This is a genomic window from Streptomyces sp. NPDC005483 (genome assembly GCF_040606035.1).
Lineage (GTDB): Bacteria > Actinomycetota > Actinomycetes > Streptomycetales > Streptomycetaceae > Streptomyces.
Window position 1 is genome coordinate 1 of sequence record NZ_JBEXEA010000051.1, and the last position, 44,903, is coordinate 44,903.

Here is a 44,903-nt window from a genome sequence, read left to right on the forward strand (position 1 = left end):
TACTCCGATCGGAAGAGCGCGAGCCCGCCGCCGGCCAGTGCGGCGAGTGCCGGGGCGACGACGGCCGTGTAGTAGGCGTGGTTGCCGTTGGAGACGCCGAACAGGTGGCCGGTCGCGGTCAGCTCAGCGGGGAGGAGGCCGGCAGGTGCTGGTCGGAGGCCCAGGAGGCGAGGATGCGCAGTCGTTCGTGGGTGGGGGAGCCGGGGGCGGCGGTCCAGACGGTCAGGTTCTGGTCGGGGTCGGTGTTGGCGGTGAGGGTGTCCCAGTCCAGGACGAGTTCGCCGACGACCGGATGGTTCAGGGTCTTCGTGCCCACCGTGCGGGCGGCGACGCGGTGGTCGCCCCACCATTGGGCGAACTGCTTGTCCCGCATGGACAGTTCGCCGACGAGCTCGATCAGGCGAGGGTCCTGGGGATACTTCGCCGCTTCCATCCGCAGCTGGGCCACGGCAATGTGCGCCGAAGTCTTCCAGTCCGCGTACAGGGTGCGCATCACAGGTTCCGTGAAGATGATCCGGGGATAGTTGCGGTGCTTTTCCGGGATCTGGGAGAAGTCGGTGACCAGGGCGGCGGCCAGCGCGTTCCAGGCCAGAATGTCCCCGCGGCGGCCCTGCTGCGCGGGCCGCGTCGGCTGGTGTACCTCAGCAGCAGCTCACACTTCGGCGGGCATCCCTCGCTGAACGGGGTCGACTGGCGAGGCTTGAGCGCGGGCTCGTATTCCGACAGCAAGCTGTTCGTCACGGCCCTCGCGGCCGCCGTGGCCCGCTTGCGCCCCGGCGTGCTGAGCAATGCCGTGGACCCGGGCTGGGTGCCGACGAAGATGGGTGGGCCGAGCGCGCCGGACGATCTGGAACTCGGCCATCGCACGCAGGAGTGGCTCGCGACGAGCGACGATTCCGAAGCGCTGACCACCGGTGGGTACTGGTACCACCGTCAGCGGCAGCAGCCCCACCGCGCCGTTCACGACGAGGGGTTTCAGGACCGCCTCCTGCAGACGCTGGCCGAGGAGACGGGCACCGCGTTGTGAGCGGTGAGGGGGTGCCCGTCGGCCGCCCCGGCCGCCGCATGCGCGAGTGACGGCGCCACGTGCGTGAGGAAGCCTCCCGGCAGGTGCCGGGAGGCTTCCTCACGTTCTCTCTGGGCCCGGGCCGGTGGACGCCGTTTGCGTCCATAGTCTGTGGTCCATGTGCCGGTGATCGACACCGTGGTCGCGGGTGACGTCATCTACAACGAGATCCATTAAATGCTGGGCCTGTCGGGACCCGATGCCTGGCGCGAATGGAGCGCGAACGTGGGCCGCGTCGCGGCACTGAACCCGACCATGATCGCGGAGGGGGCACAAGAAGCCCGACTCCGACGACCGCGCCGTCGCCGAGATGATCGAGGGAACCCGGGGATACATCGCTGAATTCCACCAGGCCGCCCATGAGGCCACGAGTGCCACCGAACTGATCGACGTGATGCTCGCCCAGCATGGATCCCGCGGCAACCCGTGGACCCTGGAGTCCTCGGCACATGCCTGGTTCGCGCGCTGGGAAAACCAGCGTCCTGCGCCGTAAGTGCTCGCGCGGGTGGTCAGTACCGGAAGAGCGGAGTGATCTGGCCGTGCGGATCGAAGCGGCAGCCACACAAGCAGTTGGTGATACGCGCACCGGCCCGGACCCCTTGCCCTCCGGCGTCGGGGGACAAGATGGAACGTCTACCTCGCTGGCTGCCTGCAGCCCGCCTGGCTATCCGCTTGGGTAGGCGACATCGTCGGTGCGGGCCGGGGCGCACGTGCCGCCCTGACGCCCGGTGTGGGGCCGATCGGCGCTACGCCCCCGAGGCCGCGAAGGCTGCCCGGCAACGCCCCTGGCGGGACACCACCCCTGACGCTCTCCCAGTAACGGTTGGACGGAGAGACTCGCCTACGCGGACTCTTTGCATCCGTCAAGGGGGAATTTCCTCCCCCTCACAGAACGGATATCCGGTGCGAGGCTGTACGGCGTCAGCACCCCCCGCGGCCAGTCGCGCCCGCTCCGGAAAGAGAAAGCCACCCACATGTCACCCCTGACCGACGACCGGTCCGCCAAGCTGCCTTTCGTCGTCCTGGTGCTGGCCGCCGGGACGTTTCTGATGGGCACCACCGAGTTCGTCATTGCGGGCCTGCTGCCCGAGATCGCGGATGATCTCGCTGTCAGTGTGTCTCACGCGGGGCTGCTGATCACGGGGTTCGCGGCAGGCATGATCGTCGGCGCACCGGTGATGGCGATCGCGACGCTGCGCCTGCCCCGGCGATCCACGCTGGTTCTCGCACTCACCGTCTTCGCCCTGGGCCATGTGATTGCGGCCCTCAGTCCGTCCTTCGCGGTCGTGCTCGCGGCCCGTGTGGTGACTGCACTGGCCACTGGTGCCTTCTGGTGCGTCGGCGCGGTCGTGGCCACGACCGCGGCAGGACCGGCAGCGACATCGCGGGCTTTGGGCCTGCTGCTCGGAGGCATGACCGTAGCCAACGTCGCCGGCGTACCGCTGGGCGCGTGGCTGGGGCAGATGTCCAACTGGCGGGCACCGTTCTGGGCGTTGGCCGCCCTCTCAGCCGGCGCCGCACTGGGCATCGGCCGTTTCATCCCCGACGAGGAGCAGCGCGAAGTGCGTTCTGTGCGCGCCGAGTTCGCCGCGCTGCGCCAGTCCCGCGTCTGGCTGGCGCTGAGCGCCATCGCGTTGCTCCTGGGAGGTGTCCTGGCGACCTACACCTACATCTCGCCCCTGCTCACCGAGCGGGCCGGGATTCCTACCGCGGCCGTGCCGCTGATCCTGACGAGCTACGGTGTGGGCGCCCTGCTGGGCACCATGGTCGGCGGGCGCCTGGGTGACCGTCGGCCGCTCGCCACGCTCATCACAGCTGCCGCCGCGAGCACGCTGGTTCTGCTCTTGCTGGTGCTCTTCTCCACAAGCGCCGTGGCGACGGTTGTCCTGGTGACGGTGATGGGGGCGACCGGTTTCGCCGCGACCCCGGTGCTCGGCGCTCTGGTCGTGCGCTTCGCCGGTTCCGCGCCCACACTCGCCTCCGCGCTGGCCAGTTCGTCGTCCAACGTGGGGATCGCCGTCGGCTCCTGGGTGGCAGGCATCGCCCTGGCCTCGCCGCTGGGGCAGGCCGGGCCGCCGCTGGTCGGCACGGTGACGGCCGCCCTGACCCTCGTACCGCTGACCGCGCTCGCGCTGATGCACGCCACCCGATCTGACGACCGCGCCGCCGCCGGCGGCCCCTCACGCGTGGTCGAGCCCGGGTGGGGTGACGAAGCCGCACTTACAGCTCCCCGTAGTGAGACTGCCGAAACAATCACCCCATGACCACCGCGACCACAGCCGAAGCCGAAGCCGAGGGCATCAGGTTGGGTGTGCCGGAGGGGCAGCCATCCTGGTCAGCCCGACGGGCACTGTGGGGCTGGGCCCGACCGGTGCTTCTCGGTGTGGCTGGCGCCACCGCCGTGGAGCCCGCGGGCCGTTCACGTCCGGGCGAGCACGACAAACCCCGCGCCGTGTGTGCACACCGGCGACGGTGCCCTGGTCGGCGCCACCGGAGTCTCCGCGGCGGCTTCGCCGGCCCCGCCGGCCGAGAAAGTCAGGGCCATCGTCAACGCTTGCAGCACAGCCGCTGATCAGTTCCTGCGAGGGGAGCTGGCTGCGCCGCCGGGTCGCGCCTGCTGGAGGGGCCACGTGTGCGGGCATCTCTGCCGCTGAACATGCGGCGGTCCAGGCCCGCCGTCCTGTTACGTGGGACGATCGGCTTCGTGAGCGGTGTGGCTTCGGCACGCGAGGAGACCGGATGGCAGGTTCTCTTCGGCGGTGATCGTTTCATCCCTGCCAGGTACTGCGTCGATGCCCTGGCGCAGGTGTGCGATCCGCTGCTCCTGGCCGGTCCGCAGCCTCGACCGGCCGGGAAAAAGGCGGAACAGCACGCGGCGTGGCCGTACCGGAGTCCGGCCGTAACGCCACGATCGTCGCCGAACTCGCCGCGACTGGCCGGTGCGACCACGGTGGTCAACTCTCGGAACCTGGAGTGGGTGTGAGCGGTGGCGAGTGAACTGGTGCTCGGTGTCGACGCGGGACACACCGTGACCAAGGCCGTTCTGTTCGACGCCACCGGGCGGCCGGTGGCGCAGGGCAGCTGCACGCTGCCGCTGTCCACCCCGCGCCCGTGCTGGGTCGAGCGGGACATGGACGACGTGTGGCGGACGACGCACCAGGCCATCGCCGCCTGTCTCGCCGAGGCCGGTCCGGACGCGGGGCGGGCTGTCGCCGCGGTGGGGGTGGCCGGGCACGGCGACGGACTGTATGCCGTCGACGAGCTCGGCCGGCCGGTGCGCGCCGCGATCGTGGCGATGGACACGCGCGCCGAACCCGTGCTGGAGGAGTGGCGGGGCACTCCGGTCTGGTCCCGTGCCCTGGACTTGTCGGGCACGGTGCCCTTCGCGGGCTCCCCGGCCGCCCTGCTGGCCTGGCTCGCCCGCCACGAACCAGGGGTGCTTCAGCGGGCGCGTTGGCTGTTGTCCTGCAAGGACTGGCTGCGCCTGCGGCTGACGGGCATGGCGGCCACCGATCCCACGGACGCCAGTGCCTCGTTCACCGACATGCGGCGGGGCGGCTACACGCCGGAACTGCTCGACCTGTACGGCCTCGGCGGCCTCGCCGGTCTGCTGCCACCCGTCCTGGCCTGCGACGCAGTAAGCGGAACCGTCACCCGCGAGGCCGCCGCGCTCACCGGGCTCACTGCGGGCACCCCGGTCGTGACGGGCGCCCATGACGTCGACGCCGCCGCGCTCGGGATCGGCGGCACGACACCGGGCGAACTGTGCCTGATCGCCGGGTCGTTCAGTATCAACCAAGTGGTCAGCGAGCGCCCGGTCGTCGATCCGCGCTGGCAGGTCCGTCACTTCGTCCGCCCGGGCCAGTGGATGACCATGTCCACCTCACCCGCCTCGGTGGCGAACCTCGAGTGGTTCCTGCGGGTGACAGGTGCGCCGGCCGACCAGCGGGACGGCGTCCACGAGGTGATCGGCCGCGAGGTCGAGGCACACCTGGACGGTCCGTCCGAGGTGCTGTTCCACCCGTTCGTCTACGGCTCCCCGCACCCGCATCCCACGTCCGGCACGTTCCTCGGACTGCGCGGCTGGCACGGTCGCGGACACCTGCTGCGGGCCCTGATGGAAGGCGTCGTGCTCAATCACCGCTGGCACGTCGACGCGTTGTGCTCGAAGCTGCCGATCAGCGATGCGGCGGTCCGGCTGACCGGCGGCGCCGCGCGCAACGAGGTGTGGAGCCAGATGTTCGCCGACGCTCTGCGGCGCCCGGTCGTAGTGACCGACGTGCCGGAGAGCGCCGCCCGGGGAGCGGCCCTCCTCGCGGCCACCGCCGTCGGACTGCTCGACGACGTGACGGACCCGCGTGCCACCCCCGCCGCACTCAGGCGCCACGAACCCCGCCCCGACCGGGTTGCCGTACTCGACGTGGCGTACCAGGTGTACCGGGAGGCGTTGGAGGCTCTCGGACCGGTCTGGGCCCGCCTGGACGCGCTCAAGACCGCGCAGTGAGAACGAGGACCTACGTCGGGTTCGGCAAGCCGTCGCGACGGTACGGCGGCTGCGCGCCGGCGCGGGTGCAGATGTCGGCCGCGATCTCCACGGCGTACGACAGCAACTGGGCGAGCTCGCCGGCCGCTAGTCCAGGCATTTTCCTCCGGCGGAGCCGGGAAGAAGCCCCCGCTCCAGGCCATCACATCGGTCAGGTTGAGCGCGGCCGCTGGTCGATGTCTGCCGTCCGCGCACCGCGGAACGGGCTGCCGTGCGGGTCGTCGTGACAAGCACGGCAGCAGGCGCCGCCCTCCACCGCCTGACCGACGCCTCCGGTGAGATCAGCTACCTCGCTGGAGGAGATCGGCAGGGGCGGCACCGCCCTGGGAGGCCATCCACGAGGCCAGCAGGCGCAGGGCTCCTTCGGAGGGTGAGCCGGGTTCGGCGCTGTAGATGAGGAGGGTGAGGCCGGGTTCGTCGTCCACGGCCGAGCCGTGCCAGGCCAGCGTGAGCTCGCCGACGACCGGGTGGTGGAAGCGTTTGACGCCGGTGCCGTGACGGCGCACGTTGTGGGAGCCCCAGCGGGTACGGAAGGCGTCACTGCGCGTGGACAGCTCGCCCACCAGATCGTGGAGGTCCTTGTCGTGCGGGTTGCGGCCGGCCTCGGTGCGCAGCACGTCCACGGTCATGTCGGCGATGAGGTCCCAGTCCGGGTAGAAGCGGCGGGCCGCCGGGTCCAGGAACTGGAAGCGGGCCATGTTCGGCGGCGTCGTGCCACTGTCGTAGAGGTCGGCGAAGAAGACGCGGGCAAGCCGGTTGGCGGCGAGCAGGTCCAGGCGGCCGTTGGTCACAAACGCGGGTCCGGCGGTGACGGCGTCCAGGGTCCACTGCAGGCTCTTGGGCAGGGCGGCCCGCTGCCGGCTGGAACGTGACCGAGGGCGGGCCAGTGTGTCGGAGCCTTCCTGGGCCTGGGCCAGGTGAAGCAGGTGCGCCCGTTCGACCTCGTCCAACTGGAGCGCGCGGGCGACCGATTCGAGCACCGCGGGGGAGACACCGGCCAGGTTGCCGCGCTCCAGCTTGCCGTAGTAGTCGACGCTGACGTCGGCCAGCGTGGCGACCTCGCTGCGGCGCAGTCCGGGCACGCGGCGCCGGGTGCCGGCCGGCAGCCCCGCCCGCTCCGGGGTGATCTTGGCTCTGCGCGAGGTGAGGAACTCGCGGACTTCGTCACGGTTGTCCACACCTCTGACCGTACGCCGTCCGTCCGGCCGTAAGGGTGTACTGCCAGTACATGGTTCAACAGCCACTGGTTGCCCGCGCGAAACGAGGGTTCCCTGGATGACGTGGCACTCAGCCAGCCAGCCAGCCAGCCAGCCCGGCCGTCCGGCGTGGCCGGTCCCTCCGTACGCAAGGAGCAACCCCCATGCGCGGTGTCGTGATGCACGCCCCCGGTGACTTCCGGGTGGAGGAGCGCAAAGACCCGACGATCTTGAAGCCCACGGACGCGGTCATCCGCGTGGTGGCGGCCTGTGTATGCGGCTCGGACCTCTGGCCCTACCGCGGGGCCGAGCCCTTCGAGGCACGCTCCCCGATCGGACACGAGTACGTGGGCATCGTGGAGGAGGTCGGCAGCGCCGTCACCACCGTAAAGCCCGGTCAGTTCGTCGTCGGCGGCTTCTCCACCTCGGACAACACCTGCGCCAACTGCCGTGCCGGCTACCAGACCGCCTGCGTCCAGCGCGAGTGGATGAACGAGATGGGCGCCCAGGCGGAGCGGCTGCGCGTCCCGCTCGCCGACGGCACCCTCGTCGCCACCCCGGGCACCCCGGACGAGGACTTGATCCCGAGTCTGCTGACCGCTTCCGATGTGCTGGGCACCGGCTGGTTCGCAGCTGTCGCAGCCCAGGCCGGTCCCGGCAGGACGGTCGCCGTGGTCGGTGACGGCGCGGTCGGCCTGCTCGGCGTGCTCGCCGCTCGGCAGCTCGGTGCGGAGCGGGTCATCGCCGTGAGCCGCCACGCCTCCCGGCAGAAGCTGGCCCTGGACTTCGGCGCGACCGACATCGTCACCAAGCGCGGTGACGCGGGCGTCGAGAGGATCAAGGAGCTGACCGACGGCCGGGGCGCGCACTCGGTCATCGAGGCGGTCGGCACCCAGGAGTCCATGCTCCAGGCGATCCGCTCCACCCGCCCGGGCGGCCACATCGGTTACGTCGGAGTGTCCCACGACGTGACGTTGGACGGCCAGGAACTGTTCTTCTCGCACGCCCACCTGCACGGCGGCCCGGCCCCGGTCCGCCAGTTCCTGCCGCTGCTGATCGACCTGATCTGGACCCGGCAGATCGACCCGGGCAAGGTCTTCGACCTCACCCTCCCTCTGGAGCAGGCCGCCGACGCCTACCAGGCGATGGACGAACGCCGCGCCATCAAGGTCCTGCTCAAGCCCTGACCAGCCACCACAACCCAGAGCATCCGCGGCTCCGGCAACAACCTGCGACGACCTCAGCCCCTCCGGGTGCCGAGTCCCTTGCTCGTCCGAACCGCGGCCCGGGGGCATGCCTTGCGAATGGATGGTAGGCGCATGAGTGACGAGATGAGATACGGGCACTTGGGCCGCTCCGGTCTGCTGGTCAGCCGGATCGGCCTCGGGACGATGGACTTCGGTTTTACCGTGGACGAATCGACCAGTTTCGCGGTCATGGACACCGCCGTCGATGCGGGTGTCAATCTCTTCGATACCGCCGACGTCTACGGCGGCCCGCAATCAGCGGACATGGTCAAGGGATACGGCGTCTCGGAAGAGACCATCGGCCGGTGGCTGAAGCGCAGCGGGCGCCGCGACGAGATCGTCCTGGCCACGAAGGTGTACCAGCCGATGGGCGGGGGCCCGAACGACCGCCGGCTGTCCGCCTACCACATCCGGCGTGCATGCGAGGCGAGCCTGCGGCGCCTCCAGACCGACCACATCGACCTCTACCAGATGCACCACATCGACCGGGCCACGCCGTGGGAGGAGATCTGGCAGGCGATGGAGCAGCTGGTACGTGAGGGCAAGGTCAGCTACGTCGGCAGCAGCAACTTCGCCGGCTGGGACGTGGCCCTCGCCCAATCGGCCGCCACGGCACGGCACTTCCTGGGCCTGACCTCCGAACAGAGCCTGTACAACCTCGCCGTACGGGCCGTGGAACGCGAACTCGTCCCCGCACTGCGCCACCTCGGCATCGGCCTGATCCCCTACAGCCCGCTGCACGCCGGCCTGCTCACGGGCGCACTCGAGTCCGGCGCCGAGGGTCGCATCCGGGACGAGTCGATGCTTCGGCGCATCGACGCGCACCGCGACCAACTCGAAGCGTACGAAGAGCTGTGCCGGGAGTTGGGCGCCAAGCCGGCGCACGTGGCGCTGGCCTGGGTGCTGCACAACCCTGCCGTCTCCACCACGGTCACCGGAGCGACGACGAGCGAGCTACTACGGTCCAACCTGAGCGCACTGTCCGTACAACTCGACGCCGAGACCGTGGAAAGCCTCGACCGCATCTGGCCGGGTCCGGGGGAAGCCCCGCAGGCGTATGCCTGGTGAAGCCGGCCCCGGGCCGTCCGGCATCCCAGGCCGCCGTACTGCCGCCTTGCCGAGCTCTTCCGGGGGGCGACCCGCCGATGGCGTGGATCGCTGGGACCTCAGCCCTGACCACCACTCCGACCACCGCGCCGACATCCGGGACTTCCTCGTCGGCCGACGCGCCAGGATCACCCCGGAGCAGGTCGGACTGCCCGTCAGCGGCCCACGACGGGTGCCCGGGCTGCGGCGCGAGGAGGTCGCGCAGCTCGCGTCCATCAGCACCGACTACTACACCCGGGTCGAGCAGGGGCGCATGCGGGCGTCCGTCCCCGTGCTGGAAGCGGTCGCCCGGGCCCTGCAACTGGACGAGGACGAGCGCAGGTACCTGCTCGACCTGGCCCAAGCCGCCGGTCCCGCCCGGCGTGCAGCTCGCCGCCGCGGGGATGCCGAGGTGCCGCCCTCCGTCCAGTGGATGCTCGATTCCATGACGAAGTCGTCGTCCTTCGTACGGAACGCCGCATGGATGTCATCGCCCATAACGCGCTGTTCCGTGCTCTGCACGCGCCGATGTTCGACAGCGACACCAGCAATCGACGCGGCCGGCCGAACATCGCCCGCTACCTCTTCCTCGATCCAGGCTCAGCCGATTTATTCGTCGACGGGGAGGCCGCAGCCGTGACCACCGTCGCGTTGATGCGCGCCGAAGCCGGGCGTGAACCCCGCGATCAGGCCCTGCGCGAACTCATCGGCGAACTGGCCACGCTCAGCATCCAGTTCCGCACCCAGTGGGCCGCCCACCACGTCCGCATCCGTCACTACGGCATCAAGCGGCTGCACCACCCCGACGTCGGCCGCCTGGAGCTGGCGTACCGATCCATGGACCTGCCCCTGTCTGACCGTGCCGTGTACGACCTGACTGTCTATACCGCCGAGCCCGGCACCGCTTCCGAAGACCGGCTCAAGCTCCTCGCCAGTTGGACAGCTAAACAACCGTCGGCCACAGAGCCCACCCGACACGAGAGTCACTGAGACTGGTCGGCGAAGACTCCCACCGGCCGCCGCGGACATGTTCCCGATGATCGCCAAGTGCGCGGGGGCCGGCGCCGGCGGTGATGAAGGGGCGGGCGCTCGGTATCCCGGACGGCCGCCCACGTCAGCAACCGAAGGTTACGGCGTGACCTTCTCGATCAGGACGGTGCCGACGCCCGCGGCCGTGCCCCGCGCGTTCACCAGCCGCACCTGTCCGACCAGGTCGCGGCCGTCGGGTCCGGTACCCGCAGGGGCGACGTTGAGGCAGGAGCCGCCCGGACGCGGTTGGAATGCCGCGGCACCCTCCGGCCGTGCGGGCGGGGGTGAGGTCCACCAGCGCGTCGCCGGCGACGACGGCAGGCTGGTCTGCGGGTTCAGGTCTGGCGCTCATATGGGTTCCTCGGGGACGGCGGCTGCGAGGTCGAGGGCTGGGGGCTGGGCTGTTCGGGGAGTCTCGTAGCCCTCAGGGACCGCTTGACGATAAGTCTGAAGAGAATTTCTCGCAAGATGTGTTAACAACGGCGCAGTCTCCTGCTAATAATTCGGCCATCGAAACGCGCCCGACTCCCCAAGGACGCATCCACACCCCTGCTTGACCCGCCGTGCCTCAGTCGAGGTCCCGGCGAACCTGCACGAGAGGCCCCCGCCACATGGCATCGACCAGATACGCCCTCATAGCCGGCGTCGCCGCCACCGCCCTGCTCGCCACCGCCTGCTCCGGAGCCGGAGCAGGCGGGTCCTCGAGCGGAGGGAAGAGCATCAACGTCCTGATGGTCGGCAACCCGCAGATGGAGGACATCGCGAAGCTGACCAAGGACAACTTCACCAAGGACACCGGGATCAAGGTCAACTTCACGATCCTTCCCGAGAACGAGCTGCGCGACAAAGTCACCCAGGACATCGCCACTCAGGCCGGCCAGTACGACGTCGCCACCATCGGCGCCTACGAGGTACCCATCTGGGAGAAGAACGGCTGGCTGCACGACCTGGGCTCCTACACCGACCAGGACAAGGGCTTCGACAAGGCCGACCTGCTCAAGCCGATGGTCCAGTCGCTCACGGGCTCGGATGGCAAGCTCTACGCCCTGCCCTTCTACGGCGAGTCCTCGATGCTCATGTACAACAAGGACGTCATGAAGGCGAAGGGCGTCACGGTGCCCGAGCACCCGACCTGGCAGCAGATCGCCGACATCGCGGCCAAGGTCGACGGCGCCGAGCCGGGGATGAAGGGCATCTGCCTGCGCGGTCTGGCCGGCTGGGGGGAGCTGGGTGCGCCGCTGACGTCCATGGTCAACACCTTCGGCGGCACCTGGTTCACCAAGGACTGGAAGGCCCAGGTCAACAGTGGCGGCTTCAAGGAGGCCACCAAGTTCTACGTCGACCTGGTCCGCGAGCACGGTGAGGCCGGCGCCCCGCAGGCCGGGTTCACCGAGTGCCTGAACGCACTGAGCCAGAAGAAGGTCGCGATGTGGTACGACGCGACCAGCGCGGCTGGCTCGCTGGAGGACCCGAGCGCCAGCAAGATCGCCGGCCATGTCGGCTACGCCTACGCACCGACCGTCAAGACGGACAGCAGCGGCTGGCTGTGGGCCTGGTCGTGGGCCATGCCCAAGACGACCAAGAAGGCCGACGCGGCCTCGCAGTTCATGCTGTGGGCCTCCAGCAAGAAGTACGAGAACCTCGTCGGCGAGAAGCTCGGCTGGGCGCGCGTCCCCGCCGGCAAGCGGGCCAGCACGTACGAGATCCCTCAGTACAAGGAGGCCGCAGCCTCGTTCGGTGACATCACCCTGAAGTCCATCGAGGGAGCCGACCCGGCCAGCCCGGGCGTCCAGCCCCGGCCGACCGTGGGCATCCAGTACGTGGCCATCCCCGAGTTCCAGGACCTGGGCACCAAGGTGACCCAGGAGATCTCGGCCGCCATCGCCGGCAAGACCAGCGTGGACAAGGCGCTCGACGACGGCCAGAAGCTTGCCGAGGACGTCGCCAAGACCTACCAGAAGTGACCTTCAGCGCCCGGTCGGCCCGTGAGTCGGCCGGGCGCCGCTTCCCCAACCCCGGCCTTCACCGGCAGAGGAACCATTCATGACCACGCTCACCGCACCCCCCAAGACACCATCCCCACCCGTCCGTACCCGGAGGTCTTCGGGCGCGGCGGCCAGGTGGAAGCGCCGCATCCCGCTGCTGCCGGCGCTGATCTTCACCATCGTCGTCACGCAGCTGCCCTTTGTGGCCACGTTGATCATCTCCACGTTCCAGTGGAACATCCTCAAGCCGGGCGAGAGGCACTTCGTCGGTCTGTCCAACTTCTCGTTCGTCTTCACCGACCAGCGGCTGCGCACGGCTGTGCTCAACACCGTCGTGCTCACCGCCTCGGTGGTGGTCATCAGCGTGATCCTCGGACTCGGCCTGGCCATGCTCCTCGACCGCCGGTTCGCCGGCCGCGGGCTGGCGCGCACCCTGCTCATCGCCCCGTTCCTGGTCATGCCGGTCGCGGCGGCGCTTTTGTGGAAGCACGCCATCTACAACCCCGACTACGGCCTGCTCAACGGCACCCTCAACGCCGTATACAGGTTCTTCGGAGCGGACAACGGCCCCACGGTCGACTGGATCTCCTCCTACCCGATGCCCGCCGTCGTGATCTCGCTGGTTTGGCAGTGGACCCCGTTCATGATGCTGATCCTCCTGGCCGGCCTCCAGGCGCAGCCCGGAGACGTCCTGGAGGCAGCCCGAATGGACGGCGCCTCCGCACTGCAGACCTTCCGCCACATCACCCTTCCGCACCTGCGCCAGTACATCGAGCTGGGCGTCCTGCTCGGCACGATCTACGTCGTGCAGACCTTCGACGCGGTCTTCACCATCACCCAGGGCGGCCCCGGCTCCCAGACCACCAACCTGCCCTACGAGATCTACCTGACCATGTTCCGCAAGTACGAGTACGGCGAGGCAGCCGCCGCCGGTGTCGTCGTCGTCCTCGGCGCGTTCGTCATCGCGACCTTCGCGCTGCGCACCATCGCGTCGCTGTTCCGCGAGGAGACATCCCGATGACCCACGCCGCAGCCACCGCCCCCGGGGCGAGGTTCAAAAAGCTCCTCCGTGGCAAGGACGACCCCAACTCCCCACGCCTGTCGCCGCTGTGGACGTTCGTCGCCTGGCTGGCCACCCTGGCGTTCTTCGCGCCGGTGGCGTGGATGGTGCTCACCTCCTTCCACCAGGAGGCGGACGCGGCGACCAACCCGCCCACCCCGTTTGCGCCGCTCACCTTCGACCAGTACAAGCTGCTGTTCAGCCGGGACATCACCCCGTTCCTCCTCAACTCGGCCATGGCCAGCATCCTTTCGACGCTGCTGGTCCTCGCCCTGGCGGTACCGGCGGCCTACGCCCTGTCCATCAAGCCGGTCGAGAAGTGGACCGACGTGATGTTCTTCTTCCTGTCCACCAAGTTCCTCCCCGCCATTGCCGCCCTCCTGCCGGTGTACCTGATCGTCAAGGACGCCGGGATGCTGGACAACGTGTGGACGCTGGTCATCCTCTACACCGCCATGAACCTCCCGATCGCGGTGTGGATGATGCGCTCCTTCCTCGCCGAGGTCCCCAAGGAGATCCTGGAGGCGGCCGAGGTCGACGGCGCGGGCCTGCTGACCGTGCTGTGGCGGGTCGTCGCGCCGGTCGCCATGCCGGGACTCGCCGCCACCTCGCTGATCTGCTTCATCTTCAGCTGGAACGAGTTCATGTTCGCCGTCAACCTCACCGCCACGCAGGCGTCCACCGCGCCGGTGTTCCTGGTCGGCTTCATCACCAACGAGGGGCTGTTCCTGGCCCGGCTGTGCGCGGCGGCCACCCTGGTCTCCCTGCCCGTCCTCATCGCCGGTTTCGCCGCCCAGGACAAGCTCGTCCGCGGCCTCTCCCTGGGAGCGGTGAAGTGAGAGCGGCCGTCATCACCCAGCCCGGCAGTATCGAGATCGCCACCGTCGACGACCCCACCCCCGGCCCGCGCGAGGTCGTCGTCGAGGTCGCGGCCACCGGGCTGTGCGGCACAGATCTGCACATCCTCCAGGGGGAGTTCGCCCCGAAACTGCCCATCATCCCCGGCCATGAGTTCGCCGGGGAGGTCGTGGGCCGCGGCAGCGAGGTCACCGAACTCGCGCTCGGCGACCAGGTCGCCGTAGACCCGTCGCTGTACTGCTTCGAGTGCCACTACTGCCGCCTCGGCCACAACAACCTCTGCGAACGCTGGGCCGCCATCGGCGTCACCCACCCGGGTGCCGCCGCCGAGTTCGCCGTGGCGCCCGCCGCCAACTGCGTACGACTGCCCGATCACGTGGACGTCCAGGACGCGGCCCTGATCGAGCCGCTGTCCTGTGCGGTGCGCGGCTACGACGTCCTGCGCAGCCGCCTCGCCTCCCGCGTGCTCGTCTACGGCGCCGGAACCATGGGCCTGATGATGCTCCAGCTCGCCAAGGCCACAGGCGCCGCGAGCGTCGACGTCGTCGACCTCAACGCCGAACGCCTGGCAACGGCTTGGCAGTTGGGCTGCTCCGCCGGTGCCGCGTCCGCCGACGAGCTCGACCCGCCGCCCTATGGCTGGGATCTGGTCGTCGACGCCACCGGCAACGCGAAAGCCATCCAGGACGCCCTCGGCCGGGTGGGCAAAGGCGGCACGTACCTGCAGTTCGGGGTCGCCGACTACGCCGCCCGGGCCACCATCGAGCCGTACAGGATCTACAACCAGGAGATCACGATCACCGGGTCCATGGCCGGGCTGCACAGCTTCGAACGCGCTGCGGACCTCTTCGCCACCGGTGTCATCGACCCGCGCGTCTTCATCAGTGACCGCCTCCCGCTGACGGCGTTCCCGGACGCAGTCGCCCGCTTCCAGGCAGGCATCGGCCGCAAGATCCAGGTCCAGCCCGGCCTCGCCACCGCGTGAACGCCCGAACCGAACGGAATCCCCACATGCCCGAGCAGATCCGCCGTGTTCTCGTCCACTCCCTCGAAGACATCACGATCGAGGAGGTGCCCGCCCCCGTCCCCAGGGACGACGAACTCCTCATACGCACCACGGTCGTCGGCGTATGCGGCTCCGACACCCATGCCGCGGCCGGCCACCACCCCTTCGTCGACCTGCCCTACCGTCCCGGACACGAGGCGGTGGGCGTCGTCGCCGTGGCAGGAAGGGGAGCCGAGGACTTCGCGCCCGGAGACCGGGTGATCATCGAGCCCAACCTGTACTGCGGCCGCTGCCCCCAGTGCCGCTCCGGCCGTTACAACATCTGTCAGGAGCTGAAGGTCTTCGGCTGCCAGACGCCCGGTGCCATGGCCGATCTGTTCACCATCCCGGCCGACCGCGTCCACCGCATCCCCGACGGCATGACCGACATCGAGGCCGCCCTCGTCGAACCCCTGGCCACCCCGGTGCACGCCGTGGCGAAGGCCGGTGACCTCACCGGACGCACGGTCGTCGTGCTCGGCGCCGGGCCCATCGGTCTGCTCGTCCTCGCCGCCGCCCGGCACGCGGGCGCCGCGAAGATCGCCATCACCGACCTGTTGCCGGGCAAGCGGGACCGCGCCCTGCGTCTGGGAGCCGACACGGCCCTGCCCGCCGACGCCACCGATCTCGCCGACCAGGCCCATGCGGCGCTCGGCGGACCGGCCGACGTGGTCTTCGACTGCGTGGCGCGCGAACAGTCCATCACCCAGGCCACCGACCTGGTCACCAAGGGCGGCACGATCATCGTCGTCGGCGTCGGAGCAGCGGGGCCCACCCCTGTCCGCCTCGACCTGGTGCAGGACCGGGAGATCCGCATCGAGGGCACCCTGATGTACACCGGAGACGACTACCGCACCGCCATGTCCCTGATCGCGTCCGGCGCCATCGACACCGCCGAGATCGTCACCGCCACCTACCCGCTTCAGGACGCCGCCAAGGCTTTCGCCGCATCCGTCGACCCCGAGCAGGTCAAGGTGCTGGTCACGGTGGACGGAGCGTAGCCCCGGCCACGCAGGCAGGGATGCAGACATGGACGCAGATGCGCAGCCCGTCGTACGCAGCAGCCGTCGCACGAACGGCCCGAGGCCCGCGAGCCGGACGGACCCCGACCCGTACCGGCCCGTGTGGGAAACTGCGATACCGGAGCGAGCGGGAAGGAGGGGCGCCGTGACCGCCCGTACGCGACTGTCACAGGCGGCCGTCGAGGCGCGGCGACAGGCCGTGCTGCGGTATGTCGCCGACCACGGTGAGACCCGCATCGACGACCTCGCCCGGCACTTCGACGTCAGTCTGATGACGATGCACCGGGACCTGGACGACCTCGCCGGGCGGCATCTGCTGCGCAAGGAGCGCGGGCGGGCCGTTGCGTTCCCCGCGCTCACCATGGAGACGGCCACCCGTTTTCGGGAAAACAGCGCCCTCGCGGCCAAGAACGCGCTGTGTTCGGCCGTCGCCGGCCGGATCAGACCGGGCAGCACGGTGCTCATGGAGGACTCGACCACCCTGTTCCCCCTGGTCCCGGCGCTGGCCGTGGTGGATCAGCTGCACGTCGTCACCAACTCGGTCGGCCTCGCGCAGCGCCTCGGGTCCGCCGCACCCGGGGTGAACGTCACCCTGCTGGGCGGCCACTACCGTGGCGACTTCAACTCCTGCACCGGCCCCAGCGTCACCCGCGCCCTGTCCCACCTCAGGGCCGATCTCGCCCTGATGTCCGCCACCGCCGTCTTGGAAGGACGCCTCTTCCACCCCCTGAACGACTACGTCGAGGTGAAGCTGGCCATGCTCGCCTCCGCCGAACAGGCGCTGCTTCTGGTGGACCACTCGAAGTTCGGCAAGACCGCTACGTACGCATACGGCACCATGGCCGATTACCACACCGTCATCACCGACACCGGCACCCCCGACACGGAACTCGCGGCCATACGCGACCTCGAAGTCCCCGTCGAGACGGTCGAACCCGAAGAGCCTTCCCCGTGATCCACACCCTTTTCGAAACACCGAGCGCCTACTGCCCCAGCGACGCCGAGATGGCCGCGCCGGTGCCCCTGGTTCAGGCCGTCCTGTTCGACTTCAGCAACACCCTCTTCCAGATGATCGACCTGGAGACGTGGCTGCGCCGGGTCGGCCTCGCCTCCGGTCGACTCGCCGCGCTGGACGAGCCCGGCGCCGTGGCCAAAATCTCCGACGAGTTGCGCGCCGCCTTCCGGCTGCCCTCCGTCGTCGCCCTCCAGGAAGGCCGCGATCTATCTTCCGAACAGCACCGCCGCGCGATGTGGGGATGGTGGGGGCAGGTGGACTTTCTGCGCGGCGCGGAGAAGGCGGCCTACCGGGAGCTCACGGCTCCGGACGCCTGGGTTCCCTATCCCGACACCGAACCGATCCTGCGCGCCCTGCACATGCGCGGACTCCACATTGCCATCGTCAGTGACTTCGCCTGGGACCTGCGCATCCACCTCGCCCACCACGGGCTGGACGCCTTGATCGACACTTGCGTCATCTCCTACGAGCAGGGCCGCGAAAAGCCCGACCCGCAGCTGTTTCTCAAAGCCTGCGCCGACCTCGGCGCCGACCCCCGTGCCACCCTCATGGTCGGCGACAACCCGGTCCGCGACGGCGGCGCGGCCGCCTGCGGTCTGCGCACCTATATTCTGCCGGCGGAACACCGCACCGGTGAGCGCGGCCTGACGGATGTGCAGCGACTCGTGGGCTGAGTTGGCGGCCCTGGCCCCGGTGGGCGTACCGTCGTCGAGCGTGGAAAAGCTGACACAGTCTCACCTACCGGTCGGCCATCCGCGTATTTATCCGTCTGCGAGTTCGATCCGCTGCGAGAAGCCAGGCCGTCGACGCTAGTGTCGAGGACCGGCTTCGTGAAGTCGGCACGGGGCCCAGCGCTGTACTGGAGGATCTAGACGGTCCCCAGGGCTGTGGCGGCCGTGTGCAAGGCCGTGGTCAGGGACTCGATGTCAAGGACATCGGCGGCGAAGCCGCGGACCTCGATGCCGTCGCAGGCCACTCGGCCGTGAGGTCGGCCAGGCGCTTTGTGCTGCGGGAGATGAGAACGACGGAGCGGCCGACAACGCCGAAGCGGCGGGCGGTGGCGAGCCCGCGGTCGGGGCCAGCACCGATGAGGGCGAAGGTCGTCACGGTGTGCCCTTGGCGGGGAGGGGGCCGTGCCGGGGCCGGCTTCGGAAGCCCGCCCCCGATAGTGGGACGTTTTACGGGTCAAGGCTTCAGAAGCGCCTTGATGGCGCGACGTTCGTCCATCGCTCGGTAGCCCTCGGCGACCTGGTTCAGCGGCAGAGTGAGGTCGAAGACCTTGCCCGGGTTGATCCGGCCCGACAGGACTCGGTCGATCAGGTCGGGCAGGTACCGGCGTACGGGGGCGGGGCCGCCGCGCAGGCCGACCTGGGAGAAGAACAGCTCCTGGCCCTCGACCGCGACCTCGTGCGGGACGCCGACGAAGCCGACGTTGCCGCCGGGCCGGGCGGAGTACAGGGCCTGCCGCATGGACTCGGCGGTGCCGACGCACTCCAGCACGGAGTCGGCGCCGATGCCACCGGTGAGGTCCTTGACACGGGCGATGCCTTCGTCGCCGCGCTCGCTGATGATGTCGGTGGCGCCGAACTCGCGGGCGAGTTGCTGCCGGGATGCGTGGCGGCTCATGGCGATGATCCGCTCGGCGCCCAGTTCCCTGGCGGCGATGACTCCGCACAGGCCGACAGCACCGTCTCCGACGACAACGGCGGTGGAGCCGTGCTGCACTTTGGCGGCGAGGGCGGCATACCAGCCGGTGCCCATCACATCGGACACGGCGAGCAGGCTCGGCACCATCTCGCCGGAGGGGTGCTCGTCGGTGGCCACCAGGGTGCCGTGGGCGTTGGGGATGCGGACGTAGTCGGCCTGGCAGGTGCTCATGAACTCGCGGTGCAGGCAGCTGGACTGCCAGCCGTTACGGCAGTTGGCGCAGGTGTTGTCCGAGGTAGCGAACGACCCGACCACGAACTGGCCCGGCCTGACACCGGTAACCTCGCTGCCCACCTCCTCGACGATACCGACGTACTCGTGCCCCATAGGATGGGGCTCGTCCACCGGCTCCGCGCCGCGGTAGGGCCACAAGTCCGAACCGCACACACAGGTGGCGACTGTGCGGATGATCGCATCGGTCGGCCGGATGATCTTCGGGTCGTCCAGGGTCTCGAAGCGCACCTCGCCGGGGGCGTGAATGACTGCTCCGCGCATGAGTGGATCTTCCTTCGGTGCAAGGGTGAATGTCGCAGCCGGCGTTATGATCGACTGCTCGAGATCAAGGCTCACACGCAATAAGCCGCATGAAAAACGGAGAAATGCATCCGGGGAGTGGGACATCCAGGGATGAAATTCTCCCCCCTTCCCTACGTGAATTCGATGTCATGATGGAAAGTATGACCAGCGACGTTCCCCTTAATGGGCTGGGAGAATTCCTCAAGAAGCGCCGCTCAAAGCTGAGCCCCCGCACCGTGGGCCTGCCCGAATACGGCAGGCCCCGCCGGGTGGCCGGGCTGCGCCGCGAAGAGGTCGCCCAACTCGCCAGTATCAGTACCGACTACTACACCCGGCTCGAGCAAGGCCGCATGCAGGCGTCCGTTCCCGTACTGGATATCCTCGCCCGCGTCCTCCACCTGGACGACGACGAGCGGGGCTATCTGTTCCAGCTCGCGGGCAAGACTGGAACCCGCACCCGGCGTCGTGGTCGACAGCAGGTTCAGCCGCAGCTGCAACGCGTCCTGGACGACCTCACCTTCACCCCGGCCATTGTGCAGGGCCGACGCGGGGACATCCTCGCCTGGAACGCCCTGGCCGCCGCCCTAATCACCGACTTCTCCCGCCCCCCGGAAAGGCACCGCAACTACCCGCGGATCATCTTCACCGATCCGGCGATGCGCGGGCTCTATGCTGACTGGAGGACCTCCGCGCGGCTGGCCGTGGCTCAGCTACGGATGGAGGCGGCGCAGTATCCCGAGGATCCCCGTCTGATCGAGCTCGTCGGTGAACTGTCCACGCGGGACCAGCAGTTCGCCCGCTGGTGGGGCGATCAACGGGTCGCGGCCCGAACTGCGGGCACCACGACTCTCAACCACCCGGTTGTCGGCGAACTCATCCTCGACTGGGACACTTTGACCGCCAACACCGAATCTGATCAGCACCTCACCGTGTGGACCGCCGAACCCGGCTCCCCCTCCCACGAGCGGCTGCGTATCCTCTCCTCCTGGGCCGCCGACGAGAATCTGTCCCCGTCACAGCCACTTACCTGAGCTTGAAGCCGGGGTGTACCCCATGCATGGCGGCGTCTGCGGAGTCTCCGCAGACCGATCTCACAGGCCGAACGACGGCATTGGCGATGGGGCCGGGTGCGGTCATGAACGCTTTCATCGCTGCGTGGGCCTCCTCGCTGTCGGCCAGTTCGGCGGATCGCCGGGCTAGGTGTTCACCGTCGCCTTCGATTCGCTTCAGCAGGTCGCGGTTGTGGAGTCGTTTGTCCTCCGAGAGGCTCTGAACGGTTCCTCTTGCGGTCGAGCTGAGGGTGTCTTCCATGGCGGAGACGAGTTCCGCGTTGGCACTATCCGTGTGATCAGGCCCATGTCGGCCGCTCCGTCCCCTCGAACGTCCTGGCCGAGACGAAGACCTCGGCGGCGAGGGCGTTCGAGCAAGCTGAGGGAGATGACGGCGGGAGCGAGGCCGCGGTGTACCTCGGTGAGGGCGAAGGTCACGGATTCGGCCGCCAGGACGACGATGTCGTCGGCTCCGACGATGCCGAGTCCTCCCGCTCTGACGGGCCGCCCAGTCCGACCACCACAGGCTTGGCCATCCCGGCAATCTGGGTATGCGAGGCGACGAGTGCAGTGGCCGATCCGCCCCGATGCCGGACGCAGCCTCCGTGAGGTCGGCAGCGGCCCAGAAGGCGGGGGCGCGGAGCGCAGCAGGACGGCTTCTTGGCGATGATGTACCCAATACTGAAGGTGCTGCCAAATGTGCCCACAGTAGCCATTGCCGTCACCTTGAGGCTCGCTCCGATGAGGGCGAGCACCAACCCAGACTCTAGTGTCACGCATGTCGACGTGAGAAGGATGACCCCGGAGGCAAGCCTGTCAATTTCGGAGGCTTCCGATTCTCCTTGAGGGGTTTCACTTGCTGGAGGTGTCTGGTTTGTTTCAGGTTCCGGTGGCATCTGATTGTCCACTCACTATTTCTCTCTGGCTGTTCCGCCAGGGCCGCCGCGCTTCTCCGAGCCCCTCTCCGTCAGTTCGAAGCGGGTGCGAGAGGTCACTCGCGTGTCGGTGACCATTCGGCCGTAGATATCGATGAACACGTGAGTCTCCTCCCTCATCGAACATCGGCGTTTGCCGACCATTGATTATCCAGGCCCCTCAGCTGCGATCGAGGCTTTCCGTACCCGGTTTAAGACTCAGCCTGTCTGAGAGGTGTAACGATCACGGCTGATCGAAGGAGCAGGGGGAATTCCTCTCTGGATAGTTTTTCCGGTGAATGAACTAACCTCTCGCGGACGCGCGCGTAACGCTCGGTCAGGGCTATTGCACGTGAGGATCTGTCGTGTCGGCGAACTGCCGTGAGAAACTCTTAGCTACGGGGCGAAGCCGGGGTGCGGAATCTGCGCCGAACGACCAGGACCGAGCCGGCGAGCAGGGCCAGGGAAGCGAGGGTCAACTGGCCGGCGATGGACGGGCAGTCCGACGGTGTGTCGTAACCACCGTCCTCCAGGCCAGCCTGGCGTTCGAAGTGGTTGAACGCGCCCGGGAAGAACGTTTCGTCGAGGGCGTACAGCGTAGGGAAGGCGGCGGGCCCGGCGGCGATGGAGAAGGCCGCCCACTGGTCGGAGTGCCGGGCCTCGTGCTCCGAGAGGCGGTCCGTGCGCGGCGTCTCCGTTTCCATGCGCTGGTCGGTCAGGAAGACGGTGCCGAACATGGTGCCGGCACGGACGACCCCGCCGTCCAGGGCCACGGCGGTGGTCCCGTTGTCGTTCTGGTACACGTCTCCGCCGTTGCCGACGCCGTACAGCAGGGCCGCCTCGGAAACCGGTGCGTTGACCACGGCGCGGGTGGTCTCCCACGCGCCACCGCCGCCGCTGGGCCCGGTCACTACGAAGAACCCGGCCAACACCAGTTGCACCGCCGCGCCCGCTCCGACCGTTGCCAGGCGGCACCGTGACGGCATCCGTCCGCGCAGGGTGCCGACCATGGCAAGGACCAGACCCACCAGGCCGCCACAGATCAGGCATGCGGTCCACCACAACACCCTGCGGCCTCTCCGGTTCCCAGGGTGCGAAACGGGCAATTGTCGCTCGGGAACGACCGGTTGACGGTCCGGCAGGACCGTTGCAGCGGGCCGGTCCAGCACCGACGATGTCACGGGCGCCTCGCCAAACCTCGATCGGCGCCGTTGATGAAGCTTGCCTTGCTCATGTTCTTTGGGTCCTGTCAGCAGTTCAACGACCACGCACAGGAATTCCCAGGGCGTGATCCACGGGCGAGAAATGCTCGATGCCGACCTTTACACGAGGGCGCGGGCACCAAAAGGGGAGAAAATCATCCAGGGAGCGAACTCCCCCCCTTTACCGCACGCAATGCGGCGGGAACGTGGTTGCGGTACTCGACTCAGTAGGCCCCTCGTCCTGAACCCCTTGGTCGAGAGCGTGCAGCTGGTCGGCGCTCAGGGCATCAATGGTGTCCCGGTGGGGGGTGGAGCGGATCTGGTAGCCGTCACGGATGACCGCGGACTCACCGTAGATGTCCATGCCCGCGGCATCCATCCGGGTCGCCACTGGAGCCGACGTCTCACACCTGGGTTGCTCTCTCGCGTGAGCCGGGGCACGGCGCAGTATCAGGGCCAGGACTCGCTCTTGCTGGCGGGGTGCTCGCAGAGGGAATCGACGACGGATGCGAGTTCGGGCTCGGTGGCCGTGCGGGAGCCTCCGGGGCACGTTGGGTGTGCACCCTTGCGTGACCGCACTCCGATGGAGGAGATCACCGCGGGTGAGTGCGGTACAGGCCGCCCGGACCGATGCAGGGGCTGCCGACTCACGCTCGTGCGGCTCTTCGAGACGTGGTGGCCGCGCGGGAGGTTGCGCCAGGGCCGCTGCTCGGACTGGAGGCGGGCCGGGTGCGAGGGGGGAGGGATTCCTCCCCGGAAGGATTTCTCCCATTTTTGGTCTGCCGCGCGCGTGACAGGCTCGTCAGCGTGATAGGCCGCAGGGCCTGGGGCGCCGGGGCCCGGCCGTTTCACCGACCTCGCGCACGGATCCACCGGGGCTGCCCCAGATGAGGTCGGGTCGCCGCAGACCCAGGGCTGGCAGCAATCTTCCCCGTCGCGGATCCGTACCCCGTTCAGTTCTCACATGATCAGCCGACAAGGAAGTTCTATGCGTACGCAGTCCATCGCACGTCCCGCTGACGCGTCCGGCACTTTCGACCTGGGCGGCGACCTGAGGGTCAACCGTCTTGGCTACGGTGCCATGCAGCTGACGGGCCCCGGTGTTTGGGGCGACCCACGTGACCCTGACGAGGCCGTCCGTGTGCTGCGGCGCGCCGTCGAGCTCGGCGTCAACTTCATCGACACCGCCGACGCCTACGGACCGTTCGTCAACGAGCAGCTGATCCACAAGGCCCTGCACCCGTACGCGGATGACCTGGTCATCGCCACGAAGGGCGGCCAGACCCGTCAGGGGCCGGGGCCGAGCAATTGGACCCCGGTCGGGCGTCCCGAGTACCTGCGCCAGCAGGTGGAGCTGAGCTTGCGTCACCTCGGGCTCGAACGTATCGACCTCTACCAGCTGCACCGCATTGACCCCAAGGTGCCGCTGGCCGAGCAGATCGGTGAACTTGCCCAGCTCCAGCAGGAGGGCAAGATCCGCCACATCGGTCTGTCCGAAGTGTCGGTCGCACAGCTCGAGGAGGCGCGCGCTTACGCCGCGATCGCCTCCGTGCAGAACCTCTACAACCTCGCCAACCGGTCGGCTGAGGACGTCCTGGAGTACGCCGAGGCCGAGAACATCGCGTTCATCCCGTGGTTCCCGATCGCCACCGGCGAACTCGCCCGCCCGGGAGGCCCGTTGGACGCCGCGGCCCGGCAGCATGGCGCGACTCCCGCACAACTCGCCCTGGCCTGGCTGCTGCAGCGCTCTCCGGTGATGGTGCCGATCCCTGGCACGTCAAGCGTCGCGCATCTGGAGGAGAACACCTACGCCGCGCTCGCCGAGCTCACCGACGGGGAGTTCAAGACCCTCGCGGAAGCCGTCTGACCGGGAGGCCGCCGCCCACCCGCTCCTCCATCTCGTGTTTAGGCCCACGGCCGGGTCCGAGGATCGGGCGCGTCCACCCCTGTCCGGTGCTCATCGCGCCCGGTCCGGTGACACCCGGGTGACGCCCCCTCTTCGGCGGCTGACTGCGCTCCACACCCCGCCCCCAACGCTCACGAGACAGAGGCATGGAAGATCAGGATCATCCCTCGCCGCGTCACCTGCGCCGCGCTTCGGCCCGGACTCGCAGGGCCTTCATCTTCGGTGCTGGCGCCGTCGCACTCGGCGGAGTCGGCATCGCGGCGGCCCGCGGGACCGACAAGATCTCCCGCACCCTGCCCAGCACCCTGCGAGGCCCTCTGCTGGCTCGCAAGGAGGGGGAGGTGGACCAGACAGGTGCCGAGTGGATCGCGGCCTCGGATGCGAACTACCGGATTGCCGAACGGCCGGACGACTACATGATCGACCGGGTGGTCATCCACGTCACCCAGAGCACGTACCCCGTCGCCCTAAAGGTGTTCGAGGACCCTGGCCATCGCGCCGCGGCCCACTACGTGGTGCGCGCCCGAGACGGCCATGTCACACAGATGGTCCGTGAGCTGGACGTGGCATACCACGCTGGCAACCGCGAGTGGAACGAGCGCAGCATCGGCATCGAGCACGAGGGGTTCGTCGACGCAGCGGACCGCTGGTTCACCCACGCTTCCTATCGCGCCTCCGCCCAACTGTGCGCTTCCATCTGCGCGCGCTACGGCATCCCGGTGGATCGCGAGCACATCGTCGGGCACCACGAAGTTCCTGGCACCGACCACACCGACCCCGGCCCACACTGGGACTGGGATCGCTATCTTCGCCTGGCGCGAGCCGCAATCTGAGGCGCCTGCGGCGGGCGGTACACGCCCGGTCGGGTAGAGCCGTCCCAAGACGAAACCGTCTACCGGCCCGCCCAAGTGGTCGAGGCCGTCCGGCAGTTGCGTGAGGCGGGAGCCGTGACGACGGAACCTCATGCGATCAACGCCAAGACGCGAGTGAGCCTGGCGACGACACGTGTTCTTCGACCGCCACGACTGCACCGCCTGCCCAGTGCGGTCGAGATGCACCCGTTCGAAGACCGAGCCACGCAAACTCACGCTGGCCCTGTGCGAGGAGCACCAAGCGATTCGCGCTCGGTGCCAGCTCCAGGAAACCGGCCATTGGCGGCGGCACTACGCCACCCGCGCCTGCGTCGAAGGCTCCGTCCCCCACGGGCTGCGCCGCCGCGGCCCGCGCTGAAACCCCTCTATCGGCCTGAACGAGACCCGCGTTCAACACGTCGTCACCGCCGCTCTCAACCTCCGAACCCACGCCTGGCTGACGGGGACGCCACTCGCCAGCTCTCGCACCTCCCGTTTCAATCGCCTGCGCCCCAGATAGGCACCGCCGAATTTCGCCCGCGGTTTGCTTCCGGACGCGATCCAGGGTCGCGCCGGAAGGACAGACAGCGTCCTGACTGCCGTCACCTGCGGTTTCAGGCTGGGGTGTCGAGTGCCCCGAGTGTCGATCCTGGCGCTCGACCAAACCCATAGGGCCCCCTGGGCCCGGCAGGCGAGGTCGTAACGGACAGCATGCTCCGCCGGTCGGGCGTCGTGTGGCGGCTGCCCCTCGCAGTCACCTGACCGGGGAGGAGGCCTGCAGGTCCTGGTCGGCGGCCCAGGAGGCCAGGATGCGCAGCCGTTCGTGCGTGGGGGAGCCGGGGGCGGAGGTCCAGACGGTCAGGTGCTGGTCGGGGTCGGTGTTGGCGGTGAGGGTGTCCCAGTCCAGGACGAGTTCGCCGACGACCGGATGGTTGAGGGTCTTGGTGCCGACGGTGCGGGCGGCGACGTGGTGATCGCCCCACCAGCGGGCGAACTGCTTGTCGATCATGGACAGTTCACCGACCAGCTCGATCAGGCGCGGGTCTTCGGGATACTTCGCGGCCTCCATGCGCAGCTGGGCGACGGCGATGTGCGCGGAGCCCTTCCAGTCGGCGTACAGGGTGCGCATGGCGGGGTCGGTGAAGATGATGCGCGGATAGTTGCGGTGCTTTTCCGCGAGGCGGGAGAAGTCGGTGACCAGGGCGGCGGCCAGCGCGTTCCAGGCGAGAATGTCCCCGCGCCTGCCCTGCACGATGGCCGGAGTGGCGGTGAGGTCGTCCAGGACCCGCTGCAACTGTGGCTGGACCTTCTGCCGGCCGCGGCGCCGGGTGCGGGTGGTGGTCTTTCCGGCGAGCTGGAAGAGGTAGCCGCGCTCGTCGTCGTCCAGATGGAGTACTCGGGCGAGGACATCCAGCACGGGCGCCGATGCCTGCATACGGCCCTGTTCCAGGCGGGTGTAGTAGTCGGTGCTGATATTGGCCAGCTGAGCGACTTCCTCGCGGCGCAGCCCCTCCACCCGGCGGGGCCTGTCGGTCTCGGGCAGTCCGACCGTGCGGGGGCTCAGCTCCGAGCGGCGCTTCTTGAGGAATTCTCCCAGCTCGTTGAGGGGTACGTTGGCGGTCATGCTGCCCAGGATGACATCGATCGCACCTGCGTAAGGGGGGAGAATTTCCTCCCCGGATGTTTCCGTCCTGGGATATTTCTCTCCGCTTTTCGCGCCTGCCCCCGCGTGTGAGGCTCGATCGTGAGCAGTCGTTCCTCACGACGGCTGCGGCTCACCGATCCCCGCATCGAAGGAAGCATCCCCATGCGCGCAGCAGTCATCCACGCTCCCGGCGACGTGCGCCTCGAGAACCTCGACGACCCGAAGATCCAACGGCCGACCGACGCGGTGATCCGTACAGTCGCTACCTGTGTGTGCGGCTCGGACCTGTGGCCGTATCGCGGTCTCGAGCCGGTTGGCGACCCGCACCCGATGGGGCACGAGTACGTCGGCGTCGTCGAGGAGGTCGGCAGCGAGGTCACCAACGTCGCGCCGGGCCAGTTCGTGATCGGCTCCTTCGCCACCTCGGACAACACCTGCGTGAACTGCCGTAACGGCTGGCAGTCCTCTTGTCTGAACCGCGAGTTCATGAGCACCTGCCAGGCCGAGTCCGTGCGCATCCCTAACGCCCACGGCACCCTGGTCGCCACGGACGAGCACCCGGACGCCGAGATGGTGCCGAGTCTGCTCGCTGTGTCCGACGTGATGGGGACCGGCTGGTACGCCGCCCTCGCCGCCGAGGTGAAGCCCGGCTCGACGGCCGTAGTGGTCGGCGACGGAGCGGTCGGGCTGTGCGGTGTCATCGCCGCGAAGGAGCTGGGTGCGGAGCGGATCATCGCCATGTCCCGGCACGAGTCCCGCCAGAAGCTCGCCCTGGGGTTCGGCGCCACCGACATCGTGGCTGAACGGGGCGAGGAAGGCGTCGCCCGCGTCAAGGACCTCACCGGCGGCATCGGCGCCGACAGTGTGCTGGAGTGCGTCGGCACCGCAGATTCGATGCGACAGGCCCTGCACTCGACCCGGCCCGGCGGCAACGTCGGCTTCGTCGGCGTCCCGCACGAGGTGGCCATCGGCGGCGAGGAGCTGTTCTTCTCCCACGTCGGCCTGCGCGGCGGTCCCGCCCCCGTGCGCCGCTACCTGCCCGACCTGATCGACCGCGTGCTGACCGGCCGCATCGACCCGGGCAAGGTCTTCGACCTCACCCTGTCCCTGGACCAGGTCGCCGAGGGTTACCGGGCGATGGACGAACGCCGCGCCGTCAAGGCCCTGCTCAAGCCCTGAGCGCAGGCGCGCCCGCACCCGGGTCCGCACCGACGCGGTGCGGTCACACGACCAGCAACCACCTCGGCTCACACAAGGACTGACCATGACGACCTTCGCCCTTATCGGCGCCGGCCCCGGTCTCGGGCTGTCCACCGCCCGCCGCTTCGGAGCCGCCGGCCATTCCGTCGCCCTCATCGCCCGCGACGCGGAGAAGCTGGACGGCCTGACGGCCGACCTCGCCCGTGACGGCATCCGGGCGCGCGGCTACACGGCCGACGTCCTCGACATCGAGTCCCTGACCGCGGCCCTGTACGCAGCTGCGGCCGATCTGGGGCCCGTCGAGATCCTCCAGTACAGCCCCGTGCCCCAGGCCCACTTCATGAAGCCGGTCCTCGACACCAGCGCCGACGACCTCGACGCCCCGCTCGCCTTCTCCGTCAAGGGCCCCGTCACGGCGGTGAACGCCGTGCTGCCCGGCATGCGCGAACTCGGCCGCGGCACCCTGCTGTTCGTGAACGGCTCCAGCGCCGTACGTCCCAACCCGAAGGTCGCCGGCACCTCGATCGCCTTCGCTGCCGAGAGCGCCTACGCCCGCATGCTCCACGACGCGCTGGCCGTGGAGAACATCCACGCCGCCCAGCTGATCATCCCCGGAGCCATCCGGCCCGACGCCGAGCACAGCAGCCCCGATGTCCTGGCCCAGCGTCTGTACGACATCCACACCAAGCGGGACGGCTTTCGCCACTACTCCGAGCCTCTGCCCGACTAGCCACAGGACGATCCCGTGAATCCCGCCCCCTTCCGCGCTCTCACCCGCGTGTTCCCGGCCGCCGCCCTGCTCCTGGTCATGACCGCCTGCACCGACGATTCCCCGTCCTCCTCCGCCTCCGAGTCCGCGTCGCCGCGGGCTTCGACGGGCCTGGCAGCCACCACACCGACCGGCAGGACCACCGCGATGAACATCCGGCTCATCCTCGACGGCCACCACATCGCCGCCACCCTGAACGACAGCCCCACCGCCCGCGACTTCGCCGCACAGCTCCCCCTGACCCTCTCCCTGCGCGACTTCCACCAGGCCGAGAAGATCGCCGATCTGCCCCGGAAGCTGTCCACCTCCGGCGCCCCGGAAGGCGCCGACCCCGAGGTCGGCGACCTGGCGTACTACGCCCCCTGGAACCAGCTCGCCACCTACTACCGCGACGCCCCCTACGCGACCGGTCTGGTCATCCTCGGACACATGGCCGACGGCGGCGCCGAGCGGCTCGCCACCGCTGACGAGATCACCATCGAAGCCGCGCCCTGACCCGCCCCGCCGCTCGCCCGTGCACGAAGGGGGGAGGAGATCCTCCCCTTTTCGTCCGGCTCGCTGCATGGAACCGTCGAAGGCGTGGCCGCGCCGTCCACTGTCCGCCGCGACGGCTTCAGCCGCCACCCTGATCCCCCCGATTTCCACGCAAGGAAAGACCACGTATGCCTTCCGCGTCCGGGACGACCCCCGGCAAACTTCCCTTCGTCGTCTGGGTGCTCGCCGCAGGCACCTTCCTGATGGGGACCACCGAGTTCGTCGTCGCCGGCCTGCTGCCGGAGCTGGCCGGTGACCTCGGCGTCAGCGTCTCCCATGCCGGCCTGCTGATCACCGCCTTCGCCATCGGCATGATCGTCGGTGCGCCGACCATGGCCATGGCGACCCTGCGCCTTCCTCAGCGCCTGACGCTGATCCTGGCCCTGTCCGTGTTCTGCCTCGGACATCTCGTCGCCGCCCTCAGTACGTCCTTCACGGTCGTCCTCGCCGCCCGCGTTGTCACGGCCCTGGCCACAGGAGCGTTCTGGTCCGTCGGCTTCGTCGTCGCCACCACCGCCGCAGGCCCGCACAACGCCACCCGCGCCACGGGCGTCATGATCGGCGGCCTGACCCTGGCCAACGTCATCGGCGTGCCGCTCGGCTCCTTCGCCGGCCAGTTCACCGGCTGGCGCGGCCCCTTCTGGGCCCTGGCCGTCCTCTCCGGCCTCGCCGCAGCCTTCATCGGCCGCTTCATCCCGGCCCAGGAGCAGCGAGCCGAGGTGTCCCTCCGCGCCGAGGTCAGGGCTCTGCGGCAGGGTCGGCTGTGGCTGGCGCTCGGCGCCGCGATGCTGATCATGGGCGGCGTCCTGGCGACGTACACCTACGTCACGCCGCTGCTGACCGACCGCGCCGGCATCCCGGCAGGCGCCGTACCACTCGTCCTGATCGCGTTCGGCGTCGGCGCCCTGGGCGGCACGACCACCGGAGGCCGCCTGGGTGACCGACGCCCGATGGCCACGACCATCACGGCCGCCGCGGCCACCGCTCTGGTGCTGCTCCTGATGATCCCGCTGTCCGGCAACCCCGTCACAGCCACGACTCTGGTTTTCCTCATGGGCCTGACCGGCTTCACCGTTAACCCCGTCGTGACCGCTCTCGCCATGCGCTTCGCCGGCGACGCCCCCACCCTCACCTCGGCGCTGACGACCTCCGCCTTCAACACCGGCATCGCCGCCGGATCGGCGATCGCCGGTACGGCCTTGGACTCCTCCCTCGGCCTGACCGGACCGGCCCTGGTCGGCACCGCCATCGCGGCCCTCACCCTCCTCCCGCTGATCGCCCTCGCCGTCCACGGCACCGCCAACAAGGGCCGGATCGTGGCCCGGAGCAGCGCTCACACTCACACGCGACGCGACGAACCCGCGCAGGTGCCGTCACAGCACTGACGCAAGCCCGGATCCGCGTACTGCCGATACGAACCCCACGACGTACCAGCAAGCGAGAGGACTTGGCCAATGACCGTTGGCACCGCAGCCTTCACCGGCAAGGTGGCCTTCGTGACTGGAGCCGGCTCCGGCATCGGCCGCGCCACCGCCGTCGCCTTCGCCCGCGCAGGCGCCCGGGTCGCCCTGGCGGACCTGTCTCTGGAAGGGCTGCGGGAGACAGCACGGCTTATCGAGGAGGCGGGCGGGCAAGCTCTGGCTCTCACCTGCGACGTCACCAGCGAAGACGACGTGAAGTCCGCGCTCGACGACACCGTGCAGGCGTTCGGATGCCTGGACGCCGCCTTCAACAACGCCGGCGTCGAGCAGCCGGTCAAGCCGGCCGCGGACATCCCCAAAGACGAGTGGGACCGCGTCATCGGCGTCAGCCTCACCGGCATGTTTCTGTGCATGAGGCACCAGATCCCCCTGATGCTCCGGCAGGGGGGCGGCGCGATCGTCAACGCCTCGTCCGGCGCCGGCGTCAAGGGCTTCAAGGGACAGGCCGCCTACGCCGCCGCCAAGCACGGCGTCATCGGCCTGACCCGCTCGACCGCCCTGGACTACGCGGCGTCCAACGTCCGCGTCAACGCCGTCTGCCCCGGCATCATCGACACCGCGATGATCCAGCGCTTCGCCGAAAGCACCCCCGGAGGACGCGACGTCCTGATCGCGGACGAGCCGATCGGACGCCTCGGCACCCCGGAAGAGATCGCGGCCGCCGTGCTCTGGCTCTGCTCGGACGCCGCTTCCTTCGCCACCGGCCACGCCCTGGTCGTCGACGGCGGCCAGACCGTCTGACGGCGGCTCACCAGCCGTGCCGCCGCAGCTCATCAAAACAGCCCCAGTGCCACTCGCACTGCCACACCCTCAGCGCTCGAAAGGAAAGTCCGGCATGAATCCCAGCTACGACTTCACCGGCCAGGTCGCTTTCGTCACCGGTGCTGGCGCCGGCATGGGGCTGGCGACCGCCCGCGCGTTCGCCGCCTCGGGTGCCGCCGTCGCCCTCACCGACGTCGACGAAGCGGCGCTGAACGCAGCCGAGAAGGAGCTCTCCGACGCCGGCCGCCAGGTCCTCGCCCTCACCTGCGACGTCAGCGACGAGGACCAGGTCGCCGCTGCCGTTGACCGCACCGTGGAGAGCTTCGGCCGCCTCGACATGGCCTACAACAACGCAGGCATCCAGATCCCGCCCAGCGACGCCGCCGAGGAATCCGCCGAACGGTTCGACCGCGTCAACGCCATCAACCTCCGCGGCGTGTGGGCCTGCATGAAGCACGAACTGCGGCACATGCGCGCGCAGGGCAGCGGAGCCATCGTCAACTGCTCCTCCCTGGGCGGCCTCGTCGGTCTCCCCGGCCGCGCCTCCTACCACGCCTCCAAGCACGGCGTGATCGGCCTGACGAGCAGCGCGGCACTCGAATACGCACCCCGCGGCATCCGCATCAACGCGATCTGCCCCGGCACCATCGACACCCCCATGGTCAGCGACATGATCGCCAAGGGGGAACTCGACCGCGCCGAGGCCGAGGCCAACCAGCCCATCAACCGGCTCGGCACCGCCGAGGAGATCGCCCAGGCGGTCCTGTGGCTGTGCAGCCCCGGAGCCGGCTTCGTCGTCGGCGTCGCCCTCCCCGTCGACGGCGGCTACGTCGCCCGCTAGACCCCACCCACGAAAGAGGGCTGAGAGAGATCATGGAATTCATCAAGCAGCAGCCCAGCAGCAAGGCCCCGGCGGACTGGTTCACCGGCGACGTGTGGTGGGACGTCATCGTGGCGGGCCAAGAGCCGTCCCGGATGCGCGCCAACCTGGTCCGCTTCTCACCGGGCGCCCACACCAACTGGCACTCCCACGCCGTGGGCCAGACCCTGCACGTCGTTTCCGGCATCGCCCTGATCGGCACCCGCGACGGCACGATCCTCGAGGCCCACCCCGGCGAGACCGTCACCTGTCCGCCGAACGAGGAACACTGGCACGGCGCCGCCCCCGACCGGTTCATGGAGCACATCGCCATGTGGGAGGGCACAGACGACGGCACCCCCGAGACCACCTGGGCCGAGCCGGTCACCGACCAGCAGTACACCGGCCCCCGCACCCGCAACCAGTAGCCCCCCATCACGCAACCCGGGCTCACTCAAGACGTCAAGGGCCCCGGAGGAGGGCCGTTGTGGGTGCGCCGGCCAGGCAGGGAGCGCGGCGCTGTCCTGCCCCTCCCCGCGCGAAAGTGCCCCCGATGAGGTTGGCCATGCGCTCCTGACGGAGCGTAAAGGGGGAGGAAAGTCTCCCTGCCACGAGCGGTGCCGGTGGTGCAAGACTCCCCATGCGACCAGCCGCCGCCAAGACGCGCGGTGGCCCGGTTCCCCGCGGTGACGACGCTCCGTTCTCCCGTCCCGCTGGTGTGTACAGCCGATCCGTCCGCGATACGAAGGCGTACGTATGTCCACTGAACTCCCCGAGTCCGCCGTTCCACCCCCCACCGGAGCCGGCGAGTCCGCCCCGGCGCCCACTCGGCGCACCTTCATCGCCACCAGTACGGCGGTCGGTGGTGCGGTCGTCGCGAGCGGGGTGATCGGAGGATCACTCCTCGCGGCTCCGGAGGAGGTGGCCGCCGCCGAGGCGCCGCCCTCCAGCCACGTGTCCCTGACGGTCAACGGCACCCGCCGGACCGTGACGGTCGACAACCGCACGTCGCTGCTGGACCTGTTGCGCGAGCATCTCGGCCTCACCGGCTCCAAGAAGGGCTGCAACGCCGGGGCCTGCGGCGCCTGCACCGTGCTGGTCGACGGCCGGCGGGTCAATGCCTGTCTGACGCTGGCCGTTCGCCTGGAGGGGGCCGAGGTCACCACGATCGAGGGCCTGGCCGAGGGCGACCGACTCCACCCGTTGCAGCAGGCGTTCATCGACGAGGACGCCTTCCAGTGCGGCTACTGCACACCCGGCCAGATCGTCTCCGGTGTCGGCTGCATCCAGGAAGGCCACACCGGCTCTCCGGAGGAGATCCGGGAGTGGATGAGCGGCAACATCTGCCGCTGCGGCTGTTACGTGAAAATCGTGCGCGCGGTCGAGCAGACCGCCGCCCGGAAGTAAGGAGCGGCCGTCATGCATCCCTTCACCTACACGCCCGTGTCCGACACGACGGAAGCCCTCAACGCCGGTCGTCGCGGCGGTCGTTACATCGCCGGCGGCACCACGCTGGTCGACCTGATGCGGGAGACCGTCGAGCGCCCCGAGGTGTTGGTCGACATCAGCGGTCTGCCACTGGACGAGATCACCGTCACCGAGCGCGGCGGGCTGCGCATCGGTGCCCTGGTGACCATGTCCGAGGCCGCCGCCCACCGCAAGGTGCGCACCCTGTTCCCGGTCGTCTCCGAGTCGTTGGAGCTGAGCGCGTCGGCCCAGCTGCGGAACATGGCGACCATCGGCGGCAACATCATGCAGCGCACCCGCTGCACCTACTTCCGGGACGTGACCGCCGACTGCAACAAGCGCGAGCCCGGTTCCGGCTGCGCGGCGCTGGAGGGCGTCAACCGCACCCACGCCATCCTGGGCACCTCCGACGCCTGCGTGGCGACCCACCCCTCCGACGTCGCCGTGGCGTTCACGGCGCTTGAGGCGCAGGTGCGCCTGCTGGGCCCGGACGGGGAGCGCCAGGTCGCCTTCGCTGACTTCCTGCTGCGACCGGGCAGCACTCCGAATCGTGAACAGGCCCTCAGAAAAGGCGAGTTGATCACCGCAGTGGAGATCCCCGCGGTGCCGCGTCCGCTGAAGTCGGGATACCTGAAGGTGCGTGACCGGCAGTCCTACGAGTTCGCCCTGACCTCGGCGGCCGTCGCCCTGCATGTGCGCGGCGGAGTGATCCGCGAGGCGCGAGTGGCCGCCGGAGGGGTGGGCACCGTGCCGTGGAAGCTGCCCGCCGTCGAGCAGCACCTCGTCGGCGAGCGCCCCTCGGCCTCGTTGTGGACGGCCGCTGCCGCCAAGGCGGCAGAAGGCGCCCGTCCCCTGCAACACAACCGCTTCAAGGTCGAGTTGCTCAAGCGGACCGTCGAACGCCAGCTGCGCATCGTAGGAGGTACCAAGTGAGCCCCCAGCCGCAGGCAGCCGTGGGTGCGCCGCTGTCCCGGGTGGACGGCCGACTGAAGGTCACGGGCAAGGCGCAGTACGCCGCCGAGTTCGATGTCGACGGGGCGGTGCACGCCGTCATCGTGGACGCGAGCATCGGCCGCGGGCGTATCACCGGCATCGACACCGGCGCCGCCGAAGCCCACCCGGGCGTGCTCCAGGTGATCCACCACGGCAACGCACCGAAGCTGCCGTACCGCGACAACGCCGGGTCGAACAACCCGCCGGGCCGACGGCAACGGGTCTTCCAGGACGACCGGGTGCTCTTCCACGGCCAGCCGGTCGCCGTCGTGGTCGCCACCACCCTCGAGGCCGCCCAGCACGGCGCGAGCCTGGTGAAGGTCGAGTACGACGCCGAACAGCCCTCGACCGACCTGCACGATGCGGAGCGGGACAAGCCGACGAACTACGCGCGCGGCGATGCGGAAGCGGGCCTGCGCGACGCTCCCGTACGGCTGGATCTGACGTACCAGCTGGCGCGCAATCACCACAATCCGATGGAGCCGCACGCCACCATCGCCCGCTGGGACGGCGACAAGCTGACCGTGTGGGACAAGACGCAGTGGGTGATGGGCACGCATGACGAGCTCGCGGCCGTGTTCGGCCTGCCCGCGGAGTCGGTGCGCGTCATCAACCCGTTCGTCGGCGGTGGCTTCGGCAGCGGACTGCGCTGCTGGCCGCACAGCGTCGTCGCCGCCCTGGCCGCGCGGGAGACGAAGCGTCCGGTCAAGCTGGTGCTGAGCCGCAAACAGATGTACTTCGGCACCGGCTTCCGGCCGTCGTACGAGTACCGGCTGCGCCTCGGCAGCGACCGGCGCGGCCGGCTGACCGCCGCGATCCACGACATCGACGCCGAGACCTCCTCGTACGAGACGTTCACCGAGGCCGTCATGGGCGCGGGGCAGATGCTCTACAGCATGCCGAACGTCAGCCAGGCGTACCGGACGGCCCCCCTGGACGTGAACACCCCGATCTGGATGCGTGGCCCCGGTTTCGCCTCGGCGTCGTTCGTGATCGAGTCGGCCATGGACGAACTCGCTCACAAGCTGGGCGTCGACCCGATCGAGCTGCGCCGACGCAACGAACCGAACGAGGACGAGTCGAGCAACCTGCCGTTCTCGACCCGTCGGCTGCGCGAGTGCTACACGGTCGGCGCCCGTGAGTTCGGCTGGCAGCGCCGCTCCGCCCGGCCACGTTCGAGGCGCGAGGGCGACTGGCTGATCGGCCTGGGGATGGCCGCCGGTGTCTACGATCCCGGGCGTTACCCCGGGCAGGCCCGGGCCCGTCTCGATGCCGACGGCACCGCTGTGGTCGAGGCGGCCACCAGTGACATGGGGCCTGGCACCTACACCTCCCAGACCCAGGTGGCCGCCGACGCGCTCGGGCTGACCATGCGTACGGTCACCTTCCGGCTCGGCGACTCCCGCTACCCTCCGACCTCGCCGCACGGCGGCTCGTCGACCATGGCCAGCGTCGGCACCGCCGTCCACGACGCCTGCACCCAGGTGCGGCAGCAGGCGATCAAGCTGGCCGTCGACGACCGCGAGTCACCGCTGTACGGGGTGAAGGCGGACGACGTGGTCGTACGCGGCGGCCGACTGCACGTACAGGGCAACCCGACCCGCGGCGAGACGTACCGGACGCTACTGGCCCGCAACAACCGCACCCACCTCGAAGCGGGCGGCTCCTACACCGGGCCGCCCAGCCCGGAGCGGCACTCCTACCACGCCTACAACGCCACCTTCGCCGAGGTCGCCGTCGACGCGGCCCTGGGCCTCGTACGGGTCAGGCGCATGCTCGGCGTGTACGACGCGGGCCGCATCATCAGCCCCAAGCTCGCCGACAGCCAGGCGATCGGCGGCATCGTGGGCGGCATCGGCACGGCCCTGCTGGAGCACACCGCCACCGACCACCGCGACGGCCGCATCGTCAACGCCAACCTCGCCGACTACCTCGTCCCCGTCAACGCCGACGTCCCCGACGTCAGGGCGATCTACCTGGACGGCGAGGACAACGACGGCAACGCGCTCGGCGTCAAGGGGCTCGGCGAGGTCGTCCAGGTGGGTGTGGCGGCCGCGATCGGCAATGCGGTCTTCAACGCCACCGGCCGCCGCATCCGCGAACTGCCCATCACCGCCGAGGCGTTGCTCTGACCTGTGCGCTTCGGGCCGGCGAAGTGCACACCACTCGTCCGGCAGCCTGCTCCCCGTTCGGCTGCCGGACTTCCGAGGGCCGCCGCCGCGTGACGTTTTCCCCGGCGTCGTGGCGGCGGCCCGCTCACCTTCCGATCTGGTCCTGCCGTGGAGAACTGCCATGCTCAACATCGCGGACACACTGCACCGCTGGTGCCGCGAGGCACGCCCCTTCGCCCTGGCCACCGTCGTCGACGTCACCGGCAGCGCACCCCTGCCGGCCGGTACTTCGGTCGCAGTCGACGAGGACGGCACCGCGATCGGCAGCATCTCCGGCGGCTGCGTCGAGGGCGCGGTCTACGAACTGTGCCAACAGGTGCTCCGCGACCGGGGCGCACCGCAGCGGACCTGGTTCGGCTACTCCGACGACGACGCCTTCGCGGTCGGCCTGACCTGCGGCGGCGAACTCGACGTCCTCGTCCAGCGCGTCGATCCCGCAGCCCAGCCGCACCTGTCCACGGCCCTCTCCGAGATCACTCACGGGCGACCGGTCGCCGTCGCACAGGTCGTGGACGGCCCGGAGCACCTCCTCGGCTCCACGCTGAGCGTGCACGGCGGTGACCACGCCGCCCACGGGCGCGTGGACGGCGGCCCGGCAGACCGGGTGGTGGCCGACCAGGCCAGGGCCCAGCTGCGGGCCGGCCGCACCGCCCGCGTCGACATCGGCGGGACAGGGGACGAATGCCCCGAACGGCTGTCCGTCCTCGTCCACGTGCACGCGTCCCGGCCGCGCCTACTGGTCTTCGGCGCGGTCGACTTCGCCGCCGCCCTCAGTCAGGCCGGCCGCTTCCTCGGCTACCGGGTCACCGTCTGCGACGCCCGCCCCGTCTTCGCCACGCCCGCACGCTTCCCCCACGCCGACGAGGTAGTGGTCGACTGGCCCCACCGCTACCTGGAACGCACCGAGGTGGACGAGCGCACCGCCGTATGCGTCCTCACCCACGACGCCAAGTTCGACATCCCCCTGCTGCGGCTTGCCCTCGGCATGCCCGTCGCCTACGTAGGGGCGATGGGCTCCCGCCGCACCCACGACGAGCGCCTGCGCCTCCTGCGCGAGGAGGGCGTCACAGCCGACGAGTTGGCGCGGCTGCGTTCCCCGGTCGGCCTCGACCTCGGAGCCCGCACGCCCGAGGAGACGGCCGTCTCGATCATCGCGGAGATCATCGCTCAGGCCAACCAGGGCACGGGCCGGCCCCTGACCCGGATCACCGGCCCGATCCACCGGCCGCCGCGGTTGATGAACTACCGGTAGGCCCCAAGGACAATCGCGCGCAAAAGGAGACATCGCGATGACGCACTGGACCAGCGACCAGCTCAACGCGATCGAGTAGACCGGCGCACTGCACATCCAGCCCCAGCGGGCCGACGGCGGCTGCGCACGCCCACCACCATCTGGGTGGTGCGCGAGGAGACGACCTCTACGTGCGTTCTTCAACAGCCCCGACGGGGCCTGGTTCCGCACGCGGCCGCGCGCCTCTGGTCGGAACGGACCCGGCATTGATCCGATGTATCTACGCCGCAGTCATTGACCTCTCACCGCACTGCCCCTACCTTTCCTGCATGTTTTTGACAAGGGAACAGATGCCAGCCGCGAGACCCGCCAGACCACTCTTCTTATTCATCGGGTCTTATCGAGTCCTCGCGGCCTTCTTCTGCGCACTCCTGCCCTTCGGGGCGCTCGCTTCACCCGCGCACGCCGCGACCGCGGTCAGCTACTTCGTCTCGCCCAGCGGCAATGACAGCAACCCGGGCACCAGCGCCGACGCCCCCTTCCGCACGCTCACCAAGGCGCAGACCGCAGTCCGTTCGATCGACAAGTCGACGTCCGGTCCGATCACCGTGACCTTGGCCGGAGGTGTCTACAGGCTCGCCAAGACGCTCACTTTCAGCTCCGCGGACTCGGGTGGCGGCACGGCCGGCACCGTCTGGTGGAAGGCGGCATCCGGACAGACCCCGGTCATCAGCGGCGGCGTCCAGGTCACCGGCTGGACGCGGACCAGCACCGACAGCAGCATCTGGTCCGCCCCGGCCCCCAGCAGCCTGGACACCCGCCAGCTGTACGTGAACGGCCTACGCGCCCAGCGTGCCACGGGTTCGCTGCCGGTGTCGGTGACGCAGACGGCGACCGGATACACCACGGTGTCCGGCGACCCGATGGCCGGCTGGCGCAACCGGTCGGCCATCGAGTTCGTCTACCGCGGCGGGCTCGGACTGTGGACCGAGCCGCGTTGTCCGGTCGCCTCGGTCACCAGCACCGCCATCACCATGGCCCAGCCCTGCTGGAACAACTCCACCCAGCGCGTCATGCGGACGGACGACTCGGGCCGCACCTACAACCTGGTCGGCCGCAAGTCGATCACCGAGGCACCGACGGCGGTGGAGAACGCCTACGAACTCCTCGACAAGCCGGGTGAGTTCTATCTCGACAAGACCGAGCACAGGTTCTACTACATCCCGCGCTCCGGGGAGAACCTGACCACCGCGGACGTCGAGGCGCCCTCGCTGGACACTCTGGTGGCGAGCTCCGGAAAGGCCTCGGACGAACCCAGCCACATCGGCTTCCAGGGCATCCAGTTCAGCTACGCGAACTACACGACCTCCAACACCGGCACGGGCTTCTCCGAGATCCAGGCGACATACCAGGTCACCGGTACCACGGGCTATGCCACCCAGGGACTGTGCACGTTCGTGTCAGGCGGCACCTGCCCGTACGGCAACTGGACGAAGATGCCCGGCGCGGTGCGGTTCACCTACGACAAGAGCATCCACTTCGACCACGACTACTTCGTCCATCTCGGCGCGGCCGGACTGGATCTCGGCAACGGCTCGCAGAACGCCACCGTCACCGCCTGCGTGTTCACCGACATCTCCGGCAACGGTCTCGACCTGGGCGGCGTGGACATCCCCCAGCCCGGCAGTTCGGCACAGCACACCAGCGGGATCACCGTCAAAGACAGCCACTTCTACGACACCGCCGCCGAATACCACGGCGGGGTCGCCATCGACGCCGGATACATCGAGACATCGACCATCACCCACAACCAGATCGATCACGTGCCCTACACGGCCATCTCCATCGGCTGGGGCGGCTGGCCCGACAAGGTGAGCCTGCCCGCACAGCCCAACTACTCGAACGGCAACACGATCTCGTACAACCTGATCTACGACCACATGTCGCTGCTCGGTGACGGGGGTGCCGTCTATACGAACGGGATCACCGGCACCTCGATGACGAACGGTGAGAAGGTCGTCGGCAACGTCGTCCATGACCAGCTCAACACCTCGGGCGGCCACGTCCTGTACACGGACAACGGCGCCACGTACGTCTCGATCCTCGGTAACGCGGTGTGGAACATCAACGTCTCGCCGTGGGGCAGCAAGCACGTGAACTACACGGCGGGCGACGGAACGTACGACCCCACGGACATTGAGGGCAACTACTGGCCGAACGGTCCGTCCGACTACGACAACAAGAAGGTTCTGATCAAGGACAATCACGCCATCACCGGGGCGGCCCAGGTTCCGTCGAGCATCATTGCGGCGGGCGGCATCGAGTCGTCGTACCGGGCGATCCTCTCCTGGCAGCCGGCCTGACACGGAGGAGAACAGTTCAGGGTCCCGCCCTGGAAAGCGCAGGGCGGGACAGGCGGCCCAAGTCGAACAAGGCCGGACTCACGTCGCCGCGGCCGGCCTGGCTGAGCTGAGCGAGTATCGTCCGCACATGGACACCACGGCTGAACCCCGCGTCCTCGTCATCGGGCTCGATCCCTACCGGGTGCCGGGGCCGTGGGATCCCGAACCCGTCGCCAAGGCGATCGAGGCGGGACTGGCCAAGTTCGCCGAACACGGTGTGGGTGTGGAGACCTGCCTGATCGGCCTGGACGGAAGTGACGACGTGCAAGCGGTCGTCGAGAGCGCGCTGCGGGCCCGTCCTTGGGAGTGCGTCACCATCGGTGGTGGGCTCTGGCACTCGGACGATCAGGCCGAACTCCTGGAGCAGGTGGTCAACCTGGTGCGGCGGCACGCACCCGACGCGGCCATCGCCTTCAACAGCACTCCAGCCACCACCTACGAGGCCGCTGCCCGTTGGCTCTAGGGCGTTGAGGAGTGGATCTTGATGTTTCAAGATCCACTTCATGGAGGGGCACGATCTGACGAATGCGCAGTGGGCGAAGCTGGAACCCCTGCTGCCCGCAGGGAAGAAGTCCGGACGGCCGCCGGTCCACACCAAGCGGCATTGCTGGACGGCATACGCCGGCGCACCCGCGCCGGTGCACCGTGGCGGGACGTGCCCGAGCGAGAGTCTCTCCAGGTCGTCGAACGAGGCGACCAGGAGAATTGCGCCGACCTGTCACGTACCCGCCAGACGATCATGCTCAGGATGTCGGCGAACTCGGGGCTGACGAGCAGCACGCGCTCCTCGCCAGTCTTCGGCGGCGCGATCTGTAGCAGCGGGACGGTCTCTCCGGTTCTAGGGGGCCTGTATTGCGTGATGCTGTGATGGCTGGTCTCGAGCAATTCCTCGATGCGGACGCCGGTGTGGCGGAGGAACTCCACCGCGGCTCAGGCCCAAAAGGCTCCGGTGCTCGTCTTGTGTGAGGGTGCGGCGCCTTCGTCAAGGTAACCGAGGGCTGCGAGGGCGGTCGTGTACCTGTACGCAGTACCCCGGCGAAGAGGCCCTGGTGGTGATGGGGGAGCATCTGCTCAGCCGTCGCCTGCCTGTGAAGGATCGTCATGCCTCCTGTCCGCCGTGCTGTACCGCCCGTCCTGCTCGTGTGCCTGCTGATGACGGGTTGTTCGTCCGTTCAACTCGGCACACCGACACCGTCCGGGACCCAGAACCCCGCGCCTGGTGCGTCTGCTGGTTCAGGGCGGGCGATCGTGGTGGGGGCGGGCCCGCAGAAGCATTACACCGTGCAGCAGCAGCCTGCCGCCGGCTCGTGCCACTACCGCTCCGAACATGGCGAGCCCCTTGAGGACCCCACCTGCACACCGGGTGCCATCTCTCCGGCGGTGACTCAGGCGAACCTGAAGTCGACGATATGCCGCAAGGGCGGTTACACCTCCGGCATACGCCCCTCCGCGTATGTGACCGGCAAAGAGAAGAGGCTCAACGCCGCCTCCTACGGATACACCGGCCGCATGGGCGATGTGGAGTACGACCACCTGATCAGCCTGCAGCTCGGCGGCGACCCGAACGATCCGCGCAACCTGTGGGTGGAGCCGGCCGACCCCGGCCACAAGAAGGGTGCCGGGGTGAACAACCGGAAGGACCCGGTGGAGACGAAACTGCACACCGCGGTCTGCAAGGGCCAGGTCACGCTCGCGGCCGCGCAGCAGGCCATCGTCACCGACTGGACCACGGCCCTGACCGTCCTACACCTCGGCTGAAAAGGCCACTGGAAGGCAGCGCGCGGCTTACTGACTCCCACAAGGACGGTGCGATCACGGTCTGCACGTGGGGGGCGGGCCGTGTGCAGGAGTGCTGAACTTTTGCCGGGTTCGCGGTGGGTGTTGCCCAGGAGTTGAGTGAAGCGGTCGGTGTCGCCGCCCAGGACGCGCGCCCCAGGCGTCGGGGTGATCCTGGAGGGGTGAGGGGTGTCCCAGCTGGGTTGTTTCCGGTGGCCTACGTCGCTTCCGGCCGCCGGGCCGTGCGCGTTGCCCTGGCCGCTGTGATCGGCTTCTACCTCTTCCGCTACGGGTTCGACAGTCCCGTCGCGGCCACGTATGCGCTGTTCGGCGGGGTGGCTCTGGGCGGACTCTCGCGGATCCCGGGAACCGGGCGCCAGCGCGCGGCGATCATGGTGCGGGTGCTTCCGGTGTGCTGGGTCCTGGTGGTCGTCGGCACCTATCTTTCGGTGCGGACCTGGAGCGCCGTCGCCGGGATGCTGGCGGTCGGCTTCGCGCTGGCCTTCTCCGCCGTGAGCGGACCGCGCCCGGCGGGCGCGGCACCGGGGCTCCAGCTGCTGTACATCCTGCCGTCGTTCCCGCCCTACGATCCCGGCTCGCTCGACGAGCGGCTGCTCGGCACGACGACCGGGCTGGTGCTGCTGATCGCCACCGAGGCGCTGATCTTCGCCGAGCCCTCCCCGACGCCGTACCGGGAGCGGGCGGCTCGTGCCGCACGGACGGCGGCACACTGTGCCCGAGCCCTGGCCGTGCCGCCGTACGAACTAAAGGACTCGGACCGCAGCGTGGCGGAAGGGGTCGGCCGGGGGCTGCGGTCGCTGATGGTGCCCGAGGCGGAGCGTCCGGCCGGTCCCGGTGTGCGGGTGCGGGCCCTTGCCCACACCGGCCTTGCCGTCCGTACGCTCCTGAATCGCCTGGCATGGCTGACCGCCCTGTCTCGGGTGCCGGAGCGCGAGGTGGTAGCCGTACTGCGTGCGGCTGCGGACCTCGCGACGGCGACGGCGCAGTGTCTGCGCGCAGGGACCACGGTGCTGGGGCCGTACGGTGAGCTGTCCTCGGCACGCGCCGCGCTGTCCGCCCTGTCCGCGGGGGCGTCCGGCCCGGGGGCCGCGCCCCCGTCCGGATTCACGCCCGCGGTGCTGCGCAGGCACGCGGCCGTGCTGGAGATCGCGGATGCCGCGCTGGCCATGGGGGCGGCGGCCGACCGCGCCGTACGCGGACGGCATGCCGAGGCGGAGGTGGCGCCGGAGCGCTTCTGGTACTCCACGGTCCCGGCCCCGGTGCTGTGGTGGCACAGGCTGCGCGGGCATGCGGGGCGCCGGTCGGTGTTCTTCCAGAACGCGGTGCGGATCGCGCTGGCCCTCACAGCGGCGCGGCTCGTCGCGGGAATCGACACCCTGCCGCACGGCTTCTGGGCCATGCTCGCCACGCTCAGTCTCACCAGGACCACCCTGGAGGCAACCCGTCACACCGTCCGGCTCGCGCTCACCGGCACGCTGGCCGGGGCGCTGCTGACCGCCGGGACACTGACCCTGGTGGGCACCCACACCAACGTCTACGCCGTGCTGCTGCCCCTGTGGATGCTGCTCGCCTTCACCGTCGGGCCGGTGCGAGGTGTCGGGTGGTCCCAGGGAATGTTCACCGTGCTGGTGGCCCTGGTGTTCGCGCAGCTGGCGCCGTCCACCTGGCAGCTGGCGGAGGTGCGCATGCTCGACGTGCTGATCGGCAGCACGATCGGCGCCGTGTTCGGGCTGCTCGCGTGGCCGCGGGGCGCCCATGACGAGATGCGCCGCGCGGCCGCCGAACTCCTGCGCACAGCCGCGGAGGTCGTGGTGGCCACGACGTCGTCGGTGGCGGGCGGCGCCGCCACGGTCGTGCCGGCGGCCGCGCCCGGGCAGCGATCCCTGCACCACGCGGTCGTCCTCGCCGAATCGGCCTACGCTCAGTTCCAGAGCGAGCCCCCACCCTTCACGGGCGCCGGGCGGACTTCCTCGGCGTTGGTCGACTGGCAGGCGACGCTCATCGCCGGGCACCACACCCTGTGGGGATCCGAACGGCTCCTGGCTCCGCCCGTCACCGAGCTGCCCGCCGCGACAGCCCGGGCGGTGGCCGCGCTCGGCGAACGCATGGCCGGCCGGATGCTGCTGGTCTCCGCGGCCCTGGATCCCGGCGGGGACACCCCGCCCACGCCCGTACCGCGGATCGATCCGGTGTACCCCGAGTTCCACGCCGATCCGGTGGGCGCGCCCCGCCGGTACTACGCCGTGGTCGAGTGGCTGCAGTCCCTGGCTGCCGATCTGACACGGATCTCCCGCG

38 protein-coding genes and 3 pseudogenes are annotated in these 44,903 nt (G+C 69.3%); 33 read left to right on the plus strand and 8 right to left on the minus strand.

Going from position 1 to position 44,903, the window contains the following annotated elements; translation table 11 throughout:
- Positions 1-118: 118 nt before the first annotated feature.
- Positions 119-613: pseudogene (locus ABZT06_RS45510) on the minus strand (transcriptional regulator); the annotation flags it as partial.
- On the opposite strand from ABZT06_RS45510, the gene ABZT06_RS45515 reads away from it, so the two are divergent.
- The 4 genes from ABZT06_RS45515 to ABZT06_RS45530 all read left to right on the plus strand — a co-directional run bounded on the left by ABZT06_RS45515 (position 530) and on the right by ABZT06_RS45530 (position 5,570).
- On the plus strand, positions 530-1,027 hold the full coding sequence (locus tag ABZT06_RS45515) for a hypothetical protein (protein ID WP_355754662.1): 498 nt from the start codon (positions 530-532) through the stop codon (positions 1,025-1,027). The pseudogene ABZT06_RS45510 and the gene ABZT06_RS45515 overlap by 84 nt on opposite strands.
- A gap of 349 nt (positions 1,028-1,376) precedes the next feature.
- Positions 1,377-1,559 carry a hypothetical protein gene (locus ABZT06_RS45520; RefSeq protein ID WP_355754664.1) on the plus strand — a complete coding sequence of 61 codons (183 nt, stop codon included), beginning with the start codon at positions 1,377-1,379 and terminating at the stop codon, positions 1,557-1,559.
- A 481-nt stretch (positions 1,560-2,040) separates the two neighbouring features.
- Positions 2,041-3,330 (plus strand): MFS transporter, encoded by a 1,290-nt coding sequence (locus ABZT06_RS45525; protein WP_355754667.1) that lies wholly within the window; start codon positions 2,041-2,043, stop codon positions 3,328-3,330.
- A 722-nt stretch (positions 3,331-4,052) separates the two neighbouring features.
- On the plus strand, positions 4,053-5,570 hold the full coding sequence (locus tag ABZT06_RS45530; RefSeq protein WP_355754669.1) for an FGGY-family carbohydrate kinase: 1,518 nt from the start codon (positions 4,053-4,055) through the stop codon (positions 5,568-5,570).
- A 10-nt stretch (positions 5,571-5,580) separates the two neighbouring features.
- Here the strand turns inward: ABZT06_RS45530 and ABZT06_RS45535 are convergent, their stop codons facing one another.
- On the minus strand, positions 5,581-5,709 hold the full coding sequence (locus tag ABZT06_RS45535) for a hypothetical protein (protein WP_355754671.1): 129 nt from the start codon (positions 5,707-5,709) through the stop codon (positions 5,581-5,583).
- A gap of 181 nt (positions 5,710-5,890) precedes the next feature.
- Positions 5,891-6,787, minus strand: coding sequence for a helix-turn-helix transcriptional regulator (locus ABZT06_RS45540; protein WP_355754673.1), 897 nt, complete (start codon positions 6,785-6,787; stop codon positions 5,891-5,893).
- Positions 6,788-6,969: 182 nt separating this feature from the next.
- On the opposite strand from ABZT06_RS45540, the gene ABZT06_RS45545 reads away from it, so the two are divergent.
- The 10 genes and pseudogenes from ABZT06_RS45545 to ABZT06_RS45590 all read left to right on the plus strand — a co-directional run bounded on the left by ABZT06_RS45545 (position 6,970) and on the right by ABZT06_RS45590 (position 17,826).
- Complete coding sequence (locus tag ABZT06_RS45545) at positions 6,970-7,992, plus strand: zinc-dependent alcohol dehydrogenase family protein (RefSeq protein WP_355754675.1); 1,023 nt, start codon at positions 6,970-6,972, stop codon at positions 7,990-7,992.
- A gap of 132 nt (positions 7,993-8,124) precedes the next feature.
- Complete coding sequence (locus ABZT06_RS45550; protein WP_355754677.1) at positions 8,125-9,120, plus strand: aldo/keto reductase; 996 nt, start codon at positions 8,125-8,127, stop codon at positions 9,118-9,120.
- An 82-nt stretch (positions 9,121-9,202) separates the two neighbouring features.
- A pseudogene (locus ABZT06_RS45555) lies at positions 9,203-10,128 on the plus strand (helix-turn-helix transcriptional regulator).
- Positions 10,129-10,778: 650 nt separating this feature from the next.
- Entirely contained in the window at positions 10,779-12,131 is a 1,353-nt protein-coding gene (locus ABZT06_RS45560) for a sugar ABC transporter substrate-binding protein (RefSeq protein ID WP_355754679.1), read from the plus strand.
- A 79-nt stretch (positions 12,132-12,210) separates the two neighbouring features.
- Positions 12,211-13,173 (plus strand): sugar ABC transporter permease, encoded by a 963-nt coding sequence (locus ABZT06_RS45565; RefSeq protein WP_355754681.1) that lies wholly within the window; start codon positions 12,211-12,213, stop codon positions 13,171-13,173.
- Positions 13,170-14,051 (plus strand): carbohydrate ABC transporter permease, encoded by an 882-nt coding sequence (locus ABZT06_RS45570; RefSeq protein WP_355754682.1) that lies wholly within the window; start codon positions 13,170-13,172, stop codon positions 14,049-14,051. The genes ABZT06_RS45565 and ABZT06_RS45570 overlap by 4 nt, the downstream gene beginning before the upstream one ends.
- Positions 14,048-15,055 carry a zinc-dependent alcohol dehydrogenase family protein gene (locus tag ABZT06_RS45575; RefSeq protein WP_355754684.1) on the plus strand — a complete coding sequence of 336 codons (1,008 nt, stop codon included), beginning with the start codon at positions 14,048-14,050 and terminating at the stop codon, positions 15,053-15,055. Before ABZT06_RS45570 ends, ABZT06_RS45575 begins: the two co-directional genes overlap by 4 nt.
- Before the next feature lie 26 nt (positions 15,056-15,081).
- Positions 15,082-16,116, plus strand: coding sequence for an alcohol dehydrogenase catalytic domain-containing protein (locus ABZT06_RS45580; RefSeq protein ID WP_355754686.1), 1,035 nt, complete (start codon positions 15,082-15,084; stop codon positions 16,114-16,116).
- 166 nt (positions 16,117-16,282) lie between these two features.
- Complete coding sequence (locus ABZT06_RS45585; protein ID WP_355754687.1) at positions 16,283-17,092, plus strand: DeoR/GlpR family DNA-binding transcription regulator; 810 nt, start codon at positions 16,283-16,285, stop codon at positions 17,090-17,092.
- Positions 17,089-17,826, plus strand: coding sequence for an HAD-IA family hydrolase (locus ABZT06_RS45590; protein WP_355754690.1), 738 nt, complete (start codon positions 17,089-17,091; stop codon positions 17,824-17,826). Before ABZT06_RS45585 ends, ABZT06_RS45590 begins: the two co-directional genes overlap by 4 nt.
- A gap of 134 nt (positions 17,827-17,960) precedes the next feature.
- Here the strand turns inward: ABZT06_RS45590 and ABZT06_RS45595 are convergent.
- Together ABZT06_RS45595 and ABZT06_RS45600 are read right to left on the minus strand one after the other, a co-directional pair.
- Positions 17,961-18,259: pseudogene (locus ABZT06_RS45595) on the minus strand (SDR family NAD(P)-dependent oxidoreductase); the annotation flags it as partial.
- 78 nt (positions 18,260-18,337) lie between these two features.
- A complete protein-coding gene (locus tag ABZT06_RS45600) occupies positions 18,338-19,354 on the minus strand; it encodes a zinc-dependent alcohol dehydrogenase family protein (RefSeq protein WP_355754692.1) in 1,017 nt (338 codons plus the stop codon).
- A 170-nt stretch (positions 19,355-19,524) separates the two neighbouring features.
- Between ABZT06_RS45600 and ABZT06_RS45605 the strand changes: the two genes are divergently transcribed.
- Positions 19,525-20,406, plus strand: a complete 882-nt coding sequence (locus tag ABZT06_RS45605) for a helix-turn-helix transcriptional regulator (protein WP_355754737.1) — start codon at positions 19,525-19,527, stop codon at positions 20,404-20,406.
- Here ABZT06_RS45605 and ABZT06_RS45610 read toward each other — a convergent pair.
- Together ABZT06_RS45610 and ABZT06_RS45615 are read right to left on the minus strand one after the other, a co-directional pair.
- Positions 20,399-20,686, minus strand: coding sequence for a hypothetical protein (locus ABZT06_RS45610; protein ID WP_355754694.1), 288 nt, complete (start codon positions 20,684-20,686; stop codon positions 20,399-20,401). The two genes, ABZT06_RS45605 and ABZT06_RS45610, sit on opposite strands and share 8 nt — an antisense overlap.
- A 1,044-nt stretch (positions 20,687-21,730) precedes the next feature.
- Positions 21,731-22,366: a hypothetical protein gene (locus ABZT06_RS45615; protein ID WP_355754696.1), complete on the minus strand. Its 636-nt coding sequence runs from the start codon at positions 22,364-22,366 to the stop codon at positions 21,731-21,733.
- A 1,162-nt stretch (positions 22,367-23,528) separates the two neighbouring features.
- Between ABZT06_RS45615 and ABZT06_RS45620 the strand changes: the two genes are divergently transcribed.
- The 3 genes from ABZT06_RS45620 to ABZT06_RS45630 all read left to right on the plus strand — a co-directional run bounded on the left by ABZT06_RS45620 (position 23,529) and on the right by ABZT06_RS45630 (position 25,676).
- A complete protein-coding gene (locus tag ABZT06_RS45620; RefSeq protein ID WP_355754699.1) occupies positions 23,529-24,407 on the plus strand; it encodes an aldo/keto reductase in 879 nt (292 codons plus the stop codon).
- 185 nt (positions 24,408-24,592) lie between these two features.
- Entirely contained in the window at positions 24,593-25,279 is a 687-nt protein-coding gene (locus ABZT06_RS45625; RefSeq protein WP_355754702.1) for an N-acetylmuramoyl-L-alanine amidase, read from the plus strand.
- 208 nt (positions 25,280-25,487) lie between these two features.
- On the plus strand, positions 25,488-25,676 hold the full coding sequence (locus tag ABZT06_RS45630; protein ID WP_355754739.1) for a hypothetical protein: 189 nt from the start codon (positions 25,488-25,490) through the stop codon (positions 25,674-25,676).
- Positions 25,677-26,051: 375 nt separating this feature from the next.
- On the opposite strand, the gene ABZT06_RS45635 is transcribed toward ABZT06_RS45630, so the two are convergent.
- Positions 26,052-26,921: a helix-turn-helix domain-containing protein gene (locus ABZT06_RS45635; protein WP_355754704.1), complete on the minus strand. Its 870-nt coding sequence runs from the start codon at positions 26,919-26,921 to the stop codon at positions 26,052-26,054.
- A 183-nt stretch (positions 26,922-27,104) separates the two neighbouring features.
- On the opposite strand from ABZT06_RS45635, the gene ABZT06_RS45640 reads away from it, so the two are divergent.
- From ABZT06_RS45640 to ABZT06_RS45710, 15 genes are all read left to right on the plus strand, one after another.
- Entirely contained in the window at positions 27,105-28,121 is a 1,017-nt protein-coding gene (locus ABZT06_RS45640) for a zinc-dependent alcohol dehydrogenase family protein (RefSeq protein ID WP_355754706.1), read from the plus strand.
- Between the two features lie 85 nt (positions 28,122-28,206).
- Positions 28,207-28,872 (plus strand): SDR family NAD(P)-dependent oxidoreductase, encoded by a 666-nt coding sequence (locus tag ABZT06_RS45645; RefSeq protein WP_355754708.1) that lies wholly within the window; start codon positions 28,207-28,209, stop codon positions 28,870-28,872.
- A 15-nt stretch (positions 28,873-28,887) separates the two neighbouring features.
- On the plus strand, positions 28,888-29,406 hold the full coding sequence (locus tag ABZT06_RS45650) for a cyclophilin-like fold protein (RefSeq protein ID WP_355754710.1): 519 nt from the start codon (positions 28,888-28,890) through the stop codon (positions 29,404-29,406).
- Positions 29,407-29,573: 167 nt separating this feature from the next.
- Positions 29,574-30,830 (plus strand): MFS transporter, encoded by a 1,257-nt coding sequence (locus ABZT06_RS45655; RefSeq protein WP_355754712.1) that lies wholly within the window; start codon positions 29,574-29,576, stop codon positions 30,828-30,830.
- A 69-nt stretch (positions 30,831-30,899) separates the two neighbouring features.
- The gene (locus ABZT06_RS45660) at positions 30,900-31,667 is read left to right on the plus strand and encodes an SDR family oxidoreductase (RefSeq protein WP_355754714.1); all 768 of its coding nucleotides are present in this window, start codon (positions 30,900-30,902) and stop codon (positions 31,665-31,667) included.
- A 94-nt stretch (positions 31,668-31,761) separates the two neighbouring features.
- Positions 31,762-32,529: a glucose 1-dehydrogenase gene (locus tag ABZT06_RS45665; protein WP_355754715.1), complete on the plus strand. Its 768-nt coding sequence runs from the start codon at positions 31,762-31,764 to the stop codon at positions 32,527-32,529.
- A gap of 32 nt (positions 32,530-32,561) precedes the next feature.
- On the plus strand, positions 32,562-32,975 hold the full coding sequence (locus ABZT06_RS45670) for a cupin domain-containing protein (protein WP_355754717.1): 414 nt from the start codon (positions 32,562-32,564) through the stop codon (positions 32,973-32,975).
- 328 nt (positions 32,976-33,303) lie between these two features.
- The gene (locus ABZT06_RS45675) at positions 33,304-33,954 is read left to right on the plus strand and encodes a (2Fe-2S)-binding protein (RefSeq protein ID WP_355754719.1); all 651 of its coding nucleotides are present in this window, start codon (positions 33,304-33,306) and stop codon (positions 33,952-33,954) included.
- 12 nt (positions 33,955-33,966) lie between these two features.
- Positions 33,967-34,947, plus strand: coding sequence for a xanthine dehydrogenase family protein subunit M (locus ABZT06_RS45680; protein WP_355754721.1), 981 nt, complete (start codon positions 33,967-33,969; stop codon positions 34,945-34,947).
- Complete coding sequence (locus ABZT06_RS45685) at positions 34,944-37,139, plus strand: xanthine dehydrogenase family protein molybdopterin-binding subunit (protein ID WP_355754724.1); 2,196 nt, start codon at positions 34,944-34,946, stop codon at positions 37,137-37,139. The genes ABZT06_RS45680 and ABZT06_RS45685 overlap by 4 nt, the downstream gene beginning before the upstream one ends.
- A gap of 160 nt (positions 37,140-37,299) precedes the next feature.
- The gene (locus ABZT06_RS45690; protein WP_355754726.1) at positions 37,300-38,430 is read left to right on the plus strand and encodes an XdhC/CoxI family protein; all 1,131 of its coding nucleotides are present in this window, start codon (positions 37,300-37,302) and stop codon (positions 38,428-38,430) included.
- A gap of 329 nt (positions 38,431-38,759) precedes the next feature.
- A complete protein-coding gene (locus tag ABZT06_RS45695) occupies positions 38,760-40,772 on the plus strand; it encodes a right-handed parallel beta-helix repeat-containing protein (RefSeq protein ID WP_355754728.1) in 2,013 nt (670 codons plus the stop codon).
- A gap of 127 nt (positions 40,773-40,899) precedes the next feature.
- The gene (locus ABZT06_RS45700; protein WP_355754730.1) at positions 40,900-41,274 is read left to right on the plus strand and encodes a hypothetical protein; all 375 of its coding nucleotides are present in this window, start codon (positions 40,900-40,902) and stop codon (positions 41,272-41,274) included.
- Between the two features lie 638 nt (positions 41,275-41,912).
- Complete coding sequence (locus tag ABZT06_RS45705; protein ID WP_355754732.1) at positions 41,913-42,569, plus strand: hypothetical protein; 657 nt, start codon at positions 41,913-41,915, stop codon at positions 42,567-42,569.
- 230 nt (positions 42,570-42,799) lie between these two features.
- On the plus strand, positions 42,800-44,903 hold a 2,104-nt coding region (locus tag ABZT06_RS45710; protein ID WP_355754735.1), incomplete at its 3' end, for an FUSC family protein.

What these genes read in the sequence shown, in the direction of transcription:
- ABZT06_RS45520 (WP_355754664.1), top strand. Translation starts at nt 1,377, where the DNA reads ATGATCGAGGGAACCCGGGGATACATCGCTGAATTCCACCAGGCCGCC.
- ABZT06_RS45525 (WP_355754667.1), top strand. Translation starts at nt 2,041, where the DNA reads ATGTCACCCCTGACCGACGACCGGTCCGCCAAGCTGCCTTTCGTCGTC.
- ABZT06_RS45535 (WP_355754671.1), bottom strand. Translation starts at nt 5,709, where the DNA reads ATGCCTGGACTAGCGGCCGGCGAGCTCGCCCAGTTGCTGTCGTACGCC.
- ABZT06_RS45545 (WP_355754675.1), top strand. Translation starts at nt 6,970, where the DNA reads ATGCGCGGTGTCGTGATGCACGCCCCCGGTGACTTCCGGGTGGAGGAG.
- ABZT06_RS45550 (WP_355754677.1), top strand. Translation starts at nt 8,125, where the DNA reads ATGAGTGACGAGATGAGATACGGGCACTTGGGCCGCTCCGGTCTGCTG.
- ABZT06_RS45560 (WP_355754679.1), top strand. Translation starts at nt 10,779, where the DNA reads ATGGCATCGACCAGATACGCCCTCATAGCCGGCGTCGCCGCCACCGCC.
- ABZT06_RS45565 (WP_355754681.1), top strand. Translation starts at nt 12,211, where the DNA reads ATGACCACGCTCACCGCACCCCCCAAGACACCATCCCCACCCGTCCGT.
- ABZT06_RS45570 (WP_355754682.1), top strand. Translation starts at nt 13,170, where the DNA reads ATGACCCACGCCGCAGCCACCGCCCCCGGGGCGAGGTTCAAAAAGCTC.
- ABZT06_RS45580 (WP_355754686.1), top strand. Translation starts at nt 15,082, where the DNA reads ATGCCCGAGCAGATCCGCCGTGTTCTCGTCCACTCCCTCGAAGACATC.
- ABZT06_RS45600 (WP_355754692.1), bottom strand. Translation starts at nt 19,354, where the DNA reads ATGCGCGGAGCAGTCATTCACGCCCCCGGCGAGGTGCGCTTCGAGACC.
- ABZT06_RS45605 (WP_355754737.1), top strand. Translation starts at nt 19,525, where the DNA reads ATGATGGAAAGTATGACCAGCGACGTTCCCCTTAATGGGCTGGGAGAA.
- ABZT06_RS45610 (WP_355754694.1), bottom strand. Translation starts at nt 20,686, where the DNA reads ATGGAAGACACCCTCAGCTCGACCGCAAGAGGAACCGTTCAGAGCCTC.
- ABZT06_RS45620 (WP_355754699.1), top strand. Translation starts at nt 23,529, where the DNA reads ATGCGTACGCAGTCCATCGCACGTCCCGCTGACGCGTCCGGCACTTTC.
- ABZT06_RS45625 (WP_355754702.1), top strand. Translation starts at nt 24,593, where the DNA reads ATGGAAGATCAGGATCATCCCTCGCCGCGTCACCTGCGCCGCGCTTCG.
- ABZT06_RS45635 (WP_355754704.1), bottom strand. Translation starts at nt 26,921, where the DNA reads ATGACCGCCAACGTACCCCTCAACGAGCTGGGAGAATTCCTCAAGAAG.
- ABZT06_RS45640 (WP_355754706.1), top strand. Translation starts at nt 27,105, where the DNA reads ATGCGCGCAGCAGTCATCCACGCTCCCGGCGACGTGCGCCTCGAGAAC.
- ABZT06_RS45645 (WP_355754708.1), top strand. Translation starts at nt 28,207, where the DNA reads ATGACGACCTTCGCCCTTATCGGCGCCGGCCCCGGTCTCGGGCTGTCC.
- ABZT06_RS45655 (WP_355754712.1), top strand. Translation starts at nt 29,574, where the DNA reads ATGCCTTCCGCGTCCGGGACGACCCCCGGCAAACTTCCCTTCGTCGTC.
- ABZT06_RS45660 (WP_355754714.1), top strand. Translation starts at nt 30,900, where the DNA reads ATGACCGTTGGCACCGCAGCCTTCACCGGCAAGGTGGCCTTCGTGACT.
- ABZT06_RS45665 (WP_355754715.1), top strand. Translation starts at nt 31,762, where the DNA reads ATGAATCCCAGCTACGACTTCACCGGCCAGGTCGCTTTCGTCACCGGT.
- ABZT06_RS45670 (WP_355754717.1), top strand. Translation starts at nt 32,562, where the DNA reads ATGGAATTCATCAAGCAGCAGCCCAGCAGCAAGGCCCCGGCGGACTGG.
- ABZT06_RS45675 (WP_355754719.1), top strand. Translation starts at nt 33,304, where the DNA reads ATGTCCACTGAACTCCCCGAGTCCGCCGTTCCACCCCCCACCGGAGCC.
- ABZT06_RS45680 (WP_355754721.1), top strand. Translation starts at nt 33,967, where the DNA reads ATGCATCCCTTCACCTACACGCCCGTGTCCGACACGACGGAAGCCCTC.
- ABZT06_RS45690 (WP_355754726.1), top strand. Translation starts at nt 37,300, where the DNA reads ATGCTCAACATCGCGGACACACTGCACCGCTGGTGCCGCGAGGCACGC.
- ABZT06_RS45695 (WP_355754728.1), top strand. Translation starts at nt 38,760, where the DNA reads ATGCCAGCCGCGAGACCCGCCAGACCACTCTTCTTATTCATCGGGTCT.
- ABZT06_RS45700 (WP_355754730.1), top strand. Translation starts at nt 40,900, where the DNA reads ATGGACACCACGGCTGAACCCCGCGTCCTCGTCATCGGGCTCGATCCC.
- ABZT06_RS45705 (WP_355754732.1), top strand. Translation starts at nt 41,913, where the DNA reads ATGCCTCCTGTCCGCCGTGCTGTACCGCCCGTCCTGCTCGTGTGCCTG.